The 43,149-nt window shown below is 59.2% G+C and carries 34 protein-coding genes; 12 read left to right on the forward strand and 22 right to left on the reverse strand.

Going from position 1 to position 43,149, the window contains the following annotated elements; genetic code table 11:
* Positions 1 to 88 precede the first annotated feature (88 nt).
* Both tsaD and AD948_RS05485 read left to right on the forward strand, forming a co-directional pair.
* The gene (gene tsaD / locus AD948_RS05480) at positions 89 to 1,204 is read left to right on the forward strand and encodes a tRNA (adenosine(37)-N6)-threonylcarbamoyltransferase complex transferase subunit TsaD (RefSeq protein WP_061471060.1); all 1,116 of its coding nucleotides are present in this window, start codon (positions 89 to 91) and stop codon (positions 1,202 to 1,204) included.
* Complete coding sequence (locus AD948_RS05485; protein WP_061471041.1) at positions 1,201 to 2,022, forward strand: 23S rRNA (adenine(2030)-N(6))-methyltransferase RlmJ; 822 nt, start codon at positions 1,201 to 1,203, stop codon at positions 2,020 to 2,022. The genes tsaD and AD948_RS05485 overlap by 4 nt, the downstream gene beginning before the upstream one ends.
* Before the next feature lie 156 nt (positions 2,023 to 2,178).
* Here the strand turns inward: AD948_RS05485 and AD948_RS05490 are convergent, their stop codons facing one another.
* From AD948_RS05490 to AD948_RS05500, 3 genes are read right to left on the reverse strand one after another with little or no spacing between them, the layout of a single operon-like run.
* On the reverse strand, positions 2,179 to 2,910 hold the full coding sequence (locus AD948_RS05490) for a MarC family protein (protein WP_006558789.1): 732 nt from the start codon (positions 2,908 to 2,910) through the stop codon (positions 2,179 to 2,181).
* Between the two features lie 48 nt (positions 2,911 to 2,958).
* Positions 2,959 to 5,031 (reverse strand): lysylphosphatidylglycerol synthase domain-containing protein, encoded by a 2,073-nt coding sequence (locus tag AD948_RS05495; protein WP_152833945.1) that lies wholly within the window; start codon positions 5,029 to 5,031, stop codon positions 2,959 to 2,961.
* Positions 5,032 to 5,049: 18 nt separating this feature from the next.
* On the reverse strand, positions 5,050 to 6,678 hold the full coding sequence (locus AD948_RS05500; RefSeq protein WP_061471061.1) for a lysine--tRNA ligase: 1,629 nt from the start codon (positions 6,676 to 6,678) through the stop codon (positions 5,050 to 5,052).
* A 165-nt stretch (positions 6,679 to 6,843) separates the two neighbouring features.
* Here AD948_RS05500 and AD948_RS05505 point away from each other — a divergent pair, with 165 nt between their 5' ends.
* Entirely contained in the window at positions 6,844 to 7,596 is a 753-nt protein-coding gene (locus AD948_RS05505) for a competence/damage-inducible protein A (protein ID WP_061471042.1), read from the forward strand.
* A 25-nt stretch (positions 7,597 to 7,621) separates the two neighbouring features.
* On the opposite strand, the gene AD948_RS05510 is transcribed toward AD948_RS05505, so the two are convergent.
* The 3 genes from AD948_RS05510 to AD948_RS05520 form a co-directional block, all read right to left on the reverse strand.
* Positions 7,622 to 8,578 carry an acetyl-CoA carboxylase carboxyltransferase subunit alpha gene (locus AD948_RS05510; protein ID WP_039904497.1) on the reverse strand — a complete coding sequence of 319 codons (957 nt, stop codon included), beginning with the start codon at positions 8,576 to 8,578 and terminating at the stop codon, positions 7,622 to 7,624.
* Positions 8,579 to 8,649: 71 nt separating this feature from the next.
* On the reverse strand, positions 8,650 to 9,585 hold the full coding sequence (locus tag AD948_RS05515; RefSeq protein ID WP_061471043.1) for a site-specific tyrosine recombinase XerD: 936 nt from the start codon (positions 9,583 to 9,585) through the stop codon (positions 8,650 to 8,652).
* Positions 9,586 to 9,602: 17 nt separating this feature from the next.
* On the reverse strand, positions 9,603 to 9,905 hold the full coding sequence (locus AD948_RS05520; protein ID WP_061471044.1) for a hypothetical protein: 303 nt from the start codon (positions 9,903 to 9,905) through the stop codon (positions 9,603 to 9,605).
* A 64-nt stretch (positions 9,906 to 9,969) separates the two neighbouring features.
* Between AD948_RS05520 and aroB the strand changes: the two genes are divergently transcribed.
* The 6 genes from aroB to AD948_RS05550 all read left to right on the forward strand — a co-directional run bounded on the left by aroB (position 9,970) and on the right by AD948_RS05550 (position 18,480).
* A complete protein-coding gene (gene aroB, locus AD948_RS05525; RefSeq protein WP_082666762.1) occupies positions 9,970 to 11,703 on the forward strand; it encodes a 3-dehydroquinate synthase in 1,734 nt (577 codons plus the stop codon).
* A gap of 336 nt (positions 11,704 to 12,039) precedes the next feature.
* Positions 12,040 to 13,176, forward strand: a complete 1,137-nt coding sequence (locus tag AD948_RS05530) for an OmpA family protein (protein WP_061471045.1) — start codon at positions 12,040 to 12,042, stop codon at positions 13,174 to 13,176.
* A gap of 148 nt (positions 13,177 to 13,324) precedes the next feature.
* On the forward strand, positions 13,325 to 13,783 hold the full coding sequence (locus tag AD948_RS05535) for a GtrA family protein (protein WP_156478946.1): 459 nt from the start codon (positions 13,325 to 13,327) through the stop codon (positions 13,781 to 13,783).
* A 207-nt stretch (positions 13,784 to 13,990) separates the two neighbouring features.
* Positions 13,991 to 16,636 (forward strand): alanine--tRNA ligase, encoded by a 2,646-nt coding sequence (gene alaS / locus AD948_RS05540; protein ID WP_061471062.1) that lies wholly within the window; start codon positions 13,991 to 13,993, stop codon positions 16,634 to 16,636.
* Between the two features lie 81 nt (positions 16,637 to 16,717).
* Positions 16,718 to 17,407 carry a phosphatidylserine decarboxylase gene (locus AD948_RS05545; RefSeq protein ID WP_061471047.1) on the forward strand — a complete coding sequence of 230 codons (690 nt, stop codon included), beginning with the start codon at positions 16,718 to 16,720 and terminating at the stop codon, positions 17,405 to 17,407.
* A 137-nt stretch (positions 17,408 to 17,544) separates the two neighbouring features.
* Positions 17,545 to 18,480: a CDP-alcohol phosphatidyltransferase family protein gene (locus AD948_RS05550; protein WP_408736055.1), complete on the forward strand. Its 936-nt coding sequence runs from the start codon at positions 17,545 to 17,547 to the stop codon at positions 18,478 to 18,480.
* Here AD948_RS05550 and AD948_RS05555 read toward each other — a convergent pair.
* The 7 genes from AD948_RS05555 to AD948_RS05585 form a co-directional block, all read right to left on the reverse strand.
* Positions 18,441 to 18,962, reverse strand: coding sequence for an NADH-quinone oxidoreductase subunit B family protein (locus tag AD948_RS05555; RefSeq protein ID WP_061471048.1), 522 nt, complete (start codon positions 18,960 to 18,962; stop codon positions 18,441 to 18,443). The genes AD948_RS05550 and AD948_RS05555 overlap by 40 nt on opposite strands.
* A 36-nt stretch (positions 18,963 to 18,998) precedes the next feature.
* A complete protein-coding gene (locus AD948_RS05560; RefSeq protein ID WP_061471063.1) occupies positions 18,999 to 20,498 on the reverse strand; it encodes a hydrogenase large subunit in 1,500 nt (499 codons plus the stop codon).
* Entirely contained in the window at positions 20,498 to 21,619 is a 1,122-nt protein-coding gene (locus tag AD948_RS05565; RefSeq protein WP_006560285.1) for a hypothetical protein, read from the reverse strand. Before AD948_RS05565 ends, AD948_RS05560 begins: the two co-directional genes overlap by 1 nt.
* Positions 21,616 to 22,347, reverse strand: a complete 732-nt coding sequence (locus AD948_RS05570; RefSeq protein WP_061471049.1) for a hypothetical protein — start codon at positions 22,345 to 22,347, stop codon at positions 21,616 to 21,618. Before AD948_RS05570 ends, AD948_RS05565 begins: the two co-directional genes overlap by 4 nt.
* Entirely contained in the window at positions 22,344 to 23,363 is a 1,020-nt protein-coding gene (locus tag AD948_RS05575; RefSeq protein ID WP_061471050.1) for a hypothetical protein, read from the reverse strand. The genes AD948_RS05570 and AD948_RS05575 overlap by 4 nt, the downstream gene beginning before the upstream one ends.
* A complete protein-coding gene (locus AD948_RS05580) occupies positions 23,360 to 25,120 on the reverse strand; it encodes a hypothetical protein (protein WP_061471051.1) in 1,761 nt (586 codons plus the stop codon). Before AD948_RS05580 ends, AD948_RS05575 begins: the two co-directional genes overlap by 4 nt.
* A 133-nt stretch (positions 25,121 to 25,253) precedes the next feature.
* On the reverse strand, positions 25,254 to 26,006 hold the full coding sequence (locus AD948_RS05585; protein ID WP_156478945.1) for a class I SAM-dependent methyltransferase: 753 nt from the start codon (positions 26,004 to 26,006) through the stop codon (positions 25,254 to 25,256).
* A gap of 90 nt (positions 26,007 to 26,096) precedes the next feature.
* On the opposite strand from AD948_RS05585, the gene gloB reads away from it, so the two are divergent.
* Positions 26,097 to 26,822: a hydroxyacylglutathione hydrolase gene (gene gloB, locus AD948_RS05590; RefSeq protein WP_061471053.1), complete on the forward strand. Its 726-nt coding sequence runs from the start codon at positions 26,097 to 26,099 to the stop codon at positions 26,820 to 26,822.
* A 132-nt stretch (positions 26,823 to 26,954) separates the two neighbouring features.
* Here the strand turns inward: gloB and AD948_RS05595 are convergent, their stop codons facing one another.
* From AD948_RS05595 to AD948_RS05605, 3 genes are all read right to left on the reverse strand, one after another.
* Positions 26,955 to 28,142 carry a DUF2125 domain-containing protein gene (locus AD948_RS05595; protein WP_082782315.1) on the reverse strand — a complete coding sequence of 396 codons (1,188 nt, stop codon included), beginning with the start codon at positions 28,140 to 28,142 and terminating at the stop codon, positions 26,955 to 26,957.
* A 205-nt stretch (positions 28,143 to 28,347) separates the two neighbouring features.
* Positions 28,348 to 29,037: a class I SAM-dependent methyltransferase gene (locus AD948_RS05600; protein ID WP_061471055.1), complete on the reverse strand. Its 690-nt coding sequence runs from the start codon at positions 29,035 to 29,037 to the stop codon at positions 28,348 to 28,350.
* 442 nt (positions 29,038 to 29,479) lie between these two features.
* On the reverse strand, positions 29,480 to 30,181 hold the full coding sequence (locus AD948_RS05605; RefSeq protein WP_035379477.1) for a lysophospholipid acyltransferase family protein: 702 nt from the start codon (positions 30,179 to 30,181) through the stop codon (positions 29,480 to 29,482).
* A gap of 175 nt (positions 30,182 to 30,356) precedes the next feature.
* On the opposite strand from AD948_RS05605, the gene ahcY reads away from it, so the two are divergent.
* The gene (gene ahcY / locus AD948_RS05610) at positions 30,357 to 31,646 is read left to right on the forward strand and encodes an adenosylhomocysteinase (RefSeq protein WP_061471056.1); all 1,290 of its coding nucleotides are present in this window, start codon (positions 30,357 to 30,359) and stop codon (positions 31,644 to 31,646) included.
* A gap of 462 nt (positions 31,647 to 32,108) precedes the next feature.
* The gene (locus AD948_RS05620; protein ID WP_006558582.1) at positions 32,109 to 32,516 is read left to right on the forward strand and encodes a DUF3597 domain-containing protein; all 408 of its coding nucleotides are present in this window, start codon (positions 32,109 to 32,111) and stop codon (positions 32,514 to 32,516) included.
* Positions 32,517 to 32,763: 247 nt separating this feature from the next.
* Here AD948_RS05620 and dld read toward each other — a convergent pair whose 3' ends face one another.
* The 6 genes from dld to zapE form a co-directional block, all read right to left on the reverse strand.
* Positions 32,764 to 34,482: a D-lactate dehydrogenase gene (gene dld / locus AD948_RS05625; RefSeq protein WP_061471064.1), complete on the reverse strand. Its 1,719-nt coding sequence runs from the start codon at positions 34,480 to 34,482 to the stop codon at positions 32,764 to 32,766.
* A 226-nt stretch (positions 34,483 to 34,708) separates the two neighbouring features.
* Positions 34,709 to 35,716 (reverse strand): L,D-transpeptidase, encoded by a 1,008-nt coding sequence (locus AD948_RS05630; RefSeq protein ID WP_061471058.1) that lies wholly within the window; start codon positions 35,714 to 35,716, stop codon positions 34,709 to 34,711.
* Between the two features lie 64 nt (positions 35,717 to 35,780).
* Positions 35,781 to 37,532, reverse strand: a complete 1,752-nt coding sequence (gene lpdA / locus AD948_RS05635; RefSeq protein WP_035379344.1) for a dihydrolipoyl dehydrogenase — start codon at positions 37,530 to 37,532, stop codon at positions 35,781 to 35,783.
* A gap of 78 nt (positions 37,533 to 37,610) precedes the next feature.
* Entirely contained in the window at positions 37,611 to 38,852 is a 1,242-nt protein-coding gene (gene odhB, locus AD948_RS05640) for a 2-oxoglutarate dehydrogenase complex dihydrolipoyllysine-residue succinyltransferase (protein WP_006558578.1), read from the reverse strand.
* Positions 38,853 to 38,967: 115 nt separating this feature from the next.
* Complete coding sequence (locus tag AD948_RS05645; RefSeq protein ID WP_061471065.1) at positions 38,968 to 41,844, reverse strand: 2-oxoglutarate dehydrogenase E1 component; 2,877 nt, start codon at positions 41,842 to 41,844, stop codon at positions 38,968 to 38,970.
* A 284-nt stretch (positions 41,845 to 42,128) separates the two neighbouring features.
* Positions 42,129 to 43,149, reverse strand: a 1,021-nt coding sequence (gene zapE / locus AD948_RS05650; protein WP_061471059.1) for a cell division protein ZapE, incomplete at its 5' end; no start/stop codon positions are given.

Below are 43,149 nucleotides of genomic sequence, written 5' to 3' on the forward strand. Positions count from 1 at the left end.
TCATCACAGGAAGATTCTATGGCGAGCACTGGCCCCGGCATATCCTGAAAAAACCATGAACCTTTCAAATTCAGCCTCTGAGCACAGCATGCCCGACCCTACTTCCAGCACACACGCCGCACCCATGCCGGGGCCAGTGCTCGCCATAGAATCTTCCTGTGATGAAACCGCCTGCGCGATTCTCTCCGCTAGTGGCGAGTGCCTCGCCCAACGGGTTGTGTCTCAGGACGGTCATGCAGATTTCGGGGGGGTGGTGCCAGAAATTGCCGCACGCGCCCATCTGGCTCTACTGCCGGGACTCGTGCAGGCCACCTTGCAGGATGCGGGCCTCACACCCCAGCAGGTCGGGCTGATTGCCGCCAGCACGGGGCCGGGGCTGATTGGGGGGCTGATTGTTGGCAGCGGTTTCGCCAAGGGCATGGCGCTGGCGCTGGGCAAGCCCTTTGTGGCGGTCAACCATGTGGAAGCGCATGCCCTGACAGCCCGCCTGCCTGGCCTTGTGCCCGGTGGCGCGGCCTTCCCCTATCTGCTGCTGCTTGTTTCCGGCGGCCATTGTCAGTGCATTGCCGTGGAAGGGGTAGGCCGTTACCGCAAATTGGGCGGCACGATTGACGATGCTGCGGGCGAGGCGTTTGACAAGGTCGCCAAAATGCTCGGCCTTGGCTGGCCTGGTGGCCCGGCACTGGAAAAACTGGCACGGGAGGGAGACCCCACGGCCATTCCGCTCCCGCGTCCCCTCATGGGCCGTGAAGGCTGTGATTTCTCGTTCTCCGGCCTGAAAACAGCCATTGCGCAGAAACTGGCCCCATATGGGCAAGCTCCCCTACCCCGTCAGTTTGCGGCGGATCTGGCTGCCTCCTTCCAGCAGGCCGTTGCTGATGTGGTCGCCAACCGGATGGAACATGCCCTGCGCATGATGCCTGAAGCCAGACTGCTGGTTGCCGCTGGCGGTGTTGCCGCCAATACGGTGCTCCGTGCCCGGCTGGAAGATGTAGCCGCCCGGCACGGTTTGCAATTTGCCGCCCCGCCCCTGCGCCTGTGCACGGATAACGCCGTGATGGTGGGTTGGGCGGCACTGGAAACCTGCCGTGAAGCCGCCGAACGCGGCCTGCCACAGCCCGACGACGCAACCCTCCGCCCTCGCCCCCGCTGGCCGCTGGAAGACATGGCCGCCCGCTTCGCCCCGCAGGATATCCCGGCATGAACTATCGCCACGCCTACCACGCCGGAAACTTTGCCGACTGCATGAAGCATGCGCTTCTGGTGTCACTGATTAGCAGTTTTCTGCGCAAACCCACGCCCTTCATGGTGCTGGATACGCATGCGGGTATCGGCCGGTATGATCTGCGCTGCGAGGAAGCCGAAAAAACACAGGAATGGCGGACCGGCATCGGGCTTTTGACAGAAGAAGGGCCTGACAGTCCGCTCGCGCCGTGGCTGGATCTGGTCAGGAAAGCGGGCGGCCTGGAGATATATCCCGGTTCACCTTTGCTGGTCTCCATGATGTTGCGGGAGCACGATCACCTGATCTGCTGCGAAAAACATCCCGAAGACAAACGCAGACTCTATGGCGTCTTTACCCGCACCCCGAATGTCACCGTGCATGAGCGCGATGGGTATGAGGCCTTGCGGGCTCTCCTCCCGCCGCAAACAGCCAAACGGGGCCTTGTGCTGATTGACCCGCCATTTGAAGAGCCCAACGAGTTCGCTCGGCTGGAAAACGCCGTGCAGACCATTCAGGCCCGCTTCTCCAATGGGATGATCGCCATCTGGTATCCCATCAAACATCGGACACCCGTACGGGCGTTTCATATGGCGTTGCAGGATGCGGGAGTGCGAGACATTCTGGCTGCAGAATTGCTGATGCGCCCTCCGGTTGATCCGGACCGGCTGAACGGGTCCGGTCTGCTGGTTATCAAACCGCCCTTTGGCTTTGCCGAACAGGCGAAAGCGCAGCTTGAACGGTTAAAAACCCGGCTTAACGCGCATGAATGGTCTGTTACGCAGATTGTGCCCGAATAGGACTGAAAGCCTCAGAGGGCATCTACTCTCCCGCCGTTGAGGGCAGGCGGGAGTTTCCAAAGCAGAAGGGCCTCGGCTGAAGTCGGATACACTGCAACCAACGCAGCCTTCTGCCGTCAGGGCCTCACAGCACTTTTGAGAAGAAGACGGTGGAAATCAGGCCGTCTTCATATGCTGCCAGATTTCCACAGCAAAACCCTGCACACCGGCAGCAAGAATCTGCACACCAATGCACAGCAGGACCAATGCGGCCAGACGGCTGACAATGCGGGTACCTGTCACGCCCAGCATGGACACCAGCTTTTCAGAGCCAGAATAGGCGGCCCATACAATCAGCACCACGCAGACAGCAGCAATGGTGATGCCCAGTTCATAGGCCAGAAAAGATTCGCCTGCCGGGCAACCTGATCCCAATGCAATGGCGACGGCAATGGTGCCCGGCCCCACCGTAAACGGCATGGCCAGCGGAAAAAACGCAGAATCTGACCAGTTGGGGGACATGACGGTCTTGCCGCCTTGCAGAGCCTGTTTTTCCTTCTTTGCTTCCATGCTTTCCGGGCTTTGCAGCAGATTCCAGGCCCGAACAGCCACCACCAGGCCACCTGCCACCCGCAAGGCGCTGACGGTAATGCCAAAGAACACCAGCACCTTGCCGCCCAGCCAGATGGACACCAGCATCAGCACAAAAGAATAGAACGCAACCAGCTTGGCCAATGCCAGAATTTCACGCCGGGAACGGCCTGTGGTGGCCTGCGCGAAAATAAGCGAGGCACCAAGCGGATTGACGATGGAGAACAGGGCCGGAAAGGCCAGCAGAAAGGATGTGGTTGCCGTGGCAACCGGCATAACGCCTCCCGGCAGGAAGGAGGCGGTAAAGTGAGCAGACATCCCTTAACCCAGCTTATGCGGCCCCAGAGGAAGCCTCTCGAAAAATGGTCATGACGCCGGGACAGGAGGCTCGGCATCGCCGTCCTTATAGGCGGCGATCACACGAGAAGCGAGCGCAATATCATCCGCCGGGCAACAGAAATTCAGCCCCTCGCTTCCCTCCAGCGGCCAGACATTCAGCCCGATATCATCGTAAATGCGCACAAAGGTGTTGCCTACCTGCCAGAACACGGGCTTCAGCCCTTCCTGCAAGGCCACATCCCGCAGCCGCCAGATGGCAGAAACACTATCATCTTCGGAACCCGCAGGGTCGCCCAGCCCCACCAGAAATTCACCACAGCGGCACAGGGGAATAACGGCCTCACCGGCTTCACCCGTCACATAGCCTTCCGGATGCATGTCCTGCACAGTGGGGAGCGCATGATCAAGCGTGTGATAACGCTCATAGGCTTCGGCATCCCATTCCTGGATGGCAATGCGCCCCGGCAGCATAAGCCGCCCGATGACCACCAGAGCCAGCAGCACAGCAAGGGCCACCGTCCACCGTGCGGCACCGGATGCAGGGAAAACAAACACCATCTGCCACCAGCTTCCCGCCCCATGCCGCGTGGCCAGCGCAATCACACACCCGAACAGCAACAGCAGAGACAACAGCGTGGACGCTGAAAGAGGTTCGCTCAACAGGCGCGCGTGGCGATAGTAGCAAGACCGGAAGGGAGCGATGAGAAACGCGGACAACCCAAGCATGACCGGCACAAAAACCGTATTGCCCCGCAGGAAGGTCATGACAGCAGCCATCACCAGCAGAAGCAGCGTGCCGCGCCATGCCAGCGTCACCCGTTGGGAGAGACCAATGCCCAGCCCGATCAGCCCTACCCCCATCAGCGAGAGCAGATAGGTGCTGATTGCCCCCACCCAGCCGAACCACGGCCCCTGCACCACCGCGTATTTGGCCACGGGGTCCAGCAACACCAGACACACCAGCATGATGCCGCACAAGGAGACCGTGCCTGTTGCCACGGCAACGGAGAACCCGGCTTCACTTTCACGCACCAGTTGGCTGGGGCGCACCCGGCGCGGTTGGTCGGGATGTGCCTGCTTCTTGCGCTTCTTGGCCGCCAGCGCATCATCACCACGCAGGAACAGTTCATGCGCGGCAAACATGATACCCGCCAGAAAAAGCGGAACAATGTAGTAGAACAGGCGGAAAATAAGCACGACGCCCAAAATCTGCGGCGCGGGCATATAAGGCCCCAGCGCCAGCAGCATCGCACCATCAAACACGCCAAGACCACCCGGCACGCTCGCCACCAGTCCGGCCGTGTAGGAGGCGATATAGATGGCCAGAAAAGACCCGTAATCTATCCCGGCTTCAGGTGGCAGCAGCACAAAGGCAATGGCAGCCGTTGCCGCCACATCCGCTGCGGCAACCACTGTCTGCAATACCGCCATGGTAGGAGACGGAAGGGAGATGGTCCATTTGCGGAAGGTGAACTCCCTTACCCGGAAGGCCAGCCCGATATAAGCCAGCACCACCAGCCACAGCAGCACACCCACAAGCGTGAGCACCGCCCCAGGCACATGGTTGCCCGCCATGGGAATGACTGAGGGCTCCCAGATCAGCACACCACCAATCAGCACCGCCGCCCCAAGCAGATAGGTGGCGGAACAGAAGGCGATAATCTGCGCAATGGCGAAGGAGCCTACCCCCCAGTTACGGTACAGCCTGTAGCGTACCGCCGCCCCGGAAACCGCAGAAAATCCGAGATTGTGGGAGAGCACGTAAGAACAGAAAGCCGCAAACGCCGTGCGGCGGTAGGACAACTGTCCATACCCCACCTGCACCACGGCCAACCGATCATAAAACGAGAGCACAAAATAGGACAGAAAGGTGCACGCCACGCCCAGCCACACCCGCTTGCCGGGAATGGCCTCCATGGCGTGACGGATATCGGCAATACGCAGGTGCCGCAGTTCATGCTGCACCACGGCAATGGCGGCCACCATAAGCAGCAGCCCCACAAGATGCGGCAGGTGCTTCAGCCACCGCCGCCATCCCTGAGGTTTAGGCTTGTGTTCCGGCTCCTGTCCTTGCGGTGATGAGGATACAGTCTTCACCATGGAGACAAAAACCCGCGCTTAGGCCTGCTGCTCTCGCAGCAATGCGGCCTCAATCAGCGCCACGGTTTCATGCACGCCATAAAGGGCGACAAACCCCCCAAAGCGTGGTCCTTCCTTCTGACCCAGCAGAACTTCATACAGACAGCCGAACCAGCTCCGCAGCGGTTCAAATGTGTGCCGCTTGCCAATCTCGAACACCAGATTCTGCAAGGTGGCAGCATCCGCCGCTTCACCTTCATACCCACGCAGGCTGTTCGCCAGATCAACCAGCGCTGTGCGTTCCTTGTCCGTTGGGGCACGGAAGGTTTTGGCCGGACGCACAAAGTCGGCGTAATAGGCAATGGCGTGCTGCACCAGACACGCCAGCATGGGGTGTGTTTCGGGCGAAACCGTTGCGTCGTACCGGCGGATAAAGCCCCACAGCACTTCCGGGGTTTCCGCATTGGCCACACTGGCCAGATTCAGCAACATGCCGAAGGAGACCGGAGAGCCTGCGTTTTCGGCAATTTCACCCTTGTTAATGAACCACGCCGGATTGGCACGCAGGTCATTCCCCGTGGGGTCTGCGGCCTGAAGCGCCTTGGCCTTTTCAACATGGGTCAGATAATCGTCCGCCGTTTTGGGGATGACATCAAAATACAGCCGCTTGGCGCGTTGCGGCTGATTGAACATGAATTGCCCAAGGCTTTCCTGCGGCGCATAACGCAGCCATTCTTCCACAGAAAGCCCATTCCCCTTGGACTTGGAGATCTTCTGGCCGTTCTCGTCCAGAAAAAGCTCATAGGTCAGACCAGCAGGGGGCTCGCCCCCCAGAATACGGCAGATGCGGCCAGACAGGCGTACGCTATCAATCAGATCCTTGCCGGACATTTCATAATCCACGCCAAGCGCGTACCAGCGCATGGCCCAGTCCGCCTTCCACTGCATCTTGGCATGGCCACCGGTTACGGGCGTTTCAAACTGTTCGCCCGTGGCGGGGTCTGTCCAGCGCACCGTGCCAGCTTCCGGGTTCACGGCGTCCATTTTCACCTGCATCACCTCACCCGTGCGCGGGTGGAGGGGCAGTACGGGTGAGTACGTGGCGCGGCGGTCTGGCCCGAGAGTGGGAGCAATCACGCCCACCACTTCTTCATGCACTTCAAGAACGCGCTTCAGCGCCGCATCAAACCTGCCGGTGGTATAATACTGGGTGGATGACGCAAATTCGTAATCAAAGCCGAAGCTGTCCAGAAAACTGCACAGGCGCGCGTTGTTGTGGGCCGCAAACGACTCGTGCGTACCAAACGGATCGGGCACGCGGGAGAGCGGCTGGCCGATAAACTTTTCCAGCATCTCGCGGTTGGGCACGTTGTCCGGCACCTTCCGCAACGCATCCATGTCATCAGAAAACGCCAGCAGCCGGGATGGGCGGCCGGTCAGCGCCGTATAGGCCTGCCGCACCCAGGATGTGCGCGCAACCTCGCCAAACGTGCCGATATGCGGCAGGCCAGAAGGGCCATAGCCGGTTTCAAGCAGGGCGGGCCGTGCATCATCATCCGCCCCGGCTTTAGCCGTACGGGCCTCAACATGCGTGGCAAGTTTCTGCGCCTCTTCAAAGGGCCAGGCGCGCGGAAGGGTGGGTTCGGTTTTTGTACGGCTATCTGACATGGCGCGAAAGCTATGAACTGGGCAGCGGCTGGTCAATCCATAAACACACACAGCCTGCGGTGTGTTTGCGCTTTTCTGAAGCATTGACCCCGCAGAAAGCCCGTTCCATCCTGCCACACATCTTCTGCTCCCCACCATCAGACCTTGCTGAAAGGACCGATTTTCATGGGTCGTATCGCTGCCCTTATTCTGATCGGGAACGAAATCCTGTCTGGCCGCACCCGGGACGACAACATCCAGTTTCTGGCCACAAACCTAGGGGAACTGGGCATTCCCCTGCGGGAAATCCGCGTCATTCCAGACGTGCGGGAAACGATTGTAAACACGGTTGTGGACTTCCGTGCCCGATTTGACGAGGTGTTCACCACCGGCGGCATCGGCCCAACGCACGATGATATTACCTCCCCCTGTGTGGCAGAGGCATTTGGGGTGCCATGGGAATTCCACCCGGCAACCTATGACATGCTGAAAGAACAGTTTGGTGAGGACTTCAACGCGGCCCGCCAGCGCATGGCCAAACTACCCCGCGGCGCAGTACCCATCCCCAACCCAGTCTCCCGCGCGCCGGGGTTCAGCATTGGCAACGTGCATGTCATGGCTGGGGTGCCCCGCATCATGCGGGCGATGTTCCATGAACTTGCCCCCACCCTCAAACGTGGCAACCCCGTGTTTTCCCGCACCTGGTACACCACCTCCCTGTTTGAAGGCACGATTGCGGACGGGCTGGAAGCCATCCAGAACCGGTTTCCGGCGCTGGATCTGGGGTCCTACCCCTTCCATCGGGATGATGGACGCCGGGGTGTGGCGCTGGTTGCCAAAGGCCAGAATACGGATGATGTGAATGAGGCTGCTCGGGCCATTTACACGCTGATCAAAGAAAAGGGCGGTGACCCCATTGAAGGAGAACCACCGCCCTGATCCGGTCAGTTAGGGAAAAGCCTGATCAGCTCAGGCTTTCACGCCCCATTGCCAGAAATTTCTCACGCCGCAGTTCTTTCAGGCGTGCAGGAGCCAGAGGCACAAGCTCCTTCAGTTCATCGCCCAGAGCCTGCTTGACTGCATCAAGCGCTTCCTGCGGGGCACGCTGGGCACCACCAATCGGCTCTGGAATAATCCGGTCGATCAAACCCAGACGATAAAGATCCTGCGCCGTCAGTTTCAGGGTTTCAGCCGCCGTGCTAGCCTGTTTTGGATCACGCCACAAAATGGAGGCGCAGGCTTCAGGCGAAATCACGGAATAGATGGCGTGTTCCAGCATCATGACACGGTCTCCCGCGCCGAGAGCCACGGCCCCGCCTGAGCCGCCTTCCCCAATCACGGTCGCAATCAGCGGCACAGGCGCTTCAAGACAGACTTCAATAGAACGGGCGATCGCTTCCGCCTGCCCACGTTCTTCCGCGTCAATACCGGGCCATGCGCCAGCGGTATCAATAAAGGTGAGAATCGGCAGGTTGAACCGTCCGGCCAGCTTCATCAGGCGCTGCGCCTTACGGTACCCCTCCGGCCGCGCCATGCCAAAATTATGGGCAAGGCGTGTTTCAAGATCAGAACCACGTTCCGTCCCGATCACCACCACGGGCATACCATCAAAGCGGCCAATACCGCCGATAATGGCTTTATCATCCGCATACAGCCGATCCCCTGCCAAAGGCGTGAATTCGGTCAGCAGGGCATTGATATAGTCCTGCGTGTGCGGACGCTGCGCATGACGGGCCACCTGCACCTTCTGCCATGGCGTGAGCTTGGCATAGATGGAACGCAGATGCTTTTCCGCCTTTTCCTGAAGGCGGGCCGTCTCTTCTGCAATATTGACCCCGTTCGGGTCGGTCATTTGCCGCAGTTCGTCGATCTTGTTCTCAAGTTCGGCGACGGGCTTTTCGAAATCCAGGAACTGACGCATGGGCAAAGCGGATAGCACAGTCACGCGTAAAACCAAGCCACTTCGTGCATCATGCTTGGCATGAAGGCAGTTCAGCCTGCTTTTTCGCGCGTTTTTTCGCTCTGTGTGGCAAGCGGGTGATAGGTTTCCACCACCTTTTTCAGCCGTTCGGTCTGAACATGCGTGTAAATCTGGGTGGTGGCGATATCCGCGTGCCCCAGCAGCATCTGCAACGCCCGCAGGTCTGCCCCATGCGCCAGCAGATGCGTTGCAAAGGAATGGCGCAGCACATGCGGAGAAAGCCGGGCAGGATCAATCCCGGCCTGACAGCCCACTTCATGCAGGATTTTATCAAAGGCCTGCCGGGTAAGGGGGCGGCGCGTATCCCGGCCCGGAAACAACCAGGGGCTTTGCAACGCCTGATCCCATACTCGCAATGCCAGAGCAGCCTCCCGCGCACTGGCCGAGATGGGCACCAGACGTTCCCGCCCGCCTTTCCCGCGAATCACCAGCATAGGCTTTTCGTTTTTCAGGGCATCGGCAGGAAGGGTGAGCAGTTCTGAAATCCGCAGGCCGGAGGCGTAGAGCAATTCCAGCGCCGCCCGCGCCACCAACGCCCGGCGCTGTTTGGCCGGAGAAGCCTCGGCGGGGGCTACACAAGCCTCGATCAGCGCCACGACCTCCGATTCGGAGAGGAAATGCGGCAGGGTCGATTCCGGCTGAGGCGATTCCAGATGGGCGGCGGGATTATCGGCCCGCATCCCTTCGCGCAGCAGAAACAGATAAAACTGCCTGATGCAGGAAAGCCGACGCGCCACAGTGCGCCGCGCCTGCCCTTCCGCCCCCAGGTCAGCCATCCATGCAGCCAGACTGCTGGTATCGGCCTCGATAAGAGACATACCCTGCGCCGCCAGAAAGGCGGAGCAGGACTCCAGATCAGCCGCGTAGGCAGAAAGCGTGTTCGGCGCGGCGGCCCGTTCTGCCGCCAGCATTTCCAGAAACAGCTCCGTCTCGCGGCTGCCGGACATTTTTTACTCCAGCGCCCTTATTTTTGCGCGGGGGCAGCAGGAGCTGAAACGGCCGGTGCGCCAGCAGGAGCAGCCGGAACGGCGGCGGCCGGTGCTGTAGCAGGCTGCTGCACCGGCACAACCGGGGTAACAACAGGCGCAGGCGGCGGAGCCGGAACCGGGGCCATTGGGGCCGGTGCGGCCGCAGGCGGAGCCGCCAACGCGACATCACGATGCACGGCCTGAGGCACAGGGGCGTGGGCTGTCAGGCCAAGTGCTGCAAACCCGCCCACCAAGGCAACGCAGACCGCGGCTGCAACAATAAGAACCGTACGGTTCATGAGGCTTTGCTCCATAACAACAGAGATAGGTGTGTTCTCCCTGCTCTATGGTAAGCTGCGTTTCATGTCATCACGTATCTCGTATCCCCCACACGATACGGCGGACCCACCGCCGATTCCGCTTGATCTGGAAAGGGTCGGCAACCGGCAGAGCACCGGGCTGATCCCCTCCGGGCGCAGCATTGTTCTTGTTGGCCTGATGGGCGCTGGCAAAACCACCATTGGCCGCAGGCTGGCCACGCGGCTGGGCCTGCCCTTTGTTGATGCCGATATTGAAATAGAACGTGCCGCTGGCTGCTCCATTGCCGATGTGTTTCGCCTGTATGGAGAAGCCGCCTTCCGTGACGGAGAGCGCCGCGTCATCCGCCGCCTGCTGGAAGGCCCGCCCATGGTGCTGGCCACCGGCGGCGGCGCCTATATGGACGCCAGCACCCGCAGCCTGGTGCGGGAGCGCGCCATTTCCATATGGCTACGCTGCCCCCTGCCCGTTCTGCTGCGCCGGGTTCAGGGGCGCAACCATCGCCCCCTGCTGAATGAAGCCCCCCCGCGTGATGTGCTGGCGCGGCTGATGACCGTCCGGCACCCCATTTATGCGGAAGCGGACATTATTGTTGATTGCGGAGACCACAACGTGGACCACAGCACTTCCCGCGTGATTGAGGCCATGGCCCTTTCCCGCCGCCCCGTGCGCCTGCCTGTCAGCCTGAGCCATACGTCTTATGATGTGGTGATCGGCACGGATCTGATCAGCCGGGCTGGCGCTTTGCTGGCACCAGTCCTGCCGCAGAAGCGTGTCGTCATCATCACGGATGAGAACGTGGCAGCGCTGCACCTGCCCCGCCTGGAAGCGTCCCTGCATGACACTGGCATCGCGTTCCGCACCCTTACCGTGCAACCGGGCGAGCAGTCCAAAAGCCTGGCCACCTATGAGCGGCTGGTTGATGCCATTCTGAAAGAAGGCGTGGAGCGCAAAACCACCATCATCGCCTTTGGCGGTGGCGTGGTGGGCGATCTTGCCGGTTTTATAGCCGCCACCACATTGCGCGGGCTGCCCTTTGTACAGATTCCCACCACTTTGCTTTCTCAGGTTGATTCGTCTGTCGGGGGCAAGACCGGCATTAACACCCGCTGGGGCAAGAATCTCCTCGGCGCGTTCCATCAGCCATTAAGTGTGCTGGCAGATGCGTCGGCACTGGCAACCCTACCCAAAAGGGAACTGATTGCGGGTTATGCCGAAATTGTGAAGTCCGGCCTGATTGGTGACCCCGCACTGTTTGAATGGTGTGAAAAACACGGGGAATCGGTCCTGAATTTTGACCCCGAAGCCCAGACAGAAGCCGTAAGGCAGGCCTGTGCCTTCAAAGCCCGCGTTGTGGCGGCGGATGAACGGGAACAACAAGGCACGGATGGGCGTGCCCTGCTGAATCTGGGCCACACGTTCGGCCACGCTCTGGAGGCTGAACTGGGTTATGACGGCCGCCTTCTACACGGTGAAGGAGTCTCCATAGGTCTGCGCCTAGCCTTTGCCTTGTCCGTCAAACTGGGCCTCTGCCCTCAGGCAGACCTGGAGCGGGTAACTGCCCATCTGGAGACGCTGGGCATGCCTGCACGCATTAGAGACCTGCCATACTCGTTCCGCGCAACAGACCTGATGGCCCACATGCAACGGGACAAGAAAATGCAGGATGGCCGTCTCTCATTTGTTCTGGTTCGTGGAATCGGCAAGGCTTTCACCTCACGAGATGTACCGGCTGAACTGGTGCGCGAAGTGCTGCTTGAAGATGGCTGCGCGCCCTAGAAAACCGCCACTTAACTTTACCCACCTGTGGCAATTAAGTATCCACGCCTCAATTCCGCCTTATTCAGACCGGAGAGAGGCGCGGCATTCGCTAATACGCAATGTTCATGGCAGGACGTTTAAGGCTGATTACTTCCACGCAACTGGAACATCTTGGGAAACCGAAATGAACTGTTGCAAATAAACCACGGTTATGGCTTCTAATCGTCAAGAGTATGAAGCTTCGGGTTTCTATTTTGGAACCGATCGTTTTATACGGCTTTAGGCATCTTGCTGGGTCTGACCGCTGAATGGTTGGCGGCAGAGTCGAACAGATGAAATATTGAGGACGAAAAAATGCGTCTCCGCACGGCGTTACTTGCAACGACATTGATGGCAGCGGCTCCGGCGGCCGCATCTGCCACCACAATTACAGGCCCGTATGTTGACCTGGGCGGTGGTTACAACCTGGTCCAGAATCAGCATGCTCACACTTCCGGTTTCGCCGGTGGTGACAGCTACACGAACGGCAGCTCCGCTCAGTACCGTCACAACACTGGTTTCACCGGTTTCGGTGCATTCGGCTGGGGCTTCGGCAACGGCCTGCGCGCTGAAGTTGAAGGCGTGTACAACTACTCCAACATTGATCACCGCAGCGGCGCTGCAGCGAGCCACACTCGCGGTAGTGACCAGTCCTACGGTGGCCTGATCAACCTGCTGTATGATATCGACCTGAAGCAGTTCGGTATCGATGCTCCGGTTACCCCGTTCGTTGGTATCGGTGCTGGCTACCTGTGGCAGCATTACAACCCGACACAGTCCAACTTCCGTAACGGCAACACCAGCCGTCTGGGCGGCACGAACGGTGGCTTTGCTTACCAGGGCATCGTCGGTGCGGCTTATGATGTTGGCGTTCCGGGCCTGCAGATCACCACGGAATACCGTATGATCGGCCAGCCGGGTTCCTTCACGGACGGTGCATTCACCTCCACGGCAAACTACACCAACGGTCAGCGCGGTCGTGGCAACACGAACTTCGATCACCGCTTCAACCACCAGTTCATCCTGGGTCTGCGCTACGCGTTCGATACGGCTCCGCCGCCGCCGCCGCCGGCTCCGGTTGTTGCTGCTCCGGCTCCGCTGCCGGCTCGCTCCTACCTGGTGTTCTTCGACTGGGATAAGTCTGTCCTGACGGCTCGCGCCCGCCAGATCGTTGCTGAAGCTGCTCAGGCTTCCACGCACGTTCAGACGACCCGCATCGAAGTTAACGGTTACACCGATAACTCCGCTGCTCACCCTGGCCCGCGCGGTGAAAAGTACAACCTGGGTCTGTCCCTGCGTCGTGCTGACAGCGTGAAGGCTGAACTGATCCGTGACGGCGTGCCGGCCACCGCGATCGACGTCCACGGTTATGGTGAATCCAAGCCGCTGGTGCCGACCGGCCCGAACACCCGCGAACCTCAGAACCGTCGCGTGGAAATCATCCTCCACTAATTCGGTCTGATCTTCGTGATCAAAAGAGGAGGCACCTTCGGGTGCCTCTTTTTTTGTCTTGTTTTCCCCTTCTCCTTTCGCGTAGGCCCATGGCGTGACCCAGACCGCCCCGTCTCCCCTCCCTTTTGGCCTGACCAAAACCAAGCTCATGCGGTTGCTGAAATTCGGCACCGTAGGCGGGTTAGGGTTTCTGTGGGATTCCGGCACGGTTTACGCGCTGCTTCCAGCAATCGGGCTCAGTGCTGCAACGTTGGTCGCCTATTTTGTCGCCGCCACATTGAACTGGCTGCTCAACCGGCTATGGACCTTCAAAGGCGTTGGCCTGCATGATCACCCGCTCCTGCAATGGCTGCGCTTTCTTACCGCCAACAGTTTTGGGTTCCTGCTTAATCGCGGCACGGTTTACACCCTGTTTTATACCGTGCCCCTGTGCGTAACCTACCCGGTGCTGGCTCTGGCAGCCGGTGCGCTGGCAGGCATGTTCGCCAATTTCAACCTCAGCCAGAAAATGGTGTTCAAGGAAAAACCACCTCAGTCCGCCCTGGAACTGGCCGAACTGAGCGTGGACGTTTCAACGTCACACAAAAACCCCACATCTGAGTCTTAATATGACGATAAGGCGGGGCTGAACGCTAACCCCTTCCGGTAACGCGCCGGGTGCGCTACATCTGGCAACGGGTTAAGGAAAGCTTGGGTGCTTTCTACCTGGCCGTGAGGACTTGTCCCTGAAGCAAACTTTTTTCGGAGCATCCGGAAAAGGCTGGCTTTGGGAATTCACGCGCCCAACCAGTTTCAGGACCGTCTGCCTCACGCCATGCTGACCACAAACGAAATTCGCACCACCTTTCTGGAGTATTTCGCCGGGAAAGGGCACCAGATTGTGCCTTCCTCTTCTCTGGTGCCGCGCAATGACCCCACCCTGCTTTTCACCAATGCGGGGATGGTGCAGTTCAAGAACGTGTTTACCGGACAGGAAACCCGCCCCTACTCACGCGCCACCACGGCGCAGAAAGTTGTGCGGGCAGGCGGCAAGCATAACGATCTGGATAACGTAGGCTATACAGCCCGGCACCACACCTTCTTTGAGATGATGGGCAATTTCTCCTTCGGTGATTATTTCAAGCCCGAAGCGATTGAACTCGCCTGGACATTGGTGACCAAGAATTTCGGCCTGCCGAAAGACAAACTGCTGGTGACCGTCTTCTCTGAAGATGAAGACGCCGCCGGACTGTGGCGCTCCATTGCGGGGCTGGATGACAGCCGCATTATCCGTATTCCCACGTCTGACAATTTCTGGCGGATGGGCGATACCGGCCCCTGCGGCCCCTGCTCCGAAATTTTCTTTGATCACGGCCCAGATGTTCCCGGTGGCCCCCCTGGCTCCCCTGATGAAGACGGGGACCGGTTTGTGGAAATCTGGAATCTGGTCTTCATGCAGTATTTTGAAGACCCGCCGGGCGTGCGCTCTCCGCTGCCCCGCCCTTCCATTGATACCGGCCTTGGTCTGGAACGCTTTGCCGCCATCATGCAGGGCAAGCGCGACAACTACGATACCGACACGTTTGTGGCTCTGATCCAGGCCTCTGCGGATCTGACCCACCAAAGCGTTGATGGCCCGTTCAAGTCCAGTCATCGCGTAGTGGCGGACCATCTGCGCTCAACAGCGTTCCTGATTGCCGATGGTGTTCTGCCCTCCAAGGATGGCCGAGGGTATGTGCTGCGCCGCATCATGCGCCGCGCCATGCGCCATCTGCACATGATGGGCACGCGCGAGCCCGTGTTCTACAAACTGCTGCCCGTGCTCATCCAGCAGATGGGTCAGGCTTATCCTGAACTGGTGCAGGGTGAAGCCCTGATCCGTGAAACCATGCGTGGTGAAGAAGAACGCTTCAAAGCCATGCTTGATCGCGGCCTGGGCCTGCTTGCGGAAGAAACCGACAAACTCACGCCGGGCGCTGCCCTGCCGGGTGATGTTGCCTTCCGCCTGTATGATACGTTCGGCTTCCCGCTTGACCTGACACAGGACGCCCTGCGCGGCAGCGGTCACCCGGTGGACGTGGAAGGCTTTGATGCCGCCATGACCGTACAGCGTGAACGCGCCCGTGCCTCCTGGGTAGGCTCTGGCGATACGGCGCTGGAAACTGTGTGGTTTGAAGCACGCGACAAGTTTGGTGCGTCTGAATTCCTTGGCTACAGCACAGAACAGGCTGATGGCGAAGTTCAGGCCGTGGTTGTGGGCAATGGCTTTGTGAAAGAAGCCCCGGTTGGTGCGGAAGTGGCCGTGCTGCTCAACCAGACCCCATTCTATGGAGAAAGTGGTGGGCAGGCCGGAGATACCGGCACCCTTACAGCGAACGGCCTGCGCATTGCCGTAACCGATACGCAGAAAAAAGCCGGTGATCTGATCGTGCATTATGGCACCGTGACCGAAGGCACACTGCGCCCCGGTCAGGCCGTAACCGCCACCGTGGATCATGACCGCCGCTCCGCCATTCGTGCGCATCACTCCGCCACGCATCTGCTGCATGAGGCCCTGCGCCGCAAGCTGGGCACGCATGTTGCCCAGAAAGGCAGCCTGAACACGCCAGACCGCCTGCGCTTTGACGTCAGCCAGCCGCGCCCCATCACGGCGGAAGAACTGGCGGAAGTGGAAGCTGAGGTGAATCGCCTGATCCGTGAGAACTCTCAGGTAGTCACCCGCTCCATGACGCCAGAAGAAGCCGTGGCTGAAGGAGCTATGGCCCTGTTTGGCGAAAAATACGGCGATGAAGTGCGCGTGGTTTCCATGGGCGGTGCCGATGGAAACAAAAGCGCATGGTCAATCGAACTCTGCGGGGGCACGCATGTGAACCGCACGGGCGATATCGGCCAGTTCCGCATTACGGCGGAAAACGGTGTTTCTGCTGGCGTGCGCCGTATTGAAGCCGTTGCAGGCAAAGCGGCTGAAACGCTTTCCCTCGCCAATGAGCAGCGCCTCAACCAGATGGCCGCCATGATGAAGGTGAGCGTCGCAGATGCACCGGAACGTCTGGCCCTGCTGCTGGAAGAGCGCCGCACCATGGAACGGCAGATTTCCCAGCTTCAGCGCCAGTTGGCAGCAGGCAATGCCGCCTCCGCCGGTGTGGAAGACGTTGGTGGCGTAAGATTGGCCAGCCGCAACGTGGGGGACACCGCCCCGCGTGAACTGAAAGGGCTTGCAGAAACCATTCTGAAGCAGGGCAATGCGGATGTTGTGGTGCTGATTTCAACAGCGGGTGACAAAGGCAGTGTTGTCGCTGCCGTGGCGCCGGAAACTGTTGAAAAAGTGGACGCCGTTGCCTTGGTGCGTGCGGCCAGTGTGGCCATGGGCGGCAAAGGTGGTGGTGGCCGACGGGACATGGCGCAGGCAGGCGGCCCCAATGCCGGCGCGGCAGATGCGGCCCTTACCGCCGTGCGTGAGGCGCTGGCAGGCGCGGCCTGACGCAGACCACAAACAGGGAACGGCTGGCACCCGCCCCTGTTTTCTGTTCATGCCCCGCCTCACTTGATAAGGACCAGCCTCATGTCTCTTCTTGCTTCGCTTAAAATGGTCATGGCCCCTCCCCACCCGGAGGCACGGCCTTTTCTTCTGGCCTCTGGTGCTGCCACGCTCGCCACACGCTATCTGGCCAGAAAGCTTTCCTGCCCCAAGCTCAAGCTCCTTGGCACCGCCAGTGGCCTGTTCTTCGGTTTCTGCCTGTATTTCTTCCGTGACCCGGAACGTATTACGCCTGCCCGCGCCGATGTTGCGGTAGCCCCCGCAGACGGACGCATTGTCTCGATTGAAAAAGTCGCCCCGCCAGCTGAACTGGGCATGAGCCCGGTGCCTGTATGGCGCATTGCCACGTTCCTGTCCGTGCTGGATGTGCATGTGAACAGAATACCCGCAGCAGGGACTGTTACCCGCATTGCCTATCATCCGGGCCAGTTTCTGAACGCCAGTCTGGACAAGGCGTCTGAACTGAACGAACGCAATGCCCTCAGCCTCACGCTGCCGGATGGCCGCATGATGGCCGTTGTACAGATTGCCGGCCTGGTAGCCCGCCGTATTGTGTGCAGTGTTACCGAAGGTATGCAGATGGAAGCGGGGGAACGGTTTGGCCTGATTCGCTTTGGCTCCCGCACGGACCTGTATCTGCCGCCGGGTGTGGAACCTCTGGTTTCTGTTGGCCAGACCATGGTGGGCGGTGAAACCGTGATGGCGCGTCTCTGATTCCCGTGACAGTGCACCCTCCTTCTTCCGCCTTCCCTTCTGATAACGGCGCACCGGCTGGCACCCTGGCCAATTCTGCCTCCACAGGGCACACTCCGCCTGATGGAGTGACGGAAACACCGGGCACCACATCCTCCATGGCAGGCAGCGCCATCCAGCCCGGCGCATCGCAAGATTCAGCCGCAGGTGGCTCTCAATCGGGCAGCCGGACGGAAGATCCGTCCCGCCCGCGCGGGCTGCGGCGCAAGCGGTTGCGTCGGCGTGTGCGGAACAAAATCAAGGGACCCTCCTTCAACCGGCTGATCCCGAATATTCTGACCATGCTTGGCTTGTGCGCCGGTTTGACCGGTATGCGCTTTGCCGTAGATGGCCGGTTTCAGGCGGCAGCCATTGCCCTGCTGATTTCAGCGTTCATTGATGGGCTGGATGGCCGTATTGCCCGCCTGCTGCGCGGGTCCACCCGATTTGGTGCGGAATTTGACAGCCTTTCAGATTTCCTCTGCTTTGGCGTGGCTCCCTCCTTCCTGCTGTATTTCTGGGCTTTGCGGGATGGCGGACGCTACGCTTTTCTGCCGTGCCTGATGTTTACGGTCTGTATGGCGCTGCGGCTGGCCCGGTTCAACGCAACGCTGGATGAAGCCGAGGAAAAGCCCAAATACGCCAGCAACTTCTTTACCGGCGTCCCGGCTCCGGCTGGGGCGGGGCTGGCCCTGTTCCCACTGTTTCTGGGGCTGGAAGCAGAAAAGCTGGATATTGTGTGGCTCTACAAGTTCACTCGTCTAGCCTATCTGCCCAGCTTTACATTGATCAGTACCGCATTTCTGCTGGTTTCCACCCTGCCGGTCTGGTCTTTCAAGAACTTCAAAGTGCCGGCTCATTTTGTGCTGCCCGTCATGCTGGGCACGGGAGCTTATGCTGCTGTTCTGGTTGCTGATCCATGGGGGGCGCTGGCAGCCGCCGGGGTTATTTACATGGCGCTGCTACCGTTGAGCCGCCTGAGCTTCTTCAAGCTGAAAAAAGCAGCGGAAGACCTTCAGGAAGAGGTGGAAGACGAACCCGCGCCGTCAGCCTGAACGGCTGCGGCACTGTCTTCCAACCGTTTTCCGAACAGGGAACACAGCCCTTCCAGCACATCCTGCGGAGAGGGCGGACAACCGGGAATGCGCAGATCAATCTGCACTTTCCGGTCCAACCCGCCCATAACGGCATAGCTCTCGGTAAAAATACCACCATCCACGGCGCAATTACCCACGCAGATCAGCCCCTTTGGGGTTGGCATGGCCTGCCATGCGGTTTCAAGAACAGGCATCATGGCGCGGGTCACGGCCCCCGTCACCAGCAGGGCATCTGCCGCACGGGGGGATTGCACAAAGCCAAACCCCGCACCCTGAGCATCGTACGGGCCTGTAGCCAGAGCCTGCAATTCCATGCCGCAGCCGCCACAGCCACCCGTATCCACATGGAACAGCAGCAGCGGCCAGCGTGGCCCCACCGGCTTGAGCCGCCCGCCACCCTGACGAAAGGCTGCATCGAAAACAGCGCGGATCAGGCCCATGGATGTGTGTCTTTCTTCACGTCCAGTTCTCCCGAATTATCCATCCAGCGCCGCCGCATTCACGCCCAGCGAAGCCTTGATGAGGGCAACATCCGCAACGTTCTGGCCGGGGAGCATGGATTCAAAGGCCATGAGTGCCGGATAAGATGGATCTCGCAGGAACACATGCTCCACCCGCCCGTTCAGCAGGCGCACCCAATAAAGCACCCTGCCCCATGGGCCTTCCGTCATGCCAATGCCTTCTCCATCCTGATAGGACAGGTCAATCCGTCCCCCTGCGGTCAGGCCGAGGCGCGGAACCAGGTCACCCAACATGCGGAGGCTTTCTCCCACCTCATCCACCAGCACGGCGGCGCGATCTTCCACGCTGCCTTCCTGCCGGCCAGCGGTAAAACGCCATAGCCCATCATACAAGCGCATATCGCGGCGGCAGTCACTATCGCTACCGCTGGCCCGCGCCACTGGTCCATCCAGCCCCACACGCTCCCACCCGGCGCGGTCCAGCACGCCAACACCGGCAAGGCGGGCGGAAAGCCCAGGATAGCTCCGCCAAAGGTCTGCCAAGCCGGGATAGATGTCGTCCCCCAGTTCAGTCAGACGTGTGCAGAGGTCTCCCACCTCCGAGGCACTCCGCAGGCTTACGCCGCCCGGAACACAATGGTCCATCAACAGGCGCGACCCGATTACGGGCGCGGCCTCCTTCAGAATCTGCTCACGGAACCACATGCAGCGGGACGCAACCAGAACCGCTCCAGCTTCCCGCGCCAGCGCCGCCAGCGTGTAGAGATGCTGCACACAGCGTTCCAGTTCCAGAAGCACCACGCGCAACTGGCTGACCTCATGCCCGATCTGCTCGCCGCAGGCAGCCTCTATGGCCTGACAGAACGCCACCTGATGCGCTGCCGAGCATCCCGCCGCCACACGTCCAGTTAAGCGGCAGGCATCATCCACACGGCTGTTACGCCAGCGCAGCGCCATGCCGCGGTGCGCATAACCTGTAACCGTTTCCGCCGCCGCAATGGTCTCTCCACGCAGGGTCAGGGCAACATGACACGGCGCTTCCATCCTGCCGGTGGCGGGTCCAACACCTGCGGCGAGGCCTTCCACCGCCGTAAAGGCTTCAGATGGCTCAAACGCAATCATGCCCTTATGGCCACCTGCCGGGCCGGGCGTTACTGCGAGGGGTGTGGTGCTGGACCAGACCTCGTGATCCACCAAGGGGCGCACATCGCGCGCCCACATGGCCTCTGCCCCGTACAGATCAAACACCATGCGTTCGTACAGGCTGGAAACTGCTCTGGCAGGGGACAAAGCGGGGTAGCGCCCGTCTTCCAGCGCCAAAGTTGCGGCCAGCGGCTGGTTGCCGTGGGGCAGAAACAGCACATGCACGTCTGTTCCGTCACACCAGAGCCCGGCAAAAGGCAATTTTGCCTGTTTCAGGCCATCAACCAGATCCCGCCATGCGAGTTCCTCCAGCCGGAACCGCCACGGCGTGCCGGTTTCAGCCCCTGCGCGGATATGGGCCACAGGGTCCATCAGAAGGCTCCCAGCATCATGGCCAGCGGCACCAGAAATCCGGTGACCACCAGCACGGAACACGCCACACGGCCTGCAACATCACGGGGCCAGATATCCTGCCCGAAGCCGCCTGCTGGCACGGCCCGCACCACGGCACACAAAATGCCCGCCACCGTGAGCACCGTGAACATCCATGACCAGTCACTCATAACGGAAAGCAGCAGCAGGCAGCCCACAAACGGCGCCCCCGGCGGAAAGCAGGCCAAAGCCCGCGCCGCCCATGAGCGTCCAGACCGGCTGCCCCCGGCCAGACACCAGCCACACAGGAACAGAAGAGCGGCCACATCCGCCCGTGCCCCCACGGCAATCAGCGCCAGCGCGGACGGGAAGGTTCGGAAAAGACGGAGACCACCATCAGACCGGCCTGCACAGGCTGTCAGCCAGACAGATGCCAGCCCCGCAGCAACCAGCGCCGTGTCAAACGCCTCCCCGCCATGCGGGCGCAACCGCATGGACAGCAGCAGGGCCGCACCAGCAAAGGGAAGAAACAGGAAGGTATCATTTTCCTCGCGCCACGGCTGCCCGAACGGCGTAAGGCCCGCCAGCATGACAATGCCGCAGGCCATCATCAGCCCTGCCGAGGGAGACGCGCTAGGCAACAGCAGCCCCGCCAACACCAGAAACAGCCCCACTGAGCCTGTCCGCACCAATGCCCAGCCCGCACGCGCCTGCCCCGCCGGACGCCCGAACACAAACACTCCGTAAGCCAGAGACGCCTCAAGAATACCCAACCCCACCACCGGATCAGGTGTGACACAGGCCAACCCGGCCAACGCCGTGGATACATGCGGCAGACCACGCAAAAAACGGTCTGCCATATCGCGGCTTTCCAGCACCGTCAGCAACAGGCCAAACGCCAGCATCACACGCCCTGCGCGTTGCACCGGATCATCGTCCCATCCGGCGGCCACGGCTCCGGTAGCGGGAAACAGAAACACTGCCAGCGCCAGCACACAGCCGATGCCCGCCATCCATACGGCAACCTCCCGACTGCGCATTGTTGGCGCGGTCATGACCACAACCGCGCCCAGCAAGGGCCATGCAAAAGCCAGAGCCGCCAGAAAAACAGGAACGGTCATGCAGGGTCATCCTCCGCCTTGGGGGCGGGTTTGTCCGCATCTTCCGTTGTTTCACCAGATGGCAAAGAGCGGGGAGGAGGCTCCTGTGCGCCTCTCTCTGCGCCAAAGGCCGGCACCGGGTCTGACGGCAACGGTGCGTCACCCCGAAAGCGCTTCTCGACAGGATGGCCCTTGCGGTCAGCGTCCTTACGGCCTGACGCCCGCACCACAGCCACACGCGGCATGACACGATGGACATACAGGCCACCCAGCACGCTGATAACGCACCCGGCCAGCGCCGCAACACCAACCACCATCACCTGCTTTTCAATCACCCCTGCAAGCATGATCCCGTTCACGCATGTCAGAAGTCCGGCCCATTGCCAGATCATGGCCTGCCGGTACGTCACGGCCACCAGCCCTGCCAGCACCACGCACAACCCTGCCGGAAACAGCGGCACGCCAGACCGCGCGCTGGCCAGCAGCAGAACCACCATCAGCCCCAACGCAAAAAACGGCACGGCAGGACCACTGCGTTCCTGCACTCTGTCCTGCTGGTAGTAAGTGAGAAACCAGACCGGCCCAATGGAAAACAGCAGCACAAAAGCAGCTGCTGTTTCCTGCAAGGGAGCCAGACCATCCACCAGCATGGCGGCGGCAATGACGGCCCCAAGCACAGGCAGAAACCCCATACCACGCGCCACCACGCACAGGGCCAGCAACGGGGCCAGAATGGCGGCAAGTGTCACTGCGTGGTTCCTTCCGCGCCAAAGGCAGGGTCCTGCACCTGAATGGCGGCTGTTTTATCCTGTGTTGCCGGTGTTGCAAGGCCCGGATACGCAGCCTGCCACGCCACAAGGCCCAGCAGAAACACGCAGGCCAGCCTCACCCGCGCGCGGCGCGGTGGTGGCAGAACCATCAGTTGCATAGCCGCCAGCACAAGCGCCGCAATCACCAATTTGAGCAACCATGCGCCACCACCCTGCAGACAGGCCATAAACCAGGGTTCCACTCCTGCATCCGTTGGCAAGGCCAAACAACCGGACCATGCAACGTCTCCCGCCAGCGTAACCCAGCAAAGCTGCACAAGGTCTTCGGCCAGAAGCCACAGCCCCCTATCCGCACCGGAAAGCGGGCAGATCTGCGCGGCGTCCCCCGATGCTCCGCGCCATGCCGCCGCGCCAAACAGGGCCACGCCCATCAGCACAAAAGGAGCACCAGCGCCTAGCGGAGAAAGCCCCTGCACATGCGCAAGAAAAGCCGACAGATCCTGCCCACCCACCATAACCAGCACTGGCACCAAAGCGGGTAAAAGCAGACTATCCGCCATGAACGCCATGTAGCCCGACAATGCTGCCTGCCCCCGCAACACCACACGCGGCAAGCACAGCAGGAGGGACGCCCCCACCAGCACAGCACACACCAGCAACAGGCCGGGGGCCGGAAGACCAGAGGGCAGCAGCGCGTAAACCGGCACCATGCCTGCTGCCAGCACGGCCAACGTAAACGCGGCGCGGGTTGAGAGACTGCTCAGGTCATCACCCGGCTCGCGAAAGCTGGGGCGCACGAACTGATGCCGGATTTCCTGCCACCGGCCACTTGCCAGATAACGTGTCTGGCCTGCCAGACGGCCTGCCAGCCTGTCCACCCATCCACTGAAAAGCGGAGCCACCAACACCATGAGGCCAATCTGCGCGCCAACAGTAAGAGCAGACAGAAACATCCAGCCCCAGGAGAGCGTGTGCGGTAAGGAAGCAGGTGTCATTTGCTGGTAAACAGTCCCAAAATCAGGCCTGCCCCCAGAAAAAGCAGGATCAGGACCATACCCTGGGCCTCGCACCACCCTACCGTTCTGAACAGCATGCTCCGCATGGAGCGCCCGGCTGCCGCTGTCTTTTCCACCAGCGGCCAAGATGCTGACGTCTGCTTCTCCAGACCGAGAAAGACCAGCAACACAGTCCACAACACTGCGGGGCCTGTCTTGCTGGACGCCATAACACCATCCCCCAGCGCCACCATTGGTCCGGCTTCCTGCCACGCGGCGCGCGCGGCCTGTGGTTGACGGAATGGATAGAACCCCAGCACGCGCCCCACAGTAATGGCCATGCCCACACAGACCAGAAGCGCCAGAACGCAGAACAACGGCGTAAAGCTGATGGTGGTATCCACAAACCACACGCTCAGCAGGGTGCCCCATGAAAAATCACGCGGGGCCGTGCCAACAAACAGATGATCCATCAGGGCCAGCCAGCCGCCCGGCAGCACCGCCACGGCAACCGCTGCCCCTAGCGAGACCCCGGCAGGCAGAAGAAGCAACCCGTATCCATCCGGCGCGGGAGTTTGCTGCGCCACCTGCATTTTCTGGCGGGCAAGAGCAGCCAGCGCCAGCCGTAACAGGCCCAGCACACCCAACACCATAAGGCCCGCCGCCCCCACCAGCACCAGAATGGTGCAGAGCGCCTGCACCGGCTGAGCCCCCACAGCAGCCAGTTCTCCCGCCGTCAGCAAACACCACAGAACGGAAAACCCACCCAGCGGCGGCAGACCAGAAAGCATCAGCACCGCCATACCCAGCAATACCCGCCCGGCGGGCGTTGCCGTGGCAAGACTGTGGGGGGAAAAGAATGGTGCGTCTGCATTGGCCTCATCCTCTCCCCGGCACAGCCACAGGAGCGCCAACAAAGCAAGAAAGGGAGCGCCAGCGCCCAGCAACGTGGCTGTACGAAACTGTTCCATGCCTTCAAGGTTGGTGCCTAAAGCCAGTGTCAGCAACACCACCAGAGCGCCAAACCCCGCACTGGCCAGCCCACTAGCCACACGGGCGGCAAGCGGTGCGCGCAAGGCCTGCACACACCCGCCCAGCGCAACGGCCCCTCCGCTCAACAACAGCAAAGTCTGCTGCACGGGGTCCAGAATACCTTCTTCCGCCAGCAGGCGACCAAACAGAAACAGGCCTATCCCCGCAGGCAGCATGGCCTCCGGCCCTTTCTGGGAGGAAACACCCCACCCCAGCAGCAAAACCATCAGGCACAGCAAAAGCGGTGAAAGGGGACTATCCGCCGGAATACAGGCCGGAATAACGGCAACCGGCAAGCACACACCCTGCCGCCCCCGGTCTGCCAGCATGACAAGCGCGGTGCCGGCCAGCAGACCAAACACCAGCGGAGAAAGCGCCAGAAACGCCAGCCCTGTCAGCACGCAGGCCATCCCGCGCCGGCCCCGGCTTATCATCCCGCCAGTAAATGCCAGCAGCACCAGCATGGGCAGGGTTGGGCCATCCAGACCAAAAACCGGGCACCAGCTTACCCCGCCTTCAATCCGCAGCGCGGCCCCCACTGTCGCCAGCGCACCAATGCCACCCCACAGCGCAGTCAGCATTTCCCCACGCCAGTGAGCCGCCTGCCGCAAGGCGCGATCCGGCAGCAACGCCAGAATACCCGCCCCGACAAACAGCACAAACAAACCGCAAAGAAGAAAAGACGTGAGAATGGAACCAGCCCCAACCACAAGAAGACGCCCCACCGCAGGGAAGTGCAGCCTTTACCAGAAAAGCAGCGGATAACACCATGCGTCCAGTTTCATGGCAACGCATGTTCCCCACTCACGCGTCCATTCTGGCAGACTTTGTGCCCAAAACCCTTAGGCTCGCCCTGCGTCAGGCGTCCTGCACGGGCACCATCATCTTTGAAAACCAGACCTTGCGCTCGGCAACAGGCAACGGGCGGGCCGAATACACATCTTTCACAACCTCCACCAGCCGAAGGCTCCCCAGACCGGGAGAAAGCACCTTGCCCGCAATATCTGAAGCCTGCCCGCGCTGCAGACTGGTGCAGCCCTGCCCCGCTGGCAGAAACAGGGCCTCATCCCGCCGCTCCACATGCAGCATGGCATGGGCCAGCACACGTCGCAGGCTGCCGCGTGTAAACGCGGTCTCCTGCGCAAAGGGTGTGCCCCGCTGGCGCAGGCGGCCACCAAACCAGTTGGGCACAATCAGCACCATGCGTCCGTCATCGCGCAGCACACGGCCCGCCGCCCGCAGAAGGGTGACGGCCTGCTCCTCGTCCTGCAAGGCATGAACAAGCAGAATACGGTCAAAGGCTTCATCACCAAAGGGCAGGTGCTGGGCATCCACAAGGCATGTCCGCTCCTCCGGCGGCAGTCGCCCACCTTCCTGCTGCAAGGTCATTAAGGCTGCCCCGTGTCGCCCCAGCACGGCAGACACACAAAGTGCACCCCGCCCGCGCCATGCGCCCAGATAAGGCTGCGTATATCCAATACCCAGCACCCTCTGCTGCCGCAGATCCGGCCAGAACCACTGTAACCGATCACGCAGCAGGGCCGCGCACACCTCACCCTCATGAGACTGGTAAAACGGGACGACAGTTGCGGGAACACCTGTCGGGGGCATGACATTCTGCATGGACCCTGCCTATCATGATCTGCGTGCCTGATGCCACGCTGCGACTGCCCCCTGCTGCTGGAGAGGAAGAAAACCATCATGACCCTCCTGACCCGAGCCATTCCTGTTCTGTCTGACAATTACACCTGGCTGCTGCGGGATACCGCAACCGGCACCACCGCAGTGGTGGACCCTGGAGAGGCCGCGCCCGTTGAAGCCGCGCTGGATGCCGAAGGCGGGCGGCTGGATCTTATCCTGCTCACCCATCATCATACGGACCACGTGGGCGGCACGGATGCCCTGCGCGCCCGCTACCATGCGCGAGTAGCTGGACCTGCCAGTGAACAGCATCGCATGCCCGCACTGGATATCCCCCTCCATGACGATGACAGCATTGCCGTAGGGGACGCCTGTGGTCAGGTTATTGCCGTTCCGGGCCATACCAAGGGGCACATAGCCCTGTATTTTCCTGATCCCCCAACGCTGTTCTGTGGGGATACCTTGTTCAGCCTTGGATGCGGACGCCTGTTTGAAGGGACGCCTGAGCAGATGTTCCATAGCCTGCACCGGTTTGACTCCCTGCCCGACAACACTCTGGTCTGCTGCGGGCATGAATATACCCAAAGCAACGCGGCCTTCGCCCGGCATGTAGACCCGGACAACCCCGCTCTGGCGCAACGCGCCGAAGAGGTGGGACGGTTGAGGGCCGCAGGGAAACCCACCATTCCGTCCACACTGGGGCTGGAGCGCGCCACAAACCCATTCCTCCGCGCGCCGGATGCAGCCACTTTCGCCCGCCTGCGCCGGGAAAAGGATTCGTTCTAACCCAAACGATGCAGGCCTGATTTCTGTTTCATGAAAAGTCTCTGAAACTGCCCCAACAACGCCAGACGGGCTGATCACGCTGCGCCTGAAACCACAGGGTTTGGCAGCGCTGCCCTCGGCTGAAACGGTTCATCACGGAGGCGATGCGTGGGGCGGCTTTTCCTGTTCCTGACCCTCCATGGCCTTGTGGGCCAAGCCGAACAGCATATCCACGGAAATACCCCCCAGTTGCACCTGCCCTTCCCTTACTGGCAGCGGCACCATGAGGGGACCATCTGGCGTTCCCTGTTTCTGCTCCACGTGATCCGAAACGCGGTTGAGAAACGCCGCCTGCTGCGGGCTGAGAATTCTGTGCTCCGTAAGGTCATTCACAAGCAGCCGCCAGTTTGTAAGGGTCAGCCAGCTTTCTCCCGCTGCCCCGCCTTCTGCGGGCAGAACCAGCTTGGCAGACCAGACCGCCTTGAGCCCACGCCACTGCGCCGCCACATGCTGCACAAGCAGATTGGGCTCAAAGGGAAGCGGTCCTCCCACCTTGGAGGGCACCTCCGCCACCAGAGAGGACGGTGGGTGCGCCACGGTGCCAGCCAGCGCCTGCCAGAACAGCCCCACATTTTTTGCAGGCCCGGGCACAGCCACCGCAATATCCACAGCGTTCAGCATGTCCGGCCATGGGGCGACCACGGCCTGCCGCGCCTGAAGCCAGACCGCCAGCGCGCTGGATTGCGGCGAGGCTTCCGTGTTCCAGATAACATATCCCGCTACGCCGCGCGCCGTGACAGGATGCTCCATCATGTGCCCTGCCTCTCCCACAAGGCGGGTAAAGTCAGTCTGAAAATCCAGCCGCCCCCGTTGCCGATACCGCAAGGGGAAAGACAGGCGCAAAGGTGCCCCATCCCGCCGCGCCACCACGCGCACTGCCGACTGTATAGGTGTTTTTCGCTCGTCCGGATTTAACGGCAAAGCCGTCTCGGGCGGTGTAACCACACCCCACACCTCTCCCCCTTCCAGCCGAACATGAACCGAGGCCGGGTGCCATGGGGCCAGTTCCACACTCACGCTGCCTATGGTGCCCACCACGGTTTCAGAAGACGGCAGTTCGCACTGAACACGCACCGGCTCCAGCCTGAGACGTGCGGAAAATGGCCATCCTGCCGCATGCTGGCGTTGAGACACCAGAGAACACCCCGTTCTGGAGTGAAGAGCCGCCACCCGATGTTTGAGGTAGGTAACACCACCCCACCACAAGGCCGTTTCCAACAGCATGAGCCCTGCCAGACCAGCCGCACCCGCCTGAAGAACACGCCTGCTTACCATCGTCATGCTGCCCTCTGCCTTCCAGACCCTGCCCTTCTGCTTTTCCAGCAGAGTATGGACGCAAGAGTATGATCCGCTCAGTTAGTTCCGTGTTTCAGAAAGAATAGACGGCACCTGACACAGAGCCATCCCTACCGGCAGGAATGTCTGATCGGGCGCCCTCTGGCCGCCCGCCCTGCTCATCGGCAACGGATGTGCCGAGAAAAAGCCGCTAGAACCGGCCAAGCTTACGATATCCCAATTGCAGGGCGAGGCGCTGCATCAGGCGGCGTGGTCTGCTGGCAGGCAGTTTTCGAATAACAATGTCACAATACATGTATTCCTGCAGGGCAAAGACCAGCATTTCCCAGCCATATTTCAGCATGAATTCATGAGCAGCCTGAATAACGCCGTATGGGCCGCCTCCGTCTGCCATGATGTAATCATTCAGCACAATCAGGCCCGTATGCGGCTTGAGTTTACGGCTGCATACTTCAAGCTCACGCGCTACAGCCGGATAGGTGTGATCAGCATCCAGATACACCACGTCCAGACTGTTATCGGGCAGGCTTTCCAGCATGGCGGCGCTGTCTCCCGCCAGAACCTCCACCTGCCCCTTTGCAATCTGCGCAGCAAACCGTTTCTGGTAAAAATCCAGATGGGTCTTGTTGGCGAACATATCCGTGGTGGGCTGCCCCCAGACTATGGGCAGTTCATGGATGGTGAACAGATCAAGGGCGTAGAATTTTGAGGGCTGACAAACGTCCAGAATTTTCTTTGAAAAATCGCCCGTCATCACGCCCACCTCCGCAACAACAGCATTGCGTGGCAGAAGCGGCAGAATATCATCCCGATTGGGAACAATGCGCGCATTCCGCAGAAGAAATTCCGGAAGAGGGACTGCGGGTGTCATGCCTGGCATAAAAAACTCTATCTGCGTCTGTGTTCCAAGCGTGTTCTTACCAAAAAGTCATATCCGTTCCAAATAGCAGAAAAACGTGGGGAGAACAGAACAGGGAAATTGGCTGTTTTCAGGGTCATTCCAGCGGTATTTTCATTTTATCCACAAGACGGCAGCGTTTTCAAAGCGCGTGAGACTCCTGCCTTCGCTTTGAATAGCGCGCTTCACGTCATAATTTCTTCACAATTAAAAATTGCGAAACCTTTTTATTTTACCGTGAATTTCCATAAAAATCGTTTTCATGTGAAAAGTGTTAAACACACTCCTTCATGACAGTTTTGTTTAATGCTCACAGAAAAACAGAAGATCAGCCAAGAAGAGCACAAGAATTCAGCCACCACATCCACAACTTTATCCACAGGACAGACGCAGCTATCCCTCGCCTCCTCACGATTTCGAGAGGTCAGGAAAACTCTTTTTCCAAGGCCCGCCACTCTTTTTCAATCTGAGGCAGCAGCACCTTGCGGTTAGCTGGCCCTATGGGCGCGCCGATCGCGACATGCAGCACTCCGGAACGCTTAAAAAACGCGTTCCGGCCCCAGAACCGGCCGGAATTGGTGGCAACCGGCACAACGGGCAACCGGGTATGAGTCGCCATGGCCGCAATGCCGGGTTTGAGGGGTACGTGCTCACCGGGGGCTGTACGTGTGCCTTCAGGGAAAATGATGATCTGCTTGCCTTTCTGCACCGCGGTATCAGTCTCCCGCAGCAGAATACGCAGCGCCCGTGCGCCATCTGCCCGTTCTATCGGCATCATGCCCGTCAGGATCAACATGGGGCCAAGCAGGGGAATCCGACGCAACTCCCCTTTCATCACATAGGAGGGCGCTGGCACCAGCAGCATCCAGATCAGCGTATCAAAAGCGGACTGATGCTGGGACGCAATCAGCAGGGGGCCGTTGGTTGCCAGATGCTCCCGCCCTGTAATCCGCACCTCTACGCCGCAGATGGTCTGGAACAGGCGCAGCACCAGCCGGGACCACAGCTTGGCGTAGGGTAGCGCCAGCCCATGGGCAAACCAGCGCACCGGAAACGCCCCCACCCCCATAACCAGCGTGAGCAGAAACGCCAGGACATTGAACAGGATAGAACGAAACACCGCCATAACCGCGCCAGACCACCACATTTTCAGCTTCAGACTGCCCTGTGGAGACCAGAAAAGCGCCAATCTTGCAAGCCGCAGCACAGCTTTAACCACCAACATGTTGGTTATATCTGGCCTGAGCAGGAGCCAGCCTGTATAGAAAGCCACCATATTCTCTTGGAAGAACAGGACAGACATGAGCGACTACAAGGTAAAAGACCTCTCTCTGGCAGACTGGGGCCGTAAGGAAATCTCCATTGCAGAAGGCGAAATGCCGGGCCTGATGGCTCTGCGTGAAGAATACGGCAAAAGCCAGCCGCTGAAGGGCGCGCGCATTGCTGGTTGTCTGCACATGACCATTCAGACCGCCGTGCTGATTGAAACGCTGGTGGCGCTGGGTGCAACCGTGCGCTGGTCTTCCTGCAACATTTTCTCCACGCAGGATCACGCCGCGGCTGCCATTGCTGCTGCCGGTATTCCCGTCTTTGCCTGGAAAGGGCTGAACGAGGAAGAATTCTGGTGGTGCATTGAACAGACCGTGAAGGGGCCGGACGGCTGGACCCCCAACATGATTCTGGATGATGGCGGTGATCTGACCGTGCTGATGCACGACAAGTATCCCGATCTGCTGGCCAACGTGAAAGGCCTGTCTGAAGAAACCACAACAGGTGTGCATCGCCTGTGGGAAATGCAGAAAAAAGGCACGCTGAAGGTTCCGGCCATCAACGTGAATGACAGCGTTACCAAATCCAAGTTTGATAACCTGTACGGCTGCCGTGAAAGCCTTGTTGACGCCATCCGCCGTGGCACGGACGTGATGATGGCAGGCAAGGTTGCCGTGGTTGCCGGTTATGGTGACGTGGGCAAAGGCTCTGCTGCTTCCCTGCGCAACGCAGGCTGCCGCGTGCTGGTGACGGAAGCTGACCCGATCTGCGCCCTACAGGCCGCCATGGAAGGCTATGAAGTTGTGACCATGGAAGATGCCGCCCCCCGTGGCGATATCTTTGTGACCGCAACCGGCAACGTGGACGTGATTACCGTTGACCACATGCGCGCCATGAAAAACCGCGCCATTGTGTGCAACATTGGCCACTTCGATTCTGAAATTCAGATCGAAGCCCTACGCAACTTCAAGTGGGACAACGTGAAGCCGCAGGTGGACGAAGTTGTGTTCCCTGACGGCAAGCGCCTGATTGTTCTTTCTGAAGGGCGTCTGGTGAACCTTGGCAACGCCACGGGCCACCCCTCCTTCGTGATGTCCGCTTCCTTCACCAACCAGACGCTGGCCCAGATCGAACTCTGGACGGCTCCGGCAGGCAAATATGAAGCGAAGGTTTACACCCTGCCGAAGAAGCTGGACGAAAAAGTGGCTGCCCTGCATCTGGCAAAGGTTGGCGCGCAGCTGACCAAACTGTCCCAGACCCAGGCAGACTACATTGGCGTGCCGATAACCGGCCCGTTCAAGCATGAAGAATATCGCTACTAAAAACGGTTCGGCGGCCTTTGCTTTCCAGCAAGGGCTGCCCTCTCCTTTTCGGTCTGGGCCGCCGCCTGCCAGACCACGCCTGCGGGCCCACTCTGTCGAAACGGCTTGTTTCTTATAGAAACGCCTTTCCCCGCAGCCTCTTTCTTTTTCAAAAACTCAAAGTGGCTTTGACCTCACCAGAAAACATCGTGGATCTCGCACGCCAGCGGGTTCTCTTTGATACTGGCTTTAAATAATGTCATGGTAATTTCATAGATTTCAGCATGAAAAGACGTCAGAAACACGGCGACCTCTTTCTCTTTTTGAAATGAATTTGATTAACTAAAGTTAATTTTTGCTTTTCCTCAAGCACTCTATGCAACCTTTACCCCTGTTGTATGCTTGCATGCGTGTCTGGACAGGGTTTCAAGCGGCTGTTTCTCACAGCACAGCCTGTCCACTATTGCAGAAGGAAACATTAGCATGAGCATTTTCGGCTCCATTCTTTCCTCCATTTTCCACCACGCCAAGGCTGCCACCCCTGACAGCACCACCGGCGCCACCGCCGCAGCCTCCGCCGCCACCCCTGCTGGCGCACCGGCTGAAGCTGCTGCCAGCGCCACCCCGCCGGCTGGCGCACCTGTCAACATTGACGCCGTTCTGAGCGACATGGCTGCCAAAAATGGCCAGAACCTCAACTGGAAAGAGTCCATTGTTGATCTGCTGAAGCTCCTCGGGCTGGACAGCTCTCTGGACTCTCGCAAAAAGCTGGCTGGTGAACTGGGCTACACGGGTGACACCAATGATTCCGCCACCATGAATGTGTGGCTGATCAAGGAAGTGCGCCAGAAGCTGGTTGAAAACGGTGGCAAGGTTCCTGCTGGCCTGTAATCCAGCCCAGACCACACTGGCTCTCCCGCTGTCATGGCGGGAAGTCTGACGTGGTCCTGATATGAAAAAAGCGTGCCGGGTTCGCCCCGCACGCCTTTTTTCTGTCTGACGTTTCGGCTTTATCTGGCCTACTTTGTCTGGCGCTTCTTGCTGAAGGCTTTCCCCGTCAGACCACTCCTCTCCTCCTCACCAGCCAGCCTCTCCGGCTGGTAAGCAGGCTCTACCCCACAGCGTTCTTCCGGGCAGATCAGACGCTTTCCGCCACCCAGTTTTTCTTCTTGGTGGCCTGACCAATACCGGGGTTAAAGCAGTTGCAGGGGTCCAGACTGCGATAATGCGCCACCATATCGTCTGGTGCCTTGTACAGATGCCCTACGTTATGCTCGGCAGGGTAACGCGCGCCACGCTGATCCAGCCCCGGCAACATGCTGTGCTCAACGGCTACCGCGTTGTACCCCTTCTTCACCACGTAATCCTGATGCATCACGTGGCAAAGGAAGTGACCGTAATAGAGTTTGACGATCAGCTTATCTTCAATTTCGGGAGGTAGCGTCTCGAACCATTCACGGTCATTCCGCCGCAGTGCCACATCCAGCGCCACAATGTCTTCCGCATCCCGATGATGCACGGCGCGATACCGCACTGCAGCCCCAGCCGCCGCAAAGCGGTGAAGGAACGCACGCGTGCCTTCATCTGGCGTACATTCAAAGAACTCGCCCGTTACTTTTGCAAAATACTCGGTCAGATAAGCGCGCATCTTGGGTGTGAGGGATTCCGTCACCTTGAGCATCAGATGATGTTCAAACCGATCCCGGTAATCCAGCATCCGGTCAGGCAACTGGCTGGGGATCAGCACACTCAGCGCCTGCATGATCCGATCACTCAGGTTTTCAGGCAGAAACCCGAACTGTTTGGTGAAGATATCAAACCGGGATTTCATGGCGAACATCTTCGGCAGAAAACTGGTGCCAAATTTGCGAATGACAAAGAACGTGTCCTTGCCATACTGTTCCGCAATATTGAACGCATCGCGATGGATGTATTCCCCCGCAATCGGCAGCTCATCAAATGCTGTCAGCACATGGCGGCGCAGGTCTTCCAGTTCATCCGTGCTGTTCGTGCCGATATAAAAAACGGAAGAATTCTTGTTGGCCGGAAAAGTATCCAGCCGCACAGCAAACACCACCAGTTTGCCTGCGCAGCCTGCGGCTTCGTACCACCGGCCCGGATCAGCATTGTAACGAGCAGGTGTATCCGCATCCACTTCCCGCACATGGGTGACGTAATTGCCATCGTGCCCACGGCCTGCATTCCAGTCGATATCCGCTTCGCTGAACGTGCCGTTCTGCAACTTGGTCAGAACAGTTTCTGGGTCATTGCCCAACTGGATACCCAGATGGTTAACAAGGCGGAGCACCCCATCATCCCCAACCTGACCGAACACAGCCATTTCCGTATAAGCGGGCCCGCGTTGAACAAGCGCTCCACCGGAATTGTTGCTCACCCCACCAAGCACAGACGCACCGATACAGGACGACCCGATAACCGAGTGCGGCTCCCGCCCGATCGGCGTCAGTTTGTTTTCGAGTTCATACAACGTGGCACCCGGCAGGCAGACAACCTGCTTGCCCTCACCAATCAGATGAATCCCCGTCAATCGCAGGGTGCTGATCAGCACAATCTCGCGGTCATAATCATTACCATCCGGCGTGGAACCACCCGTCAGCCCGGTGTTGGCGGCCTGCATGATGATAATCTTGCCGGAAGCCACGCAAGCCTGCGCCACCTTCCACAATTCAACCAGGGTTCCCGGTTGCACAACCGCCAGAACGTTTCCTGCCCCAAAACGAAAGCCATGCCGGAAACGGTATGTTTCGGCTTCACCCGTCAAGACATGATGATGGCCAACAATGGTTTTCAGGCTGGCCAGCAACGCCTGGTCACTCGGAAGCTGTGTGGTTGTCATGTTCAGGGGATCTCCACGTTCTGCTGATGCCACTTGGCTTTTGTTATAACGTTTTTTTGATACGGCACCATCTTCATCTCGGGATGCCTGCTAGGCATTCCCTCATCCCATGATGGCGGCACCGGGCATACCCCACGCTTAATGCACCACTACTACAAAAGTTTTGACTGAACAGTGCTTAAGCCCATCATCACGGCCCAAAAGCGGCTCTGTGCGCCACATATCATCACCCTTTTACACCCGGACGATGCGTTACGGTTTTTGCATCTGCAGTATTCACGTTCATCACTTCCGGCATATCGGATGTATCCACCACCACCACAGCAGCCCCTGCCAGCGGCGAGGCCACACGATCCTTACGCAACAAGGCACGGAAACGGATATCAACCGTCGCCATACGCTCATATTCCGCGTCAATCAGGCCGTGTTTATCAATGAACACGTTCAGGGATGCCGGAATACGAATACACCCTTCAGACGCCACATGCCCCAACCTGCTTTCCAGATACACAGGGTCGGTCGCGTGCATCTCCAGACGGATCTGCCCTTTTTCACGCGATGGAAGCCAGCCTTTTTCGGCCCACTGCCAGCCAAAATCCCACACCCGCATGCCTTTGATGCCGTTGCCCATAATGCCGTTGGCGTTTTTGGTACCCAGTGCGCGGTAGCCCAGAATATCCGCTGTGTTCACGAACACACCAGTTGGGGTGATGTAATAGAATTTTCGGCCTGTGGTGCCAGTAGAGACTTTGGTGCTGCCGATCACCTGCCAGTCTGAACTGTGAGGAAGCGCCAGCATCAGGCACAAGCGCTGCACGGCAGGATTACGGTCCACAATGACCAGCACCTGCGGGCGATCAAGCGGATAAGAGGCAAGCTCCAGTTGTTTCTGGGCCAGCGCAATCCATGCTTCCTTACGCACCGTTGGCACTTTCAAAGCCACAGGCACTTCATGTCGGAAATCATGATTCAGGCGTGTTGCTTCTTCCCGTGCTTCATCCTCGTTCAGAACAGGAAGGGGAGGAAGATCAATCGGCAAAGGCGCTTCTACCGGCGGAGGCAGTGCTGGCGAAGGAGCACCTTCCTGATCCGCCTGAGCAGGCTGGCCCTTTTCCTTATCAGGTGTCGGGCTTGCTACGGGTACGTCCTGCTGTGCAGCAGCCCACCCGGTAGCCGGAGCAAGGAGCAAACTGCCCGCCAGCAAAAACAGTGTCGGACAGTTTACGCCTTGCATGCCACGTCTCTCCTGTCATTCATGCCAGAAGATTATGGCATTCCTTCCAGAAAGAAGGAAATCGTCAAATATTCAGAGACCGACCATCGGCCCCCAGAGCAGCTTCCTTCACTGCTTCGCTCAGTGTCGGGTGCGCATGGCAGACACGGCCGATGTCTTCAGCAGAAGCACCAAATTCAATGGCCATGGTGGCTTCAGCAATCAGTTCACCAGCACACGGGCCAATAATGTGCACGCCCAGCACGCGGTCGGTCTTCTTGCAGGCCAGAACCTTCACAAAACCGTCCGTCATGCCCAGTGCGCGGGCACGGCCATTTGCCATGAAGGGGAATTTGCCGATTTTGTATTCGGTACCCTTTTCCTTCAGCTGCTCTTCCGTAAAGCCGACGGAAGCCACTTCCGGCCATGTGTAGATCACGCCAGGGATGGCATCATAATTCACATGCCCAGCCTGCCCGGCCAGCAGTTCGGCCAAAGCCACGCCTTCTTCCTCAGCCTTGTGCGCCAGCATGGGGCCAGCAATCACATCGCCAATGGCGTAAATGCCCGGAACATTGGTGGCATAATGGGCATCAACAACAATACGGCCCCGTTTATCCAGTTCAATACCGGCTTCTTCCAGACCCATGTTCTTGCTGGCGGCCGTGCGGCCCACAGCAACCAGAACCACATCGGCTTCCAGCGTTTCAGCCTGACCACCGGCAGAAGGTTCAACCGTCAGCACAACACCGCTTTTGGTTTTTTCAGCCTTGGTGACCTTATGGCCCAGCTTCATTTTGAAGCCCTGCTTTACAAGCAGTTTCTGGAACTGGGTGGCCACTTCATTATCCGTGCCCGGCACCAGCCGATCAAGGAATTCAACCACTGTCACGTCAGCACCCAGACGGCTCCAGACGCTGCCCAGTTCAAGGCCGATCACGCCGCCACCAATCACCACCAGCCGCTTGGGCACGGATGACAGTTCCAGCGCGCCGGTGGAGGTGACAATCACCTTCTCATCAATTTCAATACCCGGCAGGTTTGCACTATCACTGCCCGAAGCAACGATGATGTGCTTGGCAGTAACAGGCTTGCCGTCCACCGTAATGCGGCCGGTGCCTTCAACCTTGCCGTGGCCCTTCAGCCATGTGATGCCGTTTTTCTTGAAGAGGTATTCAACCCCTTTCACGTTGGCACCAACAATATCCGCCTTGCGGGCCTGCATCTTGGCCAGATCCAGCTTCACGCTGTCAATCACCACCCCATGGGCAGCAAAATCATGGCCTGCGGCATGGAAGTTTTCAGAAGACTGCAACAGCGCCTTGGAGGGAATACACCCTACGTTCAGGCAGGTACCGCCCAGTGTGGCGCGTTTTTCAACGCAGGCCACCTTGAAGCCAAGCTGTGCGGCGCGAATGGCGCCGACATACCCGCCGGGGCCAGCACCAATCACAATCACATCGTAATCGGTTTGCGTGGGCGCATCAGCAGCGGGTGCGGCAGCCTTGGGAGCCTGTTTGGGGGCTTCCGCCGGTTTGGCATCGCTTTTCGCGGCAGATTTGGCAGGGGCCGGTTTTGCAGAAGCCGCGTTGCCAGCAGCGCCTTTTTCCAGCGTCGCCAGAACTGCGCCAACATCCACTTCATCCCCTTCGGCTACGGCATGGCTTTCCAGCCGTCCGTCTGCCGGAGCGGGCACTTCAACGCTGACTTTATCTGTTTCAAGCTCAACAATCGGCTCATCCGCCTTGACCGCATCACCAGGCTGCTTCAGCCATTTCCCCACCGTGGCGGTTGTGACACTTTCTCCCAGGGAAGGAACCTTGATCTCAATCGGCATGAATTTCGTCTCGCTTAGCGTTCAGGGTCAGATGAAAAAAGAACAGGCCGGACATCATACCCGGCCCGTTCCGCGTAATCAGGCGTCAATCAGAAGACGACGCGGATCTTCCACATTCTGCTTGATACGCACCAGGAAGCTGACCGCTTCCTTACCATCCACAATCCGATGGTCATAAGACAGAGCAATATACATCATGGGGCGGATAACGACCTGACCGTTTACTGCCACCGGACGTTCCTGAATGGAGTGCATGCCCAGAATACCGGACTGCGGCGCATTCAGAATGGGGGTGGACAGCAGGGAGCCGTAAATACCGCCATTGGTGATAGAGAAGGTACCCCCTGCCAGATCATCAATCTTCAGCGTGCCTTCCCGTGCAGCCTTGCCAAAGCCTGCAATGGTTTTTTCAATCTGGGCGTAGCTCAGCTTGTCCGCATCGCGGATAACCGGAACCACCAGCCCGTTCGGGCCACCCACGGCAATGCCCAGGTTCACAAAATCACGGTAAATAACATCATCACCGTCAATTTCGGCGTTAATGGCCGGGAACTCTTTCAGGGCGGCAATCACAGCGCGGGAGAAAATGGACATATAGCCCAGCTTCACCCCATGCTTCTTTACAAAAGCATCCTGATATTCAGCGCGCATCTGCATGGCGTTGGAAAGATCAACCTCGTTGAAGGTTGTCAGGATAGCTGCCGTGTTCTGTGCATCTTTCAGGCGGCGGGCAATGGTGCGGCGCAGACGTGTCATTTTCACACGTTCTTCACGCGGGTCATCATTACGCGGCGGCTTGGGGGCAGCCTTCTGCTGCGCAACCGGCGGCTGGGACAGGAAGCCCAGAACGTCACCCTTGGTAATACGGCCATTCAGACCCGTGCCAGAGCCAACCTGCTCGGCGCTCAGGCTGTTTTCCGCCATCAGCTTGCGGGCAGCAGGAAGTGCCGCAGCGGCATCAACTTCCGGAGCGGCCTTTGCAGGAGCCGGAGCGGCTGCCGGAGCAGAGGCAGCAGGAGCAGCCTTCTTTTCAGCAGGTTTTTCAGCCGGTGCGCTCTTAGCGGCTGCCTTCGGTGCACCTGCGCCGGGTTCAAGCGTGGTCAGCAGGGCGCCTACTTCCACTTCATCCCCTTCCTTGGCCACTTCCGCGCCAAGAACCCCGGCCTGTGGTGCAGACACCTCAACACTCACCTTGTCGGTTTCAAGCTCAACAATCGGTTCATCCGCCGCAACGGTATCGCCAGCTTTTTTCAGCCATTTGGCGATTGTTGCAGTTGTTACGCTCTCACCAAGTGTCGGCACCTTGATTTCGACTGACATCCTCTATCCCCATTTCCTTCAAACAGACACCAGCAGGGTCTTTTCTGTTCCCACCCTTACCGGCTTGTTCATGCCCGCCCTCACCGGGGCGGGCGGCCTTCCCAGACGGTGTGTTTCAGTCCGTTTTCTTCAAACCCAGGGCCCTTTCAACCAGATCAGCCTGCTCTGCGGCATGAATGCGCGCAAGCCCCGTTGCCGGGCTGGCTGCTGCGGCACGGCCCACATATTGCGGGCGGCCAGCCTGATGTTTTGCCGCGACCAATGCCTTTTCAATCCGGCGGTCTGCAAAATGCCAGGCCCCACCATTTTCCGTTTCTTCCTGGCACCAGATGATCTGGGCTTTCGGGTAGCGCTTCAGCTCTTCAGCCAGCGCGCTTTCCGGGAACGGATAGAGCTGTTCAAGCCGGATAATGGCAACGTTTTTCAGTTCTTTTTCACGGCGTTCGGCCAGCAGGTCATAATAGACCTTGCCCGAGCAGATCACCACGCGATCAATATCTGCATCCGGGCCCAGCGCATCAATCTCACCCAGAACCGGCTGGAAGCGCGTGCCGGGTCCGAAATCGGACAGTTCAGACACAGCCAGTTTGTGACGCAGCAGAGATTTCGGCTCCATCAGGATCAACGGCTTGCGGTAATCCAGCTTCAACTGGCGACGCAGGGCATGGAAGTAGTTGGCAGGCGTGGTGATATTGCAGACAAACATGTTGTCTTCTGCACAAAGCTGCAAATACCGTTCCAGACGGGCGGAAGAATGTTCCGGCCCCTGCCCTTCGTATCCATGCGGCAACAGCATGACCAGACCGGACATCCGCAGCCACTTGGTTTCACCCGAGGCAATGAACTGATCAATAATCACCTGTGCGCAGTTGGCAAAATCACCAAACTGGGCTTCCCACAGCACCAGCGTTTTGGGGTTGCGCAGGGAATACCCATACTCGAAGCCCAGAACACCATATTCTGAAAGGAAGGAGTTCCAGATTTCAATTTTCGCCTGGTCGTCCTGGATATGATTCAGCGGCGTGTATTGAGACTGGTTGGTCTGATCAATCAGGGTTGCGTGACGCTGGCTGAACGTGCCGCGCTGGCAGTCTTCCCCAGAAAGACGAACACGATGGTTTTCCAGCAGCAGCGAGCCAAAGCCCATTGCTTCACCAGTTGCCCAGTCAAACCCTTCACCCGTGTCAAACATCTTGGCCTTGGCCTTGAGCTGACGGGCGATCTTGGAGTTCAGATCAAAATCATCCGGAACCTTGGAGATAGCAGCGCCAATTTTACGCAGCTTATCAAGCGCCATGCCGGTTTCCGGATAAGCGGCTTCCACCTTGCCCGTGGTGGGCGCAATCAGACCGGACCAGCCACCTTCAAGCCAGTCCGCCTTGTTCACCTTATAGGACTGCGCGGCTTTGTAGTCTTCATCCAGCTTGTTGAAGAAGGCATCCCACTGGGCCTGCACTTCATCCTGAGAAACTACCCCAGCAGCCACCAGCTTTTTGGAATACAGGGTATGCGGGGTTTCGTGCGCCGCAATGGCCTTGTACATCACCGGCTGGGTGAAGGCGGGTTCGTCCGTTTCGTTATGCCCGTGGCGGCGATAGCAGACGATATCCAGAATGATGTCACTGGCAAAAGCCTGCCGGTAATCCTGCGCCAGACGGGAGACGTAAATCACCGCCTCGGCATCGTCACCGTTCACATGCAGCACCGGAGCTTCAATGGATTTGGCAACATCCGTGCCATAAATGCCGGAATGTCCATTTTCAGGGTTGGTGGTGAACCCAACCTGATTGTTCACCACCATATGGATGGTGCCGCCTGTGCGGTATCCCTTAAGCTGGGACATGGAGAGGGTTTCATACACCACGCCCTGCCCGGCAAAGGCAGCATCACCGTGAATGATGATCCCCATATGGCCAGACCGGTTTTCCGTATCTCCGGCATCATCCTGAATGGCGCGCACCTTGCCGCATACCACAGGATCAACCGCTTCAAGATGAGACGGATTGGGCTGCAGGGCGATATGAACGGAATGACCACCCACTTCCACATCTGTGGAAGAGCCAAGATGGTATTTCACGTCACCAGAGCCAGCAACATCGTCCGGCTTGAAAGACCCACCGGCAAATTCATTGAAAATGGCAACGTAGGGTTTACGCACCACGTTCACCAACGTGTTCAGACGCCCACGGTGCGCCATCCCGATGGTGACCGAGGAAACACCCTGCGCAGCAGCCTGATCAATAATGGCATGCAGGGACGGAATGGAGATTTCTCCACCTTCCAGCCCGAAGCGCTTGGCGCCCACGTACCGCTTCTGGCAGAAGGTTTCAAACCCTTCTGCTTCCGTCAGGTTTTTCAGGATGGCTTTCTGCTCATCCACCGTCACGCTGGATTGCCAGTTATCGCCTTCAAGCCGCTTGCGCAGCCATTCGCGCTGTTCATGGTTGCGGGCATACATGTATTCCGCACCAATGCTGTGGCAATAGACACCACGCAGGGCGTCCACAACGTCACTCACCTTGGCGGAAGGACCGTCCAGCAGCGGAGAAAGCAGGGAACCGATATAAACGTCGCGGCCCAGATCTTTTTCAGCAAATCCGTATGTTGCCGGGTCCAGCTCTTCCCGTGCTGTCGGCTCTTTCAGCCCCAACGGGTCCAGCTTGGCTTCAAGGTGACCATATTCACGGAACGCACGCACCAGACGGGCAATGGCCAGACTGTCTTCAGCGGCCAGCCCACCAGCGGCAGCGCCTTTGGCACCTTTTGCCGGAGCAGGCTTTTCCTCACCCGTGATGATGGAAGGCCGTGGTGCCCATGATGCGCCAACGGCGTCCTTCAGAACGGCGGCTTCTTCATCTTCCAGAGAACCAAAAAGCGTATCAAAGGATGGATCAACGCTTTTGTGGTCTTTTGCCCACCGGGCATACAGATCTGCCAGATAAGCGATATTTGCGCCATTCAGCGCTGTGACAAGCACATCTGAAGCCGCCATGTCAGACTCCTCCCTGCTGCCGGCCAACCCTGTGCTGGCAGCCAGTTGTTGTGTCATTCCCGAACAAAACGCGGAACATTGTTTTTTTCATCCCACACCTGTGTGCAGGATGCCCTGCCTTCCCCTGTCCGGGCAGAAAGGAAGATGGCGCGCTACCTGTGGGTATCGGTTCGTTTCCCATTCCTGCCCTCACATTCGTTTTTCTTCGGCTGGAGGTCTCTCTCCGCCAGCCGCACTGTGATTTTGCTAGACCGCGCCTGCGGCAGGAACAAGAGAGCCGGCTGTCACGCTCTAGAGAGCCGATGCGCCGCCTGTGCTGCCTTGGCACCCTGCTCCAGCCAGCTTTCACTACTCATCTCAGCAAGACGTGATGCCGTACGGGCAAAGGCATCCGCCCCTTCCCCCGTTGTGAACAACTGGTCCGGGGTGGCGGCAGCCGAGGCAAAAAGCAGATTTCCGTTGTCGTACAAGGCGTCAATCAACGTTATGAAGCGGCGGGCGAGGTTGGCTTCGTCCTGTCCCATTTTGGGAATGTCATCTATGACCAGCACCGTGAACTGTTTCGCCAGGGCCAGATAGTCATTCGGGCCGCGTGGTTTTCCACACAAAGAGTTGAAATCAAAGCGTGCCACCGGGCCTGCCGCCTGATCCACCTCAAACGTGCGGCCACTGAACTCCAGCGTGACAGGTTTGGGCTGCTCGCCCTCCGCATAGCGGGCAAAAATCTCGCCCAGTCGGGCTTTTGCCTGTGCATCGGCAGGCACGATCCATGTCTCGCGGTCCTGCTGGCGCCCACGCCGGTAATCCCGTGGCGAATCAAGCTCCACGGTGTCCAGCTCACGCTTGATGATGGCGATGAAGGGCTTGAACGCATCAGCACCCGGGCGGTTCTGAAACAACTCACCCGGTTCCGTGTTGGACGTAGCAACAATCACCACACCATCGGCAAACAGAGCCTCGAACAGACGCCCCAGAATCATGGCGTCCGCAATGTCATTCACCTGAAATTCGTCAAAGCACAAAAGATGAGCACGGGCGGCAAGCGCCTTGGCCAGTGGCGGGATGGGGTCCGTCATGCCCGGGTTGGCGGCTTTGAGGTCATGCAGCTTCTGGTGCACATCCTGCATGAAACGCAGAAAATGGATGCGTTCCTTCAGTTTGACCGGCGCACAACTGTAGAACAGGTCCATCACCATGGTTTTGCCTCGGCCCACCCGGCCCACAATATACAGCCCGCGTGGGCGCTGGGGCGGGGGCGGCGGCTTGATACGGCGCGCAAGCCCGGCCAGCAGCCCCTTGGGCGGG

Origin of the sequence: Acetobacter senegalensis, from assembly GCF_001580995.1 — a bacterium.
Classification (GTDB): domain Bacteria; phylum Pseudomonadota; class Alphaproteobacteria; order Acetobacterales; family Acetobacteraceae; genus Acetobacter; species Acetobacter senegalensis.

Coding starts and splice junctions, on each gene's coding strand:
- AD948_RS05545 (WP_061471047.1), top strand. CDS start 16,718: ATGTCTCTTCTTGCTTCGCTTAAAATGGTCATGGCCCCTCCCCACCCG.
- AD948_RS05575 (WP_061471050.1), bottom strand. CDS start 23,363: ATGACACCTGCTTCCTTACCGCACACGCTCTCCTGGGGCTGGATGTTT.
- tsaD (WP_061471060.1), top strand. CDS start 89: ATGCCCGACCCTACTTCCAGCACACACGCCGCACCCATGCCGGGGCCA.
- AD948_RS05555 (WP_061471048.1), bottom strand. CDS start 18,962: ATGGGCCTGATCCGCGCTGTTTTCGATGCAGCCTTTCGTCAGGGTGGC.
- AD948_RS05505 (WP_061471042.1), top strand. CDS start 6,844: ATGGGTCGTATCGCTGCCCTTATTCTGATCGGGAACGAAATCCTGTCT.
- AD948_RS05535 (WP_156478946.1), top strand. CDS start 13,325: ATGCGGTTGCTGAAATTCGGCACCGTAGGCGGGTTAGGGTTTCTGTGG.
- AD948_RS05620 (WP_006558582.1), top strand. CDS start 32,109: ATGAGCATTTTCGGCTCCATTCTTTCCTCCATTTTCCACCACGCCAAG.
- AD948_RS05550 (WP_408736055.1), top strand. CDS start 17,545: ATGGCAGGCAGCGCCATCCAGCCCGGCGCATCGCAAGATTCAGCCGCA.
- AD948_RS05645 (WP_061471065.1), bottom strand. CDS start 41,844: ATGGCGGCTTCAGATGTGCTTGTCACAGCGCTGAATGGCGCAAATATC.
- ahcY (WP_061471056.1), top strand. CDS start 30,357: ATGAGCGACTACAAGGTAAAAGACCTCTCTCTGGCAGACTGGGGCCGT.
- gloB (WP_061471053.1), top strand. CDS start 26,097: ATGACCCTCCTGACCCGAGCCATTCCTGTTCTGTCTGACAATTACACC.
- AD948_RS05510 (WP_039904497.1), bottom strand. CDS start 8,578: ATGCGTCAGTTCCTGGATTTCGAAAAGCCCGTCGCCGAACTTGAGAAC.
- AD948_RS05490 (WP_006558789.1), bottom strand. CDS start 2,910: ATGTCTGCTCACTTTACCGCCTCCTTCCTGCCGGGAGGCGTTATGCCG.
- AD948_RS05520 (WP_061471044.1), bottom strand. CDS start 9,905: ATGAACCGTACGGTTCTTATTGTTGCAGCCGCGGTCTGCGTTGCCTTG.
- AD948_RS05595 (WP_082782315.1), bottom strand. CDS start 28,142: ATGACGATGGTAAGCAGGCGTGTTCTTCAGGCGGGTGCGGCTGGTCTG.
- alaS (WP_061471062.1), top strand. CDS start 13,991: ATGCTGACCACAAACGAAATTCGCACCACCTTTCTGGAGTATTTCGCC.
- AD948_RS05530 (WP_061471045.1), top strand. CDS start 12,040: ATGCGTCTCCGCACGGCGTTACTTGCAACGACATTGATGGCAGCGGCT.
- AD948_RS05605 (WP_035379477.1), bottom strand. CDS start 30,181: ATGGCGGTGTTTCGTTCTATCCTGTTCAATGTCCTGGCGTTTCTGCTC.
- AD948_RS05495 (WP_152833945.1), bottom strand. CDS start 5,031: ATGGTGAAGACTGTATCCTCATCACCGCAAGGACAGGAGCCGGAACAC.
- AD948_RS05600 (WP_061471055.1), bottom strand. CDS start 29,037: ATGCCAGGCATGACACCCGCAGTCCCTCTTCCGGAATTTCTTCTGCGG.
- lpdA (WP_035379344.1), bottom strand. CDS start 37,532: ATGCCGATTGAGATCAAGGTTCCTTCCCTGGGAGAAAGTGTCACAACC.
- AD948_RS05500 (WP_061471061.1), bottom strand. CDS start 6,678: ATGTCAGATAGCCGTACAAAAACCGAACCCACCCTTCCGCGCGCCTGG.
- odhB (WP_006558578.1), bottom strand. CDS start 38,852: ATGTCAGTCGAAATCAAGGTGCCGACACTTGGTGAGAGCGTAACAACT.
- AD948_RS05565 (WP_006560285.1), bottom strand. CDS start 21,619: ATGACCGTTCCTGTTTTTCTGGCGGCTCTGGCTTTTGCATGGCCCTTG.
- AD948_RS05560 (WP_061471063.1), bottom strand. CDS start 20,498: ATGGACCCTGTGGCCCATATCCGCGCAGGGGCTGAAACCGGCACGCCG.
- AD948_RS05585 (WP_156478945.1), bottom strand. CDS start 26,006: ATGCCCCCGACAGGTGTTCCCGCAACTGTCGTCCCGTTTTACCAGTCT.
- dld (WP_061471064.1), bottom strand. CDS start 34,482: ATGACAACCACACAGCTTCCGAGTGACCAGGCGTTGCTGGCCAGCCTG.
- AD948_RS05485 (WP_061471041.1), top strand. CDS start 1,201: ATGAACTATCGCCACGCCTACCACGCCGGAAACTTTGCCGACTGCATG.
- AD948_RS05515 (WP_061471043.1), bottom strand. CDS start 9,585: ATGTCCGGCAGCCGCGAGACGGAGCTGTTTCTGGAAATGCTGGCGGCA.
- aroB (WP_082666762.1), top strand. CDS start 9,970: ATGTCATCACGTATCTCGTATCCCCCACACGATACGGCGGACCCACCG.
- AD948_RS05630 (WP_061471058.1), bottom strand. CDS start 35,716: ATGCAAGGCGTAAACTGTCCGACACTGTTTTTGCTGGCGGGCAGTTTG.